Annotated in this window: 49 protein-coding genes and 2 riboswitches (2 of these 51 running past the window's edge); of the genes, 12 read left to right on the top strand and 37 right to left on the bottom strand. The window is 41.4% G+C overall.

Translation table 11 applies throughout. The features are described from left to right. From BN1609_RS03675 to BN1609_RS03665, 3 genes are all read right to left on the bottom strand, one after another. On the bottom strand, positions 1 to 349 hold the 5' end (the start) of the coding sequence (locus tag BN1609_RS03675) for a restriction endonuclease subunit S (protein WP_088840516.1). 869 nt of this gene lie to the left of the window's left edge; only the first 349 of its 1,218 coding nucleotides appear in the window; the start codon lies at positions 347 to 349; its stop codon lies beyond the left edge, outside the window. Next, positions 346 to 2,355, bottom strand: a complete 2,010-nt coding sequence (locus BN1609_RS03670) for a class I SAM-dependent DNA methyltransferase (RefSeq protein WP_088840515.1) — start codon at positions 2,353 to 2,355, stop codon at positions 346 to 348. The genes BN1609_RS03675 and BN1609_RS03670 overlap by 4 nt, the downstream gene beginning before the upstream one ends. A 186-nt stretch (positions 2,356 to 2,541) precedes the next feature. Then, a complete protein-coding gene (locus tag BN1609_RS03665) occupies positions 2,542 to 3,027 on the bottom strand; it encodes a QueT transporter family protein (RefSeq protein ID WP_088809198.1) in 486 nt (161 codons plus the stop codon). Positions 3,028 to 3,033: 6 nt separating this feature from the next. Further along, a riboswitch (PreQ1 riboswitch) is annotated at positions 3,034 to 3,078 on the bottom strand. Between the two features lie 180 nt (positions 3,079 to 3,258). Here BN1609_RS03665 and BN1609_RS03660 point away from each other — a divergent pair. After that, the gene (locus tag BN1609_RS03660; RefSeq protein ID WP_088809199.1) at positions 3,259 to 3,747 is read left to right on the top strand and encodes an Rrf2 family transcriptional regulator; all 489 of its coding nucleotides are present in this window, start codon (positions 3,259 to 3,261) and stop codon (positions 3,745 to 3,747) included. Positions 3,748 to 3,755: 8 nt separating this feature from the next. After that, entirely contained in the window at positions 3,756 to 6,524 is a 2,769-nt protein-coding gene (locus tag BN1609_RS03655; protein WP_369821881.1) for a YhgE/Pip family protein, read from the top strand. Positions 6,525 to 6,742: 218 nt separating this feature from the next. Here the strand turns inward: BN1609_RS03655 and BN1609_RS03650 are convergent, their stop codons facing one another. The 15 genes from BN1609_RS03650 to BN1609_RS03580 all read right to left on the bottom strand — a co-directional run bounded on the left by BN1609_RS03650 (position 6,743) and on the right by BN1609_RS03580 (position 22,207). After that, entirely contained in the window at positions 6,743 to 8,143 is a 1,401-nt protein-coding gene (locus BN1609_RS03650; protein WP_088809201.1) for a glutamate decarboxylase, read from the bottom strand. An 88-nt stretch (positions 8,144 to 8,231) separates the two neighbouring features. Next, a complete protein-coding gene (locus tag BN1609_RS03645) occupies positions 8,232 to 9,746 on the bottom strand; it encodes a DEAD/DEAH box helicase (protein ID WP_088809202.1) in 1,515 nt (504 codons plus the stop codon). A gap of 454 nt (positions 9,747 to 10,200) precedes the next feature. Beyond that, positions 10,201 to 10,863 carry a carboxylesterase gene (locus BN1609_RS03640; protein ID WP_088809203.1) on the bottom strand — a complete coding sequence of 221 codons (663 nt, stop codon included), beginning with the start codon at positions 10,861 to 10,863 and terminating at the stop codon, positions 10,201 to 10,203. Positions 10,864 to 10,896: 33 nt separating this feature from the next. Further along, positions 10,897 to 12,270, bottom strand: coding sequence for a UDP-N-acetylmuramoyl-tripeptide--D-alanyl-D-alanine ligase (murF, locus tag BN1609_RS03635; RefSeq protein WP_088840513.1), 1,374 nt, complete (start codon positions 12,268 to 12,270; stop codon positions 10,897 to 10,899). 60 nt (positions 12,271 to 12,330) lie between these two features. After that, the gene (locus tag BN1609_RS03630; protein ID WP_088815358.1) at positions 12,331 to 13,443 is read right to left on the bottom strand and encodes a D-alanine--D-alanine ligase; all 1,113 of its coding nucleotides are present in this window, start codon (positions 13,441 to 13,443) and stop codon (positions 12,331 to 12,333) included. Between the two features lie 121 nt (positions 13,444 to 13,564). After that, entirely contained in the window at positions 13,565 to 13,885 is a 321-nt protein-coding gene (locus BN1609_RS03625; protein WP_088809206.1) for a multidrug efflux SMR transporter, read from the bottom strand. 1 nt (position 13,886) lies between these two features. Beyond that, entirely contained in the window at positions 13,887 to 14,216 is a 330-nt protein-coding gene (locus BN1609_RS03620; protein ID WP_088809207.1) for a multidrug efflux SMR transporter, read from the bottom strand. A gap of 1 nt (position 14,217) precedes the next feature. Next, the gene (locus BN1609_RS03615) at positions 14,218 to 14,787 is read right to left on the bottom strand and encodes a TetR/AcrR family transcriptional regulator (protein WP_088809208.1); all 570 of its coding nucleotides are present in this window, start codon (positions 14,785 to 14,787) and stop codon (positions 14,218 to 14,220) included. A gap of 70 nt (positions 14,788 to 14,857) precedes the next feature. Beyond that, entirely contained in the window at positions 14,858 to 15,631 is a 774-nt protein-coding gene (locus tag BN1609_RS03610; RefSeq protein WP_088809209.1) for a hypothetical protein, read from the bottom strand. Positions 15,632 to 15,846: 215 nt separating this feature from the next. Further along, positions 15,847 to 15,993: an Lmo0850 family protein gene (locus BN1609_RS03605; protein WP_088809449.1), complete on the bottom strand. Its 147-nt coding sequence runs from the start codon at positions 15,991 to 15,993 to the stop codon at positions 15,847 to 15,849. A gap of 224 nt (positions 15,994 to 16,217) precedes the next feature. After that, complete coding sequence (locus BN1609_RS03600) at positions 16,218 to 16,946, bottom strand: amino acid ABC transporter ATP-binding protein (protein ID WP_088809210.1); 729 nt, start codon at positions 16,944 to 16,946, stop codon at positions 16,218 to 16,220. Continuing rightward, a complete protein-coding gene (locus tag BN1609_RS03595; protein WP_088815361.1) occupies positions 16,943 to 18,361 on the bottom strand; it encodes an amino acid ABC transporter substrate-binding protein/permease in 1,419 nt (472 codons plus the stop codon). Before BN1609_RS03595 ends, BN1609_RS03600 begins: the two co-directional genes overlap by 4 nt. A 252-nt stretch (positions 18,362 to 18,613) precedes the next feature. Continuing rightward, positions 18,614 to 18,988 carry a RidA family protein gene (locus BN1609_RS03590; RefSeq protein WP_088809212.1) on the bottom strand — a complete coding sequence of 125 codons (375 nt, stop codon included), beginning with the start codon at positions 18,986 to 18,988 and terminating at the stop codon, positions 18,614 to 18,616. A gap of 68 nt (positions 18,989 to 19,056) precedes the next feature. Next, positions 19,057 to 19,395: a hypothetical protein gene (locus BN1609_RS03585; protein WP_088809213.1), complete on the bottom strand. Its 339-nt coding sequence runs from the start codon at positions 19,393 to 19,395 to the stop codon at positions 19,057 to 19,059. Positions 19,396 to 19,561: 166 nt separating this feature from the next. Beyond that, positions 19,562 to 22,207: a cation-translocating P-type ATPase gene (locus tag BN1609_RS03580; RefSeq protein WP_088840512.1), complete on the bottom strand. Its 2,646-nt coding sequence runs from the start codon at positions 22,205 to 22,207 to the stop codon at positions 19,562 to 19,564. A 221-nt stretch (positions 22,208 to 22,428) separates the two neighbouring features. Between BN1609_RS03580 and psiE the strand changes: the two genes are divergently transcribed. The 4 genes from psiE to BN1609_RS03560 all read left to right on the top strand — a co-directional run bounded on the left by psiE (position 22,429) and on the right by BN1609_RS03560 (position 27,044). Beyond that, positions 22,429 to 22,839: a phosphate-starvation-inducible protein PsiE gene (gene psiE, locus BN1609_RS03575; protein WP_088809214.1), complete on the top strand. Its 411-nt coding sequence runs from the start codon at positions 22,429 to 22,431 to the stop codon at positions 22,837 to 22,839. A gap of 87 nt (positions 22,840 to 22,926) precedes the next feature. Next, the gene (locus BN1609_RS03570; protein ID WP_088840511.1) at positions 22,927 to 23,838 is read left to right on the top strand and encodes an AEC family transporter; all 912 of its coding nucleotides are present in this window, start codon (positions 22,927 to 22,929) and stop codon (positions 23,836 to 23,838) included. Between the two features lie 82 nt (positions 23,839 to 23,920). After that, positions 23,921 to 24,973 carry a GGDEF domain-containing protein gene (locus tag BN1609_RS03565; RefSeq protein WP_088809216.1) on the top strand — a complete coding sequence of 351 codons (1,053 nt, stop codon included), beginning with the start codon at positions 23,921 to 23,923 and terminating at the stop codon, positions 24,971 to 24,973. A gap of 106 nt (positions 24,974 to 25,079) precedes the next feature. Continuing rightward, positions 25,080 to 27,044, top strand: a complete 1,965-nt coding sequence (locus BN1609_RS03560) for a fructose-1,6-bisphosphatase (protein ID WP_088809450.1) — start codon at positions 25,080 to 25,082, stop codon at positions 27,042 to 27,044. A gap of 232 nt (positions 27,045 to 27,276) precedes the next feature. Here BN1609_RS03560 and BN1609_RS03555 read toward each other — a convergent pair whose 3' ends face one another. Beyond that, positions 27,277 to 29,640: a cation-translocating P-type ATPase gene (locus BN1609_RS03555; RefSeq protein ID WP_088840510.1), complete on the bottom strand. Its 2,364-nt coding sequence runs from the start codon at positions 29,638 to 29,640 to the stop codon at positions 27,277 to 27,279. Positions 29,641 to 29,779: 139 nt separating this feature from the next. Here BN1609_RS03555 and BN1609_RS03550 point away from each other — a divergent pair, with 139 nt between their 5' ends. Beyond that, positions 29,780 to 30,340, top strand: coding sequence for a GNAT family N-acetyltransferase (locus tag BN1609_RS03550; RefSeq protein ID WP_088809218.1), 561 nt, complete (start codon positions 29,780 to 29,782; stop codon positions 30,338 to 30,340). Positions 30,341 to 30,354: 14 nt separating this feature from the next. Here the strand turns inward: BN1609_RS03550 and nifJ are convergent, their stop codons facing one another. The 3 genes from nifJ to BN1609_RS03535 form a co-directional block, all read right to left on the bottom strand. After that, positions 30,355 to 34,059 carry a pyruvate:ferredoxin (flavodoxin) oxidoreductase gene (gene nifJ, locus BN1609_RS03545; RefSeq protein ID WP_088840509.1) on the bottom strand — a complete coding sequence of 1,235 codons (3,705 nt, stop codon included), beginning with the start codon at positions 34,057 to 34,059 and terminating at the stop codon, positions 30,355 to 30,357. A gap of 152 nt (positions 34,060 to 34,211) precedes the next feature. Continuing rightward, the gene (locus tag BN1609_RS03540) at positions 34,212 to 35,057 is read right to left on the bottom strand and encodes a hypothetical protein (protein WP_088809220.1); all 846 of its coding nucleotides are present in this window, start codon (positions 35,055 to 35,057) and stop codon (positions 34,212 to 34,214) included. A gap of 188 nt (positions 35,058 to 35,245) precedes the next feature. Then, positions 35,246 to 36,289: an alpha/beta hydrolase gene (locus tag BN1609_RS03535; protein ID WP_088809221.1), complete on the bottom strand. Its 1,044-nt coding sequence runs from the start codon at positions 36,287 to 36,289 to the stop codon at positions 35,246 to 35,248. A 190-nt stretch (positions 36,290 to 36,479) separates the two neighbouring features. Here BN1609_RS03535 and BN1609_RS03530 point away from each other — a divergent pair, with 190 nt between their 5' ends. From BN1609_RS03530 to BN1609_RS03515, 4 genes are all read left to right on the top strand, one after another. Beyond that, positions 36,480 to 37,694, top strand: coding sequence for an argininosuccinate synthase (locus BN1609_RS03530; RefSeq protein ID WP_088809222.1), 1,215 nt, complete (start codon positions 36,480 to 36,482; stop codon positions 37,692 to 37,694). A 3-nt stretch (positions 37,695 to 37,697) separates the two neighbouring features. Then, positions 37,698 to 39,065 carry an argininosuccinate lyase gene (argH, locus tag BN1609_RS03525; protein ID WP_088809223.1) on the top strand — a complete coding sequence of 456 codons (1,368 nt, stop codon included), beginning with the start codon at positions 37,698 to 37,700 and terminating at the stop codon, positions 39,063 to 39,065. 127 nt (positions 39,066 to 39,192) lie between these two features. Further along, complete coding sequence (locus BN1609_RS03520) at positions 39,193 to 40,044, top strand: aldo/keto reductase (RefSeq protein ID WP_088809224.1); 852 nt, start codon at positions 39,193 to 39,195, stop codon at positions 40,042 to 40,044. A 22-nt stretch (positions 40,045 to 40,066) separates the two neighbouring features. Continuing rightward, a complete protein-coding gene (locus tag BN1609_RS03515; protein WP_088809225.1) occupies positions 40,067 to 40,642 on the top strand; it encodes a histidine phosphatase family protein in 576 nt (191 codons plus the stop codon). 226 nt (positions 40,643 to 40,868) lie between these two features. Here the strand turns inward: BN1609_RS03515 and BN1609_RS03510 are convergent, their stop codons facing one another. From BN1609_RS03510 to BN1609_RS03440, 15 genes are all read right to left on the bottom strand, one after another. Then, positions 40,869 to 41,798, bottom strand: a complete 930-nt coding sequence (locus BN1609_RS03510; RefSeq protein WP_088809226.1) for a nitronate monooxygenase — start codon at positions 41,796 to 41,798, stop codon at positions 40,869 to 40,871. 52 nt (positions 41,799 to 41,850) lie between these two features. Then, complete coding sequence (locus BN1609_RS03505; RefSeq protein ID WP_088840527.1) at positions 41,851 to 42,726, bottom strand: ROK family protein; 876 nt, start codon at positions 42,724 to 42,726, stop codon at positions 41,851 to 41,853. A 132-nt stretch (positions 42,727 to 42,858) separates the two neighbouring features. Then, on the bottom strand, positions 42,859 to 43,401 hold the full coding sequence (locus BN1609_RS03500; protein WP_088809227.1) for an HD domain-containing protein: 543 nt from the start codon (positions 43,399 to 43,401) through the stop codon (positions 42,859 to 42,861). A 59-nt stretch (positions 43,402 to 43,460) separates the two neighbouring features. Further along, positions 43,461 to 44,162, bottom strand: coding sequence for a carbonic anhydrase family protein (locus BN1609_RS03495; protein ID WP_088809228.1), 702 nt, complete (start codon positions 44,160 to 44,162; stop codon positions 43,461 to 43,463). Between the two features lie 299 nt (positions 44,163 to 44,461). After that, positions 44,462 to 45,535 carry an ABC transporter substrate-binding protein gene (locus BN1609_RS03490; RefSeq protein ID WP_088809229.1) on the bottom strand — a complete coding sequence of 358 codons (1,074 nt, stop codon included), beginning with the start codon at positions 45,533 to 45,535 and terminating at the stop codon, positions 44,462 to 44,464. After that, positions 45,532 to 46,338 (bottom strand): ABC transporter permease, encoded by an 807-nt coding sequence (locus tag BN1609_RS03485; RefSeq protein WP_088809230.1) that lies wholly within the window; start codon positions 46,336 to 46,338, stop codon positions 45,532 to 45,534. Before BN1609_RS03485 ends, BN1609_RS03490 begins: the two co-directional genes overlap by 4 nt. Further along, positions 46,335 to 47,144 carry an ABC transporter permease gene (locus BN1609_RS03480; RefSeq protein WP_088809231.1) on the bottom strand — a complete coding sequence of 270 codons (810 nt, stop codon included), beginning with the start codon at positions 47,142 to 47,144 and terminating at the stop codon, positions 46,335 to 46,337. Before BN1609_RS03480 ends, BN1609_RS03485 begins: the two co-directional genes overlap by 4 nt. Continuing rightward, entirely contained in the window at positions 47,144 to 48,238 is a 1,095-nt protein-coding gene (locus BN1609_RS03475; protein ID WP_088809232.1) for an ABC transporter ATP-binding protein, read from the bottom strand. The genes BN1609_RS03480 and BN1609_RS03475 overlap by 1 nt, the downstream gene beginning before the upstream one ends. 14 nt (positions 48,239 to 48,252) lie before the next feature. Further along, entirely contained in the window at positions 48,253 to 48,795 is a 543-nt protein-coding gene (locus BN1609_RS03470; protein WP_088809233.1) for a helix-turn-helix domain-containing protein, read from the bottom strand. A 194-nt stretch (positions 48,796 to 48,989) separates the two neighbouring features. Continuing rightward, on the bottom strand, positions 48,990 to 49,550 hold the full coding sequence (locus BN1609_RS03465; RefSeq protein WP_088809234.1) for a TIGR00730 family Rossman fold protein: 561 nt from the start codon (positions 49,548 to 49,550) through the stop codon (positions 48,990 to 48,992). 12 nt (positions 49,551 to 49,562) lie between these two features. Beyond that, positions 49,563 to 51,602 carry a Na+/H+ antiporter gene (locus BN1609_RS03460; RefSeq protein ID WP_088809235.1) on the bottom strand — a complete coding sequence of 680 codons (2,040 nt, stop codon included), beginning with the start codon at positions 51,600 to 51,602 and terminating at the stop codon, positions 49,563 to 49,565. 85 nt (positions 51,603 to 51,687) lie between these two features. Further along, positions 51,688 to 52,287 carry a GTP pyrophosphokinase family protein gene (locus tag BN1609_RS03455; protein WP_088809452.1) on the bottom strand — a complete coding sequence of 200 codons (600 nt, stop codon included), beginning with the start codon at positions 52,285 to 52,287 and terminating at the stop codon, positions 51,688 to 51,690. 148 nt (positions 52,288 to 52,435) lie between these two features. Further along, entirely contained in the window at positions 52,436 to 53,257 is an 822-nt protein-coding gene (locus BN1609_RS03450) for a LysR family transcriptional regulator (protein ID WP_088809236.1), read from the bottom strand. A 15-nt stretch (positions 53,258 to 53,272) separates the two neighbouring features. Then, entirely contained in the window at positions 53,273 to 54,262 is a 990-nt protein-coding gene (locus BN1609_RS03445) for a YeiH family protein (RefSeq protein ID WP_088809237.1), read from the bottom strand. Between the two features lie 147 nt (positions 54,263 to 54,409). After that, positions 54,410 to 56,299 (bottom strand): endonuclease MutS2, encoded by a 1,890-nt coding sequence (locus BN1609_RS03440; protein ID WP_088840508.1) that lies wholly within the window; start codon positions 56,297 to 56,299, stop codon positions 54,410 to 54,412. A 669-nt stretch (positions 56,300 to 56,968) separates the two neighbouring features. Then, positions 56,969 to 57,156: riboswitch (Lysine riboswitch) on the top strand. A 107-nt stretch (positions 57,157 to 57,263) separates the two neighbouring features. Between BN1609_RS03440 and BN1609_RS03435 the strand changes: the two genes are divergently transcribed. Further along, on the top strand, positions 57,264 to 57,671 hold the 5' end (the start) of the coding sequence (locus BN1609_RS03435; RefSeq protein ID WP_088809239.1) for an amino acid permease. Its footprint extends 1,059 nt past the window's final position; only the first 408 of its 1,467 coding nucleotides appear in the window; the start codon lies at positions 57,264 to 57,266; the stop codon falls past the right edge of the window.

Genomic DNA, 57,671 nt, shown 5'->3' with positions numbered 1-57,671 from the left:
CTTTCATAAGAGTAAGCTGATAATAAACATAGTTTATATTGCCATCCTTTAATAAAGTTAAACTTTTACATCCTTGATTTGTCGTAAAGTCAACATATGAAATACCTAAGTTACCTACTGGTGCCCTTGTTGTCATGACAATAGCTGGTGCTTTAATTATTTTTGCCGAAGAACTATCTGAACCTGAATAAGTTATTTTTCGTTTAGAATCTGTTAATACTTTATTACTCTTTCCAATATCTTCGGGAGTATACCATATTAAATCATTTCCCCAAAAATCTTCTTTAGATGATTTAGGAGTACCTCCTGTGTGTACTTTGCAAATAAACTTAAGTCTACTTTTGTTCATTTAGAAAACACCTTCTTCAACTGTTCAGATATTTCAACTTCTAACTCTTGAATCTCACTAAGTATTTCTTTTGAACTTCTGATTGGTGTATATTCATAAAAATGTCTTGTGAAAGGTATTTCATAACCAATTTTTGTTTTTGTTTCATCTATCCAAGCATCAGGAACATGCGGTAATACTTCTTGCTTAAAATATTCTTGTATATCTTCTTTTAAGGGAATAGATTCATAGTCTCTCAACTCAGCATCCGCTTCAACCGTCGTTTTATTTTTCATACAAATATCTGCAGTTTCATCTCTCTCAGATAATCCATTCAAAATAGATTTCAAAACAGTATTTGGAACGACTATTCCCTCATTTTTGATTAATTCTTTTAATTGTTTTGTAAACGCATCTCTATTTTTGATCAGCTTATCGGAACTATTTGCCGACAAAGTAGAGATGATTGTTTGCTGCAGTACTATGCCTTCTTCAATTTGTTTTTTTCCAGCTTCTCCTTTTTTCTTTGAAGTCGCAAGATTTTGAAAGGCTTTTTCGTATTTGACACGTTCAATACGTTCTTCTGATAAATTAAAGTTTAAACGTAATGGTCTTTCAACAGTAATTTTATGAAAACCAAAATCTTCGTTATCAAAAATTTTCACTCTTTTATTTTCCTTTGTTTCATTATAAAGAGAAACAATCTCAATTATTTGTTCTTCTGAAATCTCATTACGCTTATTTCCCATACTCTTTTTCATCTTTTTAGAAAAATCAACCGCATTAACTAAAGTTACTTTTCCTCTTCTATGTGACTCTTTGTTATTCGTCAAAATCCAAATATATGTTGAAATTCCTGTATTGTAAAATAAGTCATTCGGCAAAGCAACTAAACCTTCAACCAAGTCATTTTCAAATAAATAGCGACGAATTTCACCTTCACCTGATCCAGCATCACCAGTAAATAAAGGAGAGCCATTCATAATAATCGCTATTCTAGAACCATAAGGATTTTCTTTGGTCACGGGTTTCATTTTAGAAACCAAATGTTGTAAAAATAACAATTGCCCGTCACTCGTTCTAGGAAGACCTGCACCAAAACGACCTTGAAAGCCTAAATCACTATGTTCATCCTTGACTTGTTTTTCTACTTTTTTCCAATCTACACCATATGGTGGATTAGAAATCATAAAGTCAAATTTATCGTCCTTAAACTTGTCATTCGTTAGTGTGTTGCCTAAACGAATATTATCTGCATTTTCTTTTTTTAGAAGTAAGTCGGATTTAGCTATAGCATAGGATTCCTCATTTACCTCTTGTGCATGGAAAATTAACTCTCCTAAATTGTTATGACTTTTCATGTACTCATTTGCTACAGAGCCCATTCCTCCAGTCCCCGCCGCACAATCATATAGTGTCTTCGTGATTCCTTCTGTTGCAATATCAATACGGTCATCATTAAATAAAAGATGAACCATCAATCGGATTACTTCTCTTGGTGTATAGTGGTCCCCTGCTTCTGCATTCTCGGAAAATCTACGTATTAACTCTTCAAAAATATAGCCCATTTCAATGTTTGATACCGTATTAGTATGTAAATCAATTTTAGAAAATTTTTTAAGTATCTCATATAACAAATCATTTCGATCTAATTTATCTATTTCAGGATCAAAATCAAAATATTGGATAATTTCATTCGCATTTTTAGAATAGCCATTCAAATAGTCTTTAAAGTTATCCGCAATATTATCTGGATCACTCAACAATTTACTAAAATCATAATTACTAATATTATAAAAGTCTTCTTCAGATACGTTTGCTAGCAGTACCTGCTGTACCTCTTCAGGCTTATGCTTCATTGTTTCATATAGTTTTAACACTTCTGGTTTGGTTTTTTCTAAAACACAATCAAATCTTCGAATCACAACTAAAGGTAAGATAACCTTGCCATAATTTTCCGGCTTATATTCTCCCCTTAGTATTTCAGCTATCGACCATATAAAACTAACTTTGTCTTGAAAATTCACATTCAAACCCCATTCTGTTGTTTTCTGACTAAATATAATTATAACAAATAAGTTGAAATTTAACAGTACTTATGAAAATGGATATTGTTTTCTTTCACAAAAAAATCCCACATAAGAAAAATAACTTACACGGGATAATATGACATATTTTTATTTCACGCATTTCTCTTTCTATAGACAACTTTTTCATTCTATAATCTCTTTAAATTTCACACGTTTATTAATAAAATACATAATCGGAATGCCAATTCCCATCACTGTCAGTTCGCCAATTGCGCACGTTAACCATGTGAAGAAAAATGGTAATCCAAACGCTAGATGTAGTTCAAAGGCGATGATGAACATTGTGAAGGAAAAGACGAGCGTGTTTACAATCATGCGCCAAATCGTTCCCTTTACGTATTTCATGATGCCGAACATCAAGAGCATCGTTATGACAGATTGTCCTACGCCAAAGACTAAATCATACCAGCCAAGTGGCGAATATAAATTTGTGATGAGCACGCCAAGCGCAATGCCCCAAAAATATTTTTTACTGAATACAATTAGATGGTTGAACAATTCTGGCACCCTGAACTGGATGGCGCCAAACGCTATCGGCTGAATTAAAAAGCCCACAATAACGTACAGTGCAGCCACGATGGCGTTAGCCGTGATTAATTTTATTTTCATTGTTTTCGCTCCCTAGTTTTTTTACGTAGGATGGTTTCGAACTACGTGTTTATCAAACTATATCATTATAGCTTAGTTCATTCGTAAAGGAAAGACTTATTTTTTTCAAAAAAAAAGGATTTTTCTCTTGCATTTTCTGAAAATGGGTTTATAATCAATATAGACTTTAAATATCCATGATGGATATCGGATATCCCTAAAGTACTTTTGAACAAAATCGAGGTGAACATGATGAAACTCACAAAGGGTCTGGAGCAGGCCGTTTGCATTATTACACTCTTGTCAACGCAGGATAACCGGGCACCGCTCGCATCGGACGCGATTAGCGAACGTCTACTTGTCTCTCCTTCTTACTTAAAAAAAATCATGCGTAAACTAGTTGTGAAAAACATTATCAGGTCCGTTCCTGGAAATAACGGTGGTTTCTTTTTGGCAAGAAGTCCCGAGCAAATCAGTTTATTCGAGATTGTTGAAGCTGTTGAGGGCGAGACAAATTCGTACCCCAATAGCGGGTTGATTAAAACTGTGTTTGGTGACATCCGAAAAGAAGCAGCAGAAAAAGGCGAGACGATTTTAACACATGCGTTTAGCGCAGCGGATCAAGTGTGGAAAGACGCGCTTAAAAAGCAAACTGTGGCCGACTTACTTTTAGAAACACTTGGACGTGACAAACTTCCATATACGAACTGGAATGAAATTAACCCCGAATTACATTTTTAAGATTGGTGATGATAGTAGTGTTTAAAAACGAATGGAAACGACTGTTTAATAATAAAATTTTACTTATTTCTTCCATCGTTATTTTGTTTATTCCGATTTTATACGGCGCATTTTTCTTAAAATCCGTTTGGGATCCATACGGTAAAACTGGCGATTTGCCTGTTGCCGTTGTGAATCACGACGCGCCTGTAAATTATGAAGGAAAAACGCTTGAGGTCGGCGATGAACTCGTAAGTAACTTAAAGAAAAATAATGACTTAGATTGGAATTTCGTAAGTGCAAGCGAAGCAGAAAAAGGACTAGATAATGGAAAATACTACATGATTGTCACGATTCCTAAAGACTTCTCCAAAAATGCTTCCACTATCCTAGATGATAATCCAAAAAAAATGGATTTAACGTATAAAATTAACCCTTCACAAAACTACATCGGTGAAGTCGTCACGCAACAAGGCGCAAATCAACTCAAAAATGAAGTTGCAACAAGCGTCACTAAAGAATATGCCAAAAGTGTTTTTGCCAAAATTAAAGAAGTTGGCGCAGGCATGACAGAAGCAGCGGACGGCGCGCAAAAACTAAATGACGGCGCTAGTAAGCTTTCTGGCGGCAACAAAACGATTACGGAAAACTTAAACAAACTCGCAAAAAGCACGCTTACGTTTAAAAACGGGGCGGAGAGCGCAAATGACGGGGCAGCAAAACTACAAGACGGCGCTGACCAAATTAATGTCGCTGTTGGGCAAGCAATTGGTGGCGCTGGTAAACTGACAGATGGCGCGAACAAAATCGCAAATGGCGCAAATGATTTAAATAGCGGACAAAGTACCTTCAGTGGCAAATTGAATCAATATACAAATGGCGTAAGCCAGTCGGCTGATGGAACCGCACAACTGTATCCGGCGATGAGCCAACTAAACGGCGGCTTAGGTCAGCTACAAGGACAACTTCCTGCATTATCAGGCGGCGTTAACCAATTAGCTAGCGGCCAAAAAGACTTAAATAGCGGCATCAGCCAATTGGTATCAGGACTTGACCAAGCCGCACAAAATGTAGAAGCAAGCATTAAAGAAGGCAACTCTACAGAAACACAAAATAACATTAAAGCATTAGAAACAGGCGTGGCACAGCTCGAAGCTGGCATCGCACAACTAAATGCAAATGTTAATGCGACCGGAACTGGCGACAACAATGCACTCTCCAAACAATTAACCACACTGAAATCCGGCCTCGAAACATTAAAACTAAGCAACACATCTTCCTACGATTCCGCCATCGATCAAGGTGTCAACCAAGCCATTCAACAAGCCGGAATCGATCCCAACTCAGAAGAAGCGCGCACAATTATCGCAGCGGCTAAGCAAGGCGCGAAAGCAGGCGCTAGTAGCGTGAATACCGCGCAAAATCAAGAAATCGACAAAGCGCTAACACAAATCACGAATTCACTTCCATCTATGAAAGCATTATCCGAAGGCATCGCAGAGCTAAACGGCGGAGCACCAAAAGTAACAGCAGGCGTCAACACGCTTACTACTTCCACACAAAACTCGCTTGCCAAAATGCAAACTCTTGCTGATGGATTAAATCAATTAAAAGCAGGTGCAGTGAAAGCGGAAAGCGGCAGCACACAACTTGTTAGCGGTACAAGTCAGTTACAAGCAAAAGTACCAACCCTTTCAAACGGCGTAAACAAGTTGTCAGATGGGTCACAGCAAATCACAACGGGGCTTGGCAGTCTAAACGGTGGGCTCCAAACTTTATCCCGCAACAACGGAGCATTAAACGGCGCTAGTGCGCAATTAGCAGCTGGTTCTGCCACCCTTTCAAACGGTGCGAACGCACTAAGCGGCGGACTCAATCAACTTTCCGCACAGCTACCAACACTTCACGCTGGAACAAATGCACTCTCAAACGGCCTTACCTCGCTAAGTGGTGGCATCGCACAGCTTTCTAGTGGGGCCGGTCAAATTAGTGACGGGTCACAGCAACTGGCAGACGGCTCAGAAACACTTGGCACCGGTTTAAACCAAGTTGGTGATGGTTCAAAAGAGCTTTCCGAAAAACTCGGTGACGGCGCAGAGCAAGTGAACGACACGAAGGCAACCGACAAAACATTCAACATGTTCGCAACCCCAACAAAACTTTCTGAGGAAAAAATTAGCGAAGTTCCAAACTACGGCCATGGTTTAGCGCCATACGTCTTGTCACTTGGGCTTTATGTGGGCGCATTAGTATTTAACTTCATCTTCCCAATCCGTCGCCCTTCGATGACGCCAACAAGCGGTCTATCGTGGTGGTTCAGCAAATTCTCGATTGGCTTTGTTGCTGCGGTTTTACAAGCTATTATTTTAGATGTCATTATGCTCATGCTCGGTCTTGGGGTCGAAAATCTCGCCCAGTTCATCACGATTTCTATTCTTACTTCACTCACATACATGTTCCTCGTGATGTTCCTTGCAATGAGTTTCGGAAATCCAGGTCGCTTCATTGCGATGGTACTACTCGTCTTGCAACTCGGTGGTGCTGGCGGTACATTCCCAATGCCACTCACCAACTCATTCTTTAACTTTATTCACCCGTTCCTTCCAATGTCCTACTCCGTTTACGGATTTAGACAAGCCATTTCTGCTGGGTTAGGAAATACGGTATTTGTGCATAGCGCCATTATCCTCTTCGTCATCTTCATCGCGTTCAACCTCCTACTAATTGGCACGATGTATTTAAGAAAAAACAAACGATTTAAAACAGACAGCCAAAGTTTAATTGAACAAGAAGCGTAAGTTAAAAACCCACAGGATCTTATAAAAAATCCTGTGGGTTTTGCTATTATTCCTTTTTGAAATAACCTTCAAACCTGAAAGATTCGTTCAAATAATTCAGCATCCGCCGCTTTCATTTCGTTAGCAATGACATTTTGCCTAAAAATAGTAATGGTGCATGGAATAACTGTGATATAACAATACTTCGCAAAAAAACAGAGGCAAACCGGCCTCTGTTTTCAATGCGTAAAACCATACGTCTTCTTGTCGCCCTTATCATGATACAAAATTCGCGCCTCGTTTAGCTCTGCGATTGCATCATTAAAATCCACCACAAGTTCTTCTGCCATGTTGAAACCTAAATCCGCCCGGCAAACATAACGCTGGATTACCGTGTCATTCATCGCGCTTGGTAGCGGATACGCCGGAACTTGCCAACCTTTCATCAGTAACCGGTCCGCCAGATCATATAGCGTCCACGATACGTCTGCATCGTCCTTTAGCTTATAGCAGACAATTGGGATATTTTCACCATCGTTATAAATTTCAAATAAACCCGTTTTGCTTATCTCTTTTGATAAAAAGAGCGCTACCTTTTTGGTTCGTTCATGGATTTCCCGATAGCCGCTAAACCCAAACCGCAAGAAATTGTAATATTGCCCAATGATTTGACTCGCGCTCCGCGAAAAATTAATCGCCATTGTAGGCATTTTGCCGCCTAGATAGCTCACTTCAAACACCAACTCTTTCGGCAAATATTCCTTGCTGCGCCAAGCAATCCATCCCACGCCCGGATAAACAAGACCATATTTATGTCCCGAGGTATTAATCGACACAACATTGGCCAAACGAAAATCCCATTCCAATTCCGGGTCAACAAACGGCGTAAACATCGCCCCACTCGCCCCGTCTACGTGAATTACGAGCTCATGCTCATGCGTTTTATTATACACACTCACAATACGATCCAGCTCCCGAATGTCATCAAACTTCCCTGTATACGTAATCCCCAAAATCCCAACAATACCAATCGTATACTCGTCCACATAGTCCAAAACCTTTTCTGTATTGATGCTTAAATGAGCTGCGTCCATCGGCACTTCCCGCATTTCAATATCCCAGTACACACAAAATTTTTCCCAGCAAACCTGATAACCTGACGAAATCACCAAATTTGGTTTTTGGCGCATCACATCAAGCCCGCGTTTCAAAGCCAAATTGCGCCATCTGAATTTCATCGCCATTCCACCAAGCATGCAGGCCTCACTAGACCCCACCGTCGAAGTTCCCATATACGTTTCACTACGCGGCGCATTCCAAAGGTCCGCCAAAATGTTCACACAGCGGTTTTCAATTTCCGCGGTTTGCGGATATTCCGACTTATCAATCGCATTCTTCTCTAGCGTTTCCGCCATCAAGCGCTCTGCTTCGGGCTCCATATACGTTTGGCAAAACGTCGCCAAATTTTGTCTAGCATTTCCTTCATCAATCAGTTGATCTTTCACGAGCTGATAAGCAATCCGCGGCTCCATGCCATCTTCAGCCATTTTGTATTTCGAAATCGTTTTTCCCTCTTCCTCCGAACCAAAAATCGGCACTTCATAACGCCGTTCCTTCTTATCTTTCTCACCATATAACATAAAGGCGTACCTCCTTTTCTTATCTGTTTACAGGTACCCTGAAATCAAAGAAAAAAACCACCTGCCAAGTGCAGATGGTTTTGAAATGTTATTTCGATTTTTTATAGTTGCCTTTGCTTCCGCCACCAGAGCGTTCGCTGTTTGGACGACGGTCACGGCTGCCGCTGCTGGAACCACGACGACCTTTTCCGCTATTGTTACGATCACGGTAGCCGCCTTTTCCACCTCCACGGTAGTTTCCGCCTTTACCTTTACCGCCGCCACCTTTTCCACCATAACGTGATGGAAGAGGACGCTCTTCAGTAATATGAACCGGCGTTTGATCTGGTTCTTTCGCAAGCATTTTCAGCATAGCTGCTGCGATGTCTGTTGCATCATATTTTTCAAGTAACTCACTAGCTACAGCTTTATAATCTGCAAGGTTTTCTTCTGTCACGATTTCAGTGATTTTCTCAGTCGCCACGCGAAGTTGACCTGCAAATGCTTCATCCCAAGTTGGTGGCTTAAGAGGTTGCATGCGTTTTTTCGTTGTTTGTTCAACCGTACGAAGGTAACCCATTTCACGCGGTTGAACGAAAGTAATTGCCATACCTTCTTTACCAGCACGACCAGTACGTCCAATACGGTGAACATAACTTTCAGGGTCTTGCGGGATATCATAGTTATACACGTGTGTCACACCAGAAATATCGAGTCCACGCGCAGCAACATCTGTCGCTACCAAAACGTCGATTTTTCCTTCTTTAAACTTACGCAAGACACTCATACGTTTCGCTTGTGTTAAATCACCGTGAATACCTTCTGCAACATATCCGCGCATGTCTAGCGCTCTTGAAAGCTCGTCTACGCGGCGTTTCGTACGTCCGAAAACAATCGCAAGTTCAGGGGACTGTACGTCAAGAAGACGACTTAAAACATCAAATTTTTCTTTTTCATGAACTTTAATAAAGAACTGTTCAATTAAAAGAGCTGTCATTTCTTTTGCTTTAATGCGAACCATTTCTGGCTCATGCATAAAGCGTTCACCTATACGACGAATTGGGTCAGGCATTGTGGCAGAGAATAATAGCGTTTGGCGTTCGCTTGGTACTTCTTTCAAAATCGACTCAATATCGTCGATGAAGCCCATGTTAAGCATTTCGTCCGCTTCGTCAAGCACAAGCGTTTGTACGTTATCAAGCTTCAAAGTGCGACGGTTAATATGGTCTAAAATCCGACCAGGTGTACCGACAACAATTTGAGGTTTCTTTTTAAGCGATCGAATTTGACGACTGATGTCCGAGCCACCATAAACGGCAAGAACACGTACATGTTTGTCATAGCTTAATTTGTATAGCTCCTCCGAAACTTGAATCGCTAATTCACGCGTTGGCGCAATGATAAGCGCTTGAACGTCACCATTTTTTTGGTCAATTTTTTGGATCATCGGCAGACCAAATGCCGCTGTTTTCCCTGTACCAGTTTGCGCTTGTCCAATTAAATCTTTTCCTGCTAACCCAATTGGAATGGTTTTTTCTTGAATTGGCGTCGCCTCTTCAAACCCCATACGCTCTACTGATTTCACAATTTTTTCGTCCAGACCGAACTCTGAAAACTTTGTCAATGTCATTTCTCCTTTACCTAATTAAAGTTTGGTAGGAGAGCTTTATTTTCTCATCTACATGTTTCCAAACGAATATTTTAATGAAAATAAACGTTCTAAGTTTCATTTTATGGCATAAAAAAATTGATTTCATCATCAATGCCACTCTGCACCTTCCAAAAATGTTATTAAAACAACAAATTCGATGCACATAAATAAAAAAAGCCCTCATAATTATCACTAGGCCGTAAATTTTAACCTAATAAACTTCCATCTTACATTTTAACACGTATTTTTGTTATTTTCAATGTGAAAGGAATATTTCTACCCCAATTTCGCGAATAAAAATATAGAAAGCGCTTTAAACATACGGAAATGAAACTTTTGCCAAATCTTCAGTTTGATTGTGCGTAATCCGTTTTGTTTTGCTTCCTCCATAAAATGAGGATTTGCCTTTAGACAAACCCTCTTGAAATTATCCTTTTTTTAAAAAACTTAATAACGCTTCAAATAATTGCTCGCTTTCACTATCCTGACAAATGAAGTGGCCAGATTCATTTAGTAGCAGCAACTCTTTTTCCGATTGAATCGTATCCATTAGAAACTGCATGCTTGATTCAGCGGGAATCATTTCGTCTTTTGCACCTTGGGCGATAAATGTCGGCACCTCAATGTGTTCAAAAACAGGTTTGGCGTGTGTCACCATTTTCGCGAGTTGCATTTTAGATTGATTTGGCACATCCGTAAGCCGTTTAAAATAGCGACTTAGCATGGAATCTGGTTTATTCGCCTTTTCGGAAACAAAATCGGGCCAGTCTAAATAGTTGGCGGACGTGCTCAGCAAACCGAGTTTTTTCACTTCGGGATGATGTCTTGTCAGCCAGCCCGCTAGAAGGCCGCCAGAGCCAAAGCCGATGATATACACTTCTTCGTCCTCTTTGAGCAATTGCGTCAAGATACTTTCAATGAAAACATGCCAATCTAGGAACGTCGCATTTTTTAAAAAATGAGCTCGGTTTTGACCTGGGAAAGTGGGCGTTAAAACATCCCAATCGGTGTTTTTCTTCAAAAAATCGCTTAACGGCTTGATTTCATCGGGTGTACCAGTATAGCTATGGATACACAAACTTGCTACCATTCTTGTCAACTCCTGTTTTGTAGTTACCGCATATTACCCTATCATAAGTTTTTCTACGATATCTTTCAAGCCCATTCCGTAAGAACCTTTGACCAGTAGCCACTCACTCCCGTCGAGATTTTCGAGAACGGCTTCCTGAAGCGCTTCTTTTGTTTTAAAATAATGGATTTTTTCTTGACCAATTTGTTTGGCGGCCGCTTCGCAAAAAGCAGACATCGCGTCACCGTAAGCAAAAACCGCATCAATACTTCCTTGTAAAATGGCGCCTGATTCGCGGTGGAAACGTTCCGAGTCATCGCCAAGTTCCAGCATATCCGCCACTAAAATCTTTTTCGGCTTACCTTCAGAATCCATGTGCATAAACGTATTTAAAACCGCATTTAACGCCGTCGGGCTCGAATTGTATGCATCGTTTAAAATTTTCGTTCCATTTGGTGCCGCGAGCCATTCCAGGCGACTTTTTGAACGCTCCATCGTGCTAAGCGCCGCCTGAACTTCCTCACTCGAAATGGCAAGCGTTTTAGCCGCCAAGATAACGGCCATCGTATTAAACACATTATGCTCCCCAATGATGGGTACAAAAATCGGCGTATCAGAAGCAAAATTAGTTGTAAACGAAGTGCCGTCTGGCTTTGTATCAATTGTGAGCGGATAAATTGTCGCCGTTTTTTCGCGCCCAAAGGTTGCCGTCTTAAACGCCTCAGCAGCATTAAGGTATTTATCTATTAACACCTCTTCATTCGGGTAAATGAGCATCCCATTTTCCTTCAAACCAGCAGTAATCTCTAATTTTGCTTTGGCAATTTCATCGCGTGAACCTAAATATTCAATGTGCGCCTCCCCGATGTTCGTAATGATCGCCACATCTGGTTGCGCGATTAAGGAAAGCTTTTCAATTTCATGGCGATGGTTCATGCCCATTTCCAAAATCGCCACTTCGGTTTCTTCCGGCATCGTTAAAATTGTATAAGGCAGTCCTATATGGTTATTGAAATTCCCTTTCGTCGCATGTACGCGGTATTTCGAGCTGAAAATCGCATTCGCAATATCTTTCGTCGTCGTTTTCCCGTTGCTGCCTGTAATCGCAAGAACAGTCGGTTTTACTTCCGTCAAATAAGCTTTCGCTAACTCTTGTAAAGCTAAAAGCGTATCGTCCACAATCATAATCGGGAAATCCGTTGGCGGGTGTGGCACATCTTTCTGCCAAAAGGCCGCAGCAGCACCAAGTTCAATCGCCTGTTTAACAAACGTATGCCCATCACGCGTATCGCCAACAAAAGGAATAAACAAGTCGCCCTTTTTAATCTGTCTTGTATCAAAGCAAATGCCGGTAATAAGCGTGTCGTCAAACGCCGCATCGTTTTCAACAGCAATCAGCTTTGCAATTTGTCCAATCGTTTTTTTCATTTCAAATCGCTTCTCCCATAAAAAAGCAGTTTGCAAGAAAGTCAAACTGCTTTGCCTATTTTAATCCTCTAAACTATGTTTTAATTTATTCTTCACGCCGTAACGCTCCAGCGCCAGTTCCACGAGCTGCTCAATCAACTTATCGTATGGCAAACCGCTCGCCTGCCACAATAACGGGTACATGCTAACCGGCGTAAATCCTGGCATCGTATTCACTTCGTTTAAATAAATTTCCTGATTGTCTGTCACGAAAAAGTCAGCGCGCACAAGACCACTTCCGTCAATCCCTAAGAAGGCTTGAACCGCATAGCTCTTAAGCTTTGCAAGCACATCCTCCGACACTTCAGCCGGAATGACAAGCGTCGTATCATTATCTTGATATTTTGCTTTATAATCGTAAAAACTCGAATCAGCACCTTTTGGTAAAATCTCGCCAGGTACGGAGCATACAGGCATATCGTTCCCGAGCACCGCGATTTCGATTTCGCGTGCCACAACACCTTGTTCCACAACAACACGACGATCGTATAAAAACGCCTCTTCCATTGCGGCAACAAGTTCTTGTCTGTTCGTCGCCTTACTAATTCCCACGCTCGAACCTAAATTTGCTGGTTTAACAAACATTGGGTAGACAAGTGCTTCTTCCATGTCAGTGACCATTTCTTCTTTGTAGTCGCGCCAATCAATTTGTCTAACAGCGACCGCTGGAAGTTGCGGAATGCCACCGTCTGCAAAGACTTTCTTCATAACAATTTTGTCCATCGCAGAAGCCGATGCTAGAACGCCGTTGCCAACGTAAGGAACATTTAAGACTTCAAGCAAGCCTTGAACCGTACCGTCCTCCCCGTTTGGCCCATGCAAAAGTGGGAATACAACGAGATTTTCTGTTTCATCTGAAATCGCCGCCGGACTAACCGCATATCCCGTTGAAACTTCGCCTTCTTTTCCAGCAAGCTCGCATGCATCTGCTGGCGCAAACCGCAATTGTTCACTAAAAGTAAGTTTATCTGTAATTTCTGGACCGTTAATCCATTTGCCGTCATTTGTTATGTATATCGGGATCGCTTCAAATTTATTTAAATCGAGTGCATTAATGACCGAAAAAGCCGTCCGAATCGACACTTCATGCTCAGCTGATTTCCCGCCGTACAACAATATTAATTTTGTTTTCAAAATAACCCCTCCGAAACTTGAATTTCTGTAGTCTATTTTACCATGTTTTAGACAGATTAAAAGGAATTTCTTTTAAAATCCAAACAAAGAAAGAAGCAATGGCTTCTTTCTTTGTTTGGATTTATACGCCAGAGGTTAATTTGAGTCCGATAACTCCGGCGATAATCATCGTAATAAAAAGCAATTTTAGTGTGCTTTTGCGTTCTTTGAAGAGAATCATTCCGGCTAGCACACTTCCAACTGCGCCGATTCCAGTCCAAATGGCGTAGCCTGTTCCAATTGGGATTGTTTTTAACGATAAGGAAAGCAGAAAAAAGCTAGCTGCCATAAATAGGATTGTTAAAATCGAGTATTTTACATTTTTAAAGCCATTAGAGAACTTCATTGTAATAACAAAGGCCATTTCACAAACTCCAGCGATAAACAAAAAAAGCCACTCCATCCTAGCTCTCCTCCTTCCCGTCAACTAATTTTAAGCCAATAATGCCCGAAATGAGCACGAGCAGCGAAATAATTTTCCATAACCCCGCTGTTTCGTTTAAAAAGAGCATCCCGATAAGCGCCGTACCCGCAGCACCGATTCCGGTAAAAACAGCATACGCCGTCCCAATTGGAATCTCTTTCATTGATTTCGCAAACAATTCAAAGCTAATAATAAGAAAAATAATTGTGATTGAACTCCATCCTGACACTGTAAAGCCATGTGATTCTTTAAGACCAAATGCCCAAACAATTTCCGAAAGTCCTGCTAAAATTAGGTAAAACCACGCCAATTTATTGTCCTCCTTCTGCTATCAGTAAACATAACGTATCAAATGCTGATGCACGTCTTTTTTCAAATTCGACTAGGTCATATAATCCATGTTCCACGCTTAAACCATCAATTAGGCAATAAAACATATGAATCCATCTTTCTTTCGCTTTTTCCGTCATGTTCAGTTCGTTTAAAAAGGTGCCGATGACTTCAAAACTGAACGTTTCATAACTTGCGGTTTCTTGATTCAAGTTTACTTTCAAGCTCGCCGGTGGAAAATAAACGGATCTTTGGAAGAATTTTTTCACTTCTGGGTATGTTTCAAAATCCGTTACCTCATAAAATATGGCTTTAAAATATTCTTCAAGTGACTCATAGTCCTCTTTGTTTCGCTCTTTAAAGCTACTCATACCAATTTGAATGACTTCCCGATAAATTGCCATGTAAAGCGCTTCTTTTGATTCAAAATGGGCATAAATAGATGGCGTTTTAATTCCTGCTTCTTTCGCAATTTCAGAAAGTGCTGTTCCGTCATACCCTTTTTCGGCAAATAAATGAAGTGCCGCATGCATTAATTTTTCCTTTGACATTAGGAAACCTCCTTAACTAACGTTCGTTAGTTTTATAATAACAAAAAATAGATTGAAAGTAAAGTTCAATCTATTTTTCAAGACAAGTCCATTCATTTTTCTTTAAATCATATACTAAATGCGCAACCGTTTGCGCATAGGAAAGTTCCTCGCCGCCAGTATGTAACAATTCCATCATGTCCTCATCAAGTCCGAAGCCAATTGGAATGCGTACTTGTGACCTTGTTTTTTCCGCCATAGAAAAGGCAATGCAAGCCCCTTCTTTAAAGTAATCTGCAAAACGTTTCAGCAAATCAATCGGTGGATTAGGAACATATTTGCGTTTATTTAATGTTAAAAACGTTTTTTCATTTAAAATTAAAGCCGTTTTTTTCGAAATAACTGCGCTTAGAACCGTGTAAAAGTGGTTCATATTTCGGTAATACGTCTTATTATAACGGCCATCTTTTTTAGTCAAATAAACGAAATTGTTTTGTAATTTATAATAAAATGGCGAACGCAAATGTCTTCCCGTATGCGCCAAATAAAGCATTTCTGCTACTTCTTGTGGTGAAAGTTGGTTGACTAAATCAATATCTTCAAAATCAATCCAGCAAAGTTCGCCAAATTTTTGCCCCTGACTATTTTGCAACTGTTGTAAGTCGTGCGATTCTAGATAATCAAAAGCAGTATGTGCATTGTAGGAAGAATCTTTTATATGATGTTTAATTAGCAAAATATTGTCAGGCGGAAACGTTACCCCTTGCATGAAATCACAAAAAGTAATGCCACTCGTGACGACGTTGTTAATGACATTGTCCATATGTATATAAATAGATTTTTGATTAAATGTTTCTTTTTTCATCAACTATTCCTCATTCTATACTTTTTTCGGATAACCGCCGTATAAAACTATAATACACCATTTTTAGCCAATTTGTATAACAATACAACCAAATCTACATCACTATATCATTACAAACCCTTTAAAAAGCCATTTCGCTTGTAAAACTTTAAAAAATCTTAAAAAAAAAGCTTTTCAAACCTAAGCGGATTAAAAAGCCATTCTTTCAATTTTCCTTAACGCAGTCCTAATTTTACATTAGGCATTTGTTTCACTTTTAAAGCTTTCCAAATATCGTTACGCGATTTCGTTTTTTCAACGATAATACCTTTTTGTTCTAAATCTCGAATGATTTTATTAAGTTCTGTATGGCTCTCTCTCATATAAGACCACTCCGTTCCCAAAAATAAGTTTTCATTCACATCTTTCTCTCTTTATTCTCACTTTACCATAAATGTAAACATAAAAATAGCCCTATTTTGTATTTTCACGTAAAATAAATCACCATTTTTTAAAGAAAGCGATTAAAAAACGAATTTTATATGGAAATCGATTCTAATCATTAAGCTTTTTTGACAAAAAAAAGATTGGTGCAAGCACCAATCTTTTATAGAACCTTATCAAGAAAACTAATCGTACGTTCATGTTGCGGTGAGTCGAAAATGGCTTCTGGCTTTCCTTCTTCTACAATGTAACCACCGTCCATGAAGATTACCCGGTCGCCGACTTCACGTGCGAAGCCCATTTCGTGTGTGACTACGAGCATGGTCATACCTTCTTTTGCCAAATCTTTCATTACATTTAGCACTTCCCCGACCATTTCTGGGTCAAGGGCTGAAGTGGGCTCATCAAACAGCATGATGTCGGGATTCATGGCAAGTGCTCGCGCAATCGCCACACGTTGTTTTTGTCCACCTGATAGTTGACTTGGATAGCTTGTTTCTTTGTCAGATAGGCCAACACGGTTGAGTAAGTCACGCCCTAACGTTTCCGCTTCACTTTTCGTTTTCTTTTTCAATTCGACGGGGGCGAATGTAATATTTTCTAGCACGGTTTTATGTGGGAATAAATTGAAGTGTTGAAAAACCATGCCGATGTTTTCGCGCACTTTATTAATGTCGGTTTGTTTGTCGGTTAAATCAAAATCATCCACGACAATTTTACCGCTGTTGATTTCTTCTAATTGATTCATGCAACGTAAAAAAGTGCTTTTTCCCGAACCAGAAGGACCAATCACACACACGACTTCGCCTTCTGCTACTTCAAGGTCAATTCCTTTTAGTACTTCGTTATTTCCGAAACTCTTTTTTAAAGCTGTTATTTTTAATTTCGTCATTTTGAAAGTCTCCTTTCAAGCACATTAGAGAGTTTAGTGAGTAGCGTGATGACGATGAGGTACATGATCGCGACAACTAACCAAATTCCTGATGTTTCAAATGTGCGGGCAATAATGATTTTACCTGATTGTGTCAGTTCAACAATTCCGATGACGCTCATGATAGATGTATCTTTCAATGTGATTACGAATTGATTGATGAAGCTTGGAACCATGACGCGCACCGCTTGCGGTAAAATGATTTTCATCATCGATTTTCCGTACGGGATACCTAGCGAGCGTGCTGCTTCCATTTGTCCTTTATCGACAGCTAAAATACCACCGCGAATAATTTCCGTAATATATGCTCCGGCGTTCAAGCTGAGTGTCAACACGGCCGCCAAGTTCGGATCCATTTTAAAGCCAAATGCTTGTGGAATTCCGAAGTAGATGAAGAATGCGAGTACGATAAGCGGAATGCCTCGGAAAATATCTACGTAAACTGTTGCAATACCTCGTAAGAATTTACTGCGACTTACTTTCAAGAAACCGAAGAGAAGTCCTAGTAGTGCAGCAAAAAACAGCGAAATAAAGGTTAATTTAATCGTATTCCAAAGTCCTAGAAGTAACGCTGGCATGCTCGCCATGAGCGTGTCCCAAAACGAATCTTTCTCAACATCAGAGCCGATGTATTTATCTAAAATCTCATCGTATGTTCCGTCTGCACGAATGTTTGTTAAACCTTGGTTAAATTTCGCGAGCAATTCGGGGTTTTGACCTTTTTTTACGGCAAATCCGTACTGAGCGCCGCTTTCCTTTTCAGTTACGATTTTTAGACCGTTACCCACTTTGACACCGTAGGCAAGTACGGGGTAGTCATCAAACGCAGCGGCTGAATTGCCGGTTTTAACGTCCTCGTACATACTTGCGGAATCGTCAAATGGTACTAGCGTGTAGCCATATTTGTCTTTATTTTTTTCTGCAAAAGCATAGCCTTCCGTACCTGTTTTAACGGCTACTTTTTGTCCTTTTAAGTCTTTGTACGATTGGATGTCGTCATTGTCTTTTTTAATTGCCATGACTACACCGGAATCGAAATATGGGTCTGAGAAATCAAACTTCTGTTTGCGTTCGTCTGTGATACTCATACCAGCAATAACGCCGTCTACTTGATTTCCTTCAAGCGCTTGAACGGCTGCATTGAAGCCCATTGGTTTAACTGTATATGTAAAACCTTGGTCTTTCGCGACTGCTTTTAGGATATCCATATCAATCCCAATCAGTTCACCTTTTTTATTTTGGAATTCAAACGGCGCGAAAGTTTCGTCCGTTGCAATCTCATAATCGACATCCGCAGCATGCGCTGGTGTTAAAAAACCACTGAACACGAATGCAAATACGAATAGAATAGGTAACAAAAATTTAATTCGTTTCATTATATCCTCCCTTGTGTAACAAATGACTGTTGGAAGCTTTAGGCTAAGTTGAAAAACTTTTCACTTTTAGAATTTTACCATAAGGGAACGTTATTGACCATAATTATTTGTGATAAGTTTTTGTATATCACAATTCTATGTTAGGTTTTAAAATCTCTTTATTCGGGGGTAAAATGAGATAAATAAACTTATTCTACTAAAGAACATAAAAAAATTGCACCTCACATAATGTGGTGCAATTTTTAAAAATGACTACACTTCAGCGACAACTTCAATTTCGACAAGCGCATCTACTGGAAGTGCTGCTACTTGAAAAGCACTTCTAGCAGGGAAAACTCCTGTAAAATATGTCGCATAAATTTCATTTACTTTTTGAAAATCTTGTAAGTCTTTTAGAAACACGGTAACTTTTACGGCTTTATCTAGGCTTGATCCTGCTTCTTCTAGTACATTTGCAAGGTTTTGAAAAACTTGTTTCGTCTGACTCACAATGTCTTCTCGCAAATTTCCCGTTGATGGATCTATGCCAATTTGGCCCGAGGTAAAAATGAAACCATTTGTTTTTACAGCGTGCGAATAAGGACCAATTGCTTTAGGTGCTTTTTCACTATGCACTTTTTCTTTCATAAGCTCTCCCCCATTTTTTGTATTTCCACCATCTTAATCGAATTAAAATTATTTTTCAATAGATTCACTTAAACAGTTGATAGTAGCAACTGTTTTTCAAGCTGCAATTGATAGAGCTTGCGCCCAATTTGATGTTCTTCCGCAAGAAGCTGTTCGTGGCAAGTTACGATACAATGCTTGATTTGCTCTTCCAAATTTTGCAAGCTTCGATCGCGTAATTCGTTAATTACCTTCTTCAGCTCATTTATTTCGGTAAGTTCTTTCATTTCGGTACTTAATTGCACATCATAATCATTCGGATTTTTTAGAAGTAAAATAATTCTTTCTTGTTCCGCTCTGATGTGCAGTAAAGCTTTTTCAAGTTGCTCTTCTTTGTCTTGCAATTTAGCTATTTTTTCTCTATGCACAAAATCCAACCTCCTATGTTCTTCATTCACTCTTTTAGTCTATCACGAAAGCTAAAGAAAATCTGTGACATTTTCATGAACGTTCACATTGAAGATGTGCGAAATATACGCATTTTAAGTAAAAAAGTAGCAATCTGGTTCTGCGCCCCCGATTGCTACGAAAAGATTATTTGCTTATTTTGTTTGCTATAAGCTTAACAACTTCCATTAAAATAACAGAAAGAAGTGCTAAACCTGCTGCTACAACCCATTCACTCCAGCCGAAGCTCTCCGGAATAGAGAAAATTTCACGCGCACCCGGTAACACCGTAACGATGTAGAGGACAAAGCACGTTAAAACCGCTAATAATACATATTTATTGCTGAAAAATCCCGCCCCGAAAGCCGTCTGTGTATTTGAACGTGCTGCAAACGTTTGAAGCGTCCTTGCTAAAATTAAAGTTGTAAAAGCCATGGCAACACTCATTTCAGGACTATCTCCCAGCCCAATAAATTGCGAAATGATAACAGCCACCCCAATTAACGTCCCTCTTGTAACAACCGCACGCATAGTCCCACCTGCAAAAATGCCTTCATCAATGTTACGCGGCTTCCGTTTCATCACATCTGGCTCAGGTTTTTCCATTCCAAGCGCAATCGCTGGAAGTGAGTCATTGACCAAATTGATAAACAAGAGCTGTAGCGCGGTAAAAGGATTAATCCAGTCTACAATAAGCGCAAATAAAATGGCAATAATCGCGCCTAGATTCCCTGCAAACAAGTAGCCAATAGCTTTTTTAATATTGTCAAAAACAGTTCGCCCAACGCTTACCGCATCTACAATAGAGACAAAATTGTCATCGGTTAAAATCATCGCAGAAGCATCTTTTGCGACATCCGTTCCGCTTCCCATCGCCACACCAATATCCGCTTGTTTAAGTGCCGGCGCATCATTCACCCCGTCGCCAGTCATCGCGGTAATTTTGTTTTTCTTCTGCCAAGCTTTCACAATGCGGATTTTATTTTCCGGCGAAACGCGCGCATAAACCGCAATATGTTCCAGCTTTCCTTCCAATTCTTGCTCACTCATAGCATCGAGTTCTTGCCCGGTAACTGCAAAATCCGTTTCGTCCATTAAACCGATGTCACGCCCAATGGCTTGGGCAGTTGTTTTATGGTCACCAGTTATCATGACCGTGCGGATGCCTGCTTTTTTCGCTTCCTCAATCGAGCCATAAACCGCTTCACGTGGTGGATCAATCATCGCCGTTAAGCCGACTAACACGATGTCATACTCATCTTCAAGCGAAATGTCCACTTGTTCAGGCGCTAAACGCTTGTAGCCGTATGCTAGCACGCGTAAAGCTTGATTGGAAAATTCCTCATTAACATTTTGCAACTCCGTTAAAATTTCGTCCGTGATTTCAACTTCCTCGCCGTCTTTAAACACGTATTTTGCACGGCTAAACATCACATCCGGGCCACCTTTTGTAAGCATCGCTTTATGGTCGCCAAACGTGTGCACCGTTGACATTAATTTTCGGTCCGAATCAAACGGAATTTCTCCTTCGCGAATAAAGGCTTCGCGGATTTCATTGTAATTTTTATTTTTCTTATTGCTGAACGCAATTAAAGCGACTTCTGTCGGATCACCTAATTCCATGCCCTCTTCATTGATATTTGAGTCATTACATAGAACGGCGATGTGAATAAGACGGCGCTCCCCTTCCGTCCAGTTTTCAGGCGAGTCAGGAAAGTTCTCTTTTGTGCCATCAGGTAAATAATAATCGACGACGGTCATTTTATTTTGCGTAAGCGTACCCGTTTTATCCGTACAAATCACACTGGTCGAACCTAGCGTCTCAACAGCAGGCAGCTTCCGAATAATCGCATGTTGCTTTGCCATTTTGTTCGTCCCAACCGCAAGCACAATCGTGACAATCGATGAAAGCGCCTCTGGAATGGCAGCAACTGCCACCGCTACCGCAAACATGAAGGCATTTAAAATCGCTTGCGTTAAATCGACGCCATCGCTTCCGCCAAAAAAGACGCGTGAAGCTTCTACAGCGAAGATCAGAATACAAAGCGCTAAAATCGCAAAACCTAGTTTTTTACTAAAACTTTCTAATTTTTGTTGAAGTGGTGTTTGTTTCGCTTCGGCCGTTTCTAGTAAACCGGCAATTTTTCCGATTTCGGTTTGCCCAGCTGTTCCTGTCACGACAAACAAACCACGTCCATATGTAACGAGTGAGCCGCTGAAAACCATATTAATACGGTCTCCTAAGCCGACTTCTTCCTCGATGACAGCAACTGCTTTTTCAACGGTTTCTGATTCGCCCGTCAGCATGCCTTCATCGACTTTTAGCGTTCCGCTTTCAAGCAATCTGCCATCTGCTGGAACAAAATCCCCTGCATCTAGTAACACGATGTCGCCTGGGACCAATTCATTTGCGTGAATCGTCTGTTTTTCACCATCGCGAATAACTTTTGCTGAGGGGGCAGACATTTCACGCAGCGCATCAAGCGAGCTTTCCGCTTTTCTAGTTTGTACAACACTAATAATAGAATTGACAATTAAAACGACAAAAATAATGACAGATTCCATAATTTCGCCCAAAACAAGTTGGACTAATGCCGCCGCAACTAGCACGATGACCATCGGATCCTTAAACGTTTCTAAAAAAAGTTTCCAAAGTGGATCTTTTTCCTTCTGTTTCAATTCATTTAGCCCATATTTGGCTTGGCGTTCCAAAACGGAAGAATTTGTTAAGCCTTTGTCTGTTGCGTCTAGTGCTTTTAATGTTGTTTCCGTTGTTTCTCGGTAAAATTCCACAGGTAAAAACAGCTCCTTCCAAAATAACAATACCTTTTAAGTATAACAGGACGACACGTAAACTTTATTACGATTTACAAAATCTTAACATTATTTACCCAAAATGTTAGGGTTTAAAGCATACAAGAAATGAAGAGGCGTGACAAAATGCGAAAACAAGCGACTCACTACGAACTAGTCAAGCGGCACCGCATTTGATACACTAAAAGAGGAGGTGCGCTATGAAAATTTTAGAAAAAATAAACCGTTATGTACCTATTTTTCTGCAAGCCATGCTGAATTTATGTCTAATTTTCGTTGGCTTAACGCTCGTCGCGTTTCTGATTAGCGAAGCTTGGCTCATTTTCACCAATCTTTTTTCATCCCATTCAAGTTCTGCTTATTACGAAATAATGGAAGATGTTTTAGTTTTCTTCCTCTATTTTGAATTCATCGCGCTAATTATTAAATATTTTCAAACGGGCTACCATTTTCCACTGCGTTATTTTATTTACATTGGTATTACGGCGATTGTCCGCCTTATTATCGTTGATCACTCAGACGCTTTCGCGACGTTTATTTTAGCAGGTGCCATTTTGCTACTTGTTGGGGCACTTTATCTCGCCAATACAAAATTATTAAAACGCGAATAAAACACTCATGTTTTGAACTAGGCGCCTAACTTGCAAAGCGTATACGTTAGGCGCCATTTAATTTATACATAGAAAGAAGCGTTGTACATGTCATTTATCCTTATTTTGCTGCCCGTATTCGGAATTTTCGCAATCGGTTTTATTGGGCAAAAGCTCCTTCATTTCGACATTCCAAATCTATCCAAATTGACACTTTATTTGATGTCGCCATTTTTAGCATTAGGCACCTTTTATAAAAATCCTATTACTATTGATTATGCCTATTTAGCAGTTTATATTTTTGTGCTTTGCCTCGCTTTAATTCTCATTGTCACAATTCTCTCAAAAATAATGGGCTATTCGGTACGCGACCGCTGTGCGCTTATTTTAGCTAGTGCCTTTATGAACAACGGAAATTACGGCACGCCTGTTGTGCTGCTTGTTTTTGGAGCTACTGGATTACATATTGCTGTTATTTTAATGGTTCTGCAACAGCTCGCCATGAGTACAATTGGGATTTATTATGCGGCGAAAGGAAGTGCTGACGTAAGCAGTTATAAAATCGTGCTAAAGCGCGTTGTGCGCATGCCGATTGCATACGGGGCGCTCATCGGTCTTTTTTTGCAGCTTGCTCATATTACGCTTCCAGACCCCCTTTTAACCTGTATCGATTTAGTAGGTAATGCGGCTATTCCAACGATTATGATTGTTCTTGGCATGCAGCTTGCGGTTATTTCGTTCCGCCGAATTGAGCTTTTAAAAGTTGGCTTTGCGCTTTCTATTCGCTTGCTACTTTCGCCTGTTATCGCTTTTCTTTTGACCTTATTCCTGCCTGTCGACACGATGACGAAGCAAATTATGATTTTGCTTGCGGCGATGCCAACTGCTGCGAATACAACGTTAATGGCTGTACAATTTGATACGAAACCTGATTTAGTTTCAAGCGCCACATTCATTAGTACCGTCCTAAGCATTATCACACTGCCAATTGTGTTAGCCCTTATTCAATTTGTCGGATAATTTTTCGCGCCACCCCGTCTGAGGTCACTTCAATTGACGTGAAAATCTATCTCCCCTAAGATGAAGAAGTGGAGGTGATGGAATGGATATTTGGAACATTTCTAAAGTTGTGAGTTATGCTTTTGCCAATGTATCCGTAGTCGTATTTGCTTATTTTCTACTTGCACGTCTCATGAAATTCCAGTTTGAGGGAGCGCCCACATGGTCGATTCGCATTATTTCAAGCCTCTTCGGGGGCCTTTTTGGCTTTATCCTAATGAATTTCTCCATCATCGTCGAAGGTTCCAGAACACTAAACTTAATTTGGGTGTTCATTTTGCTAAACGCCTATTATTTCGGTGGCGTATCCGCATTTTTAACGTCGATGTTTACTTCTTTTGAACGCCTTCTTTTTGGGGAAAGCGAGATTGCCGTCATCTTCATGTTCGTCTACCTAGGCATAGGTATCGCCCAACTAATTGCGGCCCCTTTGATACGAAAGAAAACTAATTTCGTGCAGCTTTATATTATTTTTTCCATCACCATCGTTCCTTTAGTCGTGAGCGGACTGCTTATTGCGCCGCAAATTAGTTTCCAAGTCATCATTGAAATTATGATTTATATTTTGCTCGGTGTTTTTACGTATTTCTACATCGTCACGGATCTTACAGCGCTCGGGAAGAAAATGAACTTTTTTGAACGCACATCAAAAATCGATTTTTTAACCAAAATTGAGAATCGCTATATGTTTACAACAAAATTGGAAAGCCTTTTTGGGCATAAAAAATTCTATTTATTTTTGCTGGATATTAATCATTTTAAGAAAATTAATGATGTGTATGGTCACGATATTGGTGACTTGGCGCTGAAGCTATTCGCGGAAAAGCTTGATGAACTTTATCCACGTCACGCCTACCGACTTGGCGGCGATGAATTCGCAGTAATCGTTGCGAGCGATGCCCTGTTTAATCCTGAAAACGTAACAAGACAGCTAAAAAAAGAGATGGCCACCATTCAAGTTGAACTGCCGAATGATGAGTTTATTCATTTTTCAACGTCTGTTGGCTACGTTAATTCTTTTGCGGCCGATTCTCTGGAAAAACTTTACCGGATTGCAGATAAAGCCTTGTATAAAGATAAAGCGAATAAATTTTGATATATACCAATCAAAACACACCCGAACCCAATTCATTGATATAAAATTGATTAAAAGATATAATAGCAACATTACGATGTATACCAATTTTGGGAGGTTGATGTTTTTGGAACCGGCTAATTTGAAATATTTAAATTTACTGGCGAAAAGCTATCCAACAATTGCGAAAACGGCTACGGAAATCATTAATTTGGAAGCAATTTTAAATTTGCCAAAAGGGACGGAGCATTTTTTAAGTGATATTCACGGCGAATATAGCGCGTTTTTGCAAGTTTTACGAAATGGTTCTGGGGTCGTCAAACGGAAAATTCGCGATGTGTTTCCGGAACTTTCGGAGGAGGAAACTGGGCGGCTTGCGACACTTGTTTATTACCCGGAGCAGAAATTAGATTTGCTTTTAGCGGAACAGGAGGACCCTAATTTTTTCTACAAAGAAACGCTCTTTAAGTTAATTGAACTGTGTCAGTATGTGTCTTCCAAGTACACGCGGTCGAAGGTGCGGAAGGCGATGCCGGCGGATTTTGCTTACATATTGGAGGAGCTGTTGCATGAAAATTATGACGGGGACGATAAGGAGCTTTATTATGCGGAAATTATTCAAAGCATCATTGCGTTAGACCGGGCGCGGGAATTTATTGTGGCGCTCTCCAAGCTGATTCAGCGGCTTGTTGTGGACCATTTGCATGTGGTCGGTGATGTTTATGACCGCGGGCCTTATCCGGATAAAATTTTGGATGCGCTGATGGACTATCATTCGCTTGATTTCCAGTGGGGCAATCATGATATGCTCTGGATGGGGGCGGCGTCTGGTTCGGAGGTTTGCTTGGCCAATGTGGTGCGGATTTCAGCGCGTTATTTAAATTTGGATATTTTAGAGGATAGTTACGGGATTTCGCTTCGCCCGCTCGCTTTGTTTGCTGATGAAATTTATGGGACTGATTCTTGTACGGCTTTTCAGCCTAAAAACGAAGGCGAAAATGAGTTTAGTCACGCCGAGATTGCGCAAATTGCTAGAATGCACAAGGCCATTTCGATTATTCAGTTTAAACTTGAAGGACCGATTATCGCACGCCACCCTGAATTTGCGATGGAGTCTAGGCGGATTTTGGAGTTGATTGATTTTGACCGCGGGACGGTTCGCTTGAAAGGAAAGGAATATCCCCTTTTAGACAGCCATTTCCCGACAATTGATGCACAAAATCCTTACGCCCTGACGGAAGCGGAGCAAGACATCGTCCGGAAGCTTGTCGCCTCGTTTCGCAACTGTGAGCGTTTGCAAGAGCACGTGCAGTTTTTATACGCGAAAGGTAGCATGTTTCTGACTTACAACGGCAACCTGCTTTATCACGGCTGCATTCCGCTCGAAAAAGACGGTCGCTTCATGGCTCTTACTCTTAAGGGGAAAAAATACGCCGGAAAAGACTTGTTCGTCCAGTTTGAACATTTAGCGCGTGAAGCTTACTTTCTCCCTTTTCATCATAAAGAAAAAAAATATGCGTTAGATGTGGTTTGGTATTTGTGGACTGGGGCGGTTTCTTCTTTGTTTGGCAAAAGTGAAATGACAACGTTTGAGCGTTATTTTGTGGCGGATAAAGAAACGCATTTGGAAGAAAAAAATCCATATTATAAGCAGCGGAATGACGAAGCGATTTGCAAACAAATTTTGCGTGAATTTGGGCTTGACGCGGATGCGGGGCACATTATTAACGGCCATACGCCGGTTAAGGAAGGTCGCGGCGAAAGTCCGATTAAAGCGAACGGCAAAATGATTGTGATCGACGGCGGATTTTCAAAAGCGTATCACAAAACAACTGGGCTTGCTGGTTATACACTTTTATACAATAGCTATGGCTTACAACTTGTGCGCCATCAGCCATTTACGACAACTGAGGAGGCCATTCAAAAGGAAACGGATATTTTATCAACGCGGAAAGTCATTGAAACGGAAACGAAGCGAAAGCGTGTTTCAGATACGGATATTGGGAAAGATTTAAAGCAACAAGCAAATGATTTAAAATGTCTATTAGAAGCGTATCGCAAGGGGCATTTACACGAACGAGGTGCCTTTTAAATTTCGTCATAAAACTTTCACAATTTGAAAAACCTAATATTATCAATACTTAACGGACTTTTAAACTGTAAAACCTAAAAATTTTAGGTGCATCTTTTGAAAAATCTATTATAATGATAAGAGTAGTTAGTCCTTTTTATAAAAAGATTATCTATTCATACATCCCTTTTTATCTAAAATACCCACAGATTTTAGATAAACAAAAACGCGTCTTTTTCCGGACGCGTTTTTTTTATTTGAAAAATCGTAACATAAAGGCTCGAATAAAATGGAAGTATGGGTACACGCTAATGAGGAGTGGTACATAAATCATTGCCATGCTCACATTCCAAATTGGTGCAAGTGAGAAGAATTGTCCTGCGAATAAGAACAGGCAAACGAATGCTGTCATCAAGAGTCTAATCAATACTTTAATTTTAAAATCAAATGGCTTCGCAACTGTAATTAATGTAGTGAAACATACAGCTCCGGTTAAAAGAACATTAATCGTCGAAGTTTGTTCAAATGTAAGGTGAACAAGTTGCCCGAGTAGCATGGTAACGATGATATACGTTACTACAGCAAATGCGGCTGGGAAAGCATTGTGCAAGACTTTCTTTAAAAATTCACCTTGAATACGTTTGTAATTCGGCTTAATCGCTAAGAAAAAGGACGGAATACCGACTGTTAGCGATGAAATCGGGCTAAGCTGAATGGGCTGAAACGGGTATTTGCTGTTGACGAACGTGAAGATGATGGTCAAAATAACCGAATAAATCGTTTTAATTAGATAAAGCGATGCCACTCGTTCAATGTTATTAATCACTCGGCGCCCTTCTTTTAGCACGTGAATCATGGAATCAAAATTATTATCTAATAGCACAAAATCGGCGACACTCGTTGTTGCATCGCTACCTTCTGCCATCGCGATACTACAATTCGATTCTTTAAGGGCAAGCACATCATTTACTCCGTCACCCGTCATGGCTACCGTATGTCCTTCGCTTTGGAAAGCTAAGATGAGCTGTTTCTTCTGATGCGGCGTCACCCGGCCAAAAACCGTAAATTCCCGCACGAGCTCCGCGAAATCAGCCCCTTCGCCTACTCGGCTCATATCAATAAAGCGGTCGCCATTTTCAATTTCAGCTTGCATCGCAACGTTTGAAACGGTGACTGGATTATCACCTGAAATCACACGAATGGATACGCCCTGTTCTTTAAAATAGCGAAACGTATCGCGCGCTTCATTCCGAAGTTCATCGGCAACTAAAACATGTCCAACAAGTTGCAAATCAGTAGGTTCCGCCTGGAAACTGCCTGCCTTTTTAGCCAAACATAAAACGCGGTATCCTTTTTCCGCAAAAGCTGTCACTTTTTCAGCGTGTTTCGGGTGCATCTCCCGAAAGACAAATTCTGGCGCTCCGATGATGTACGTGCCGCGATGGCCGAACGTAGCACCGCTCCATTTTCTATCGGAGGAAAACGGGATTTTCTCTGTGGCTTGCCAGCCCGGATTGTTTGGAAAAGCTTTTTGGAGTGCGAGGCTTGTCGCATTGTTATCGTTTAAAGCATATACAATTGCCGCGATGGCTTCATCCATTTCTGCTACCGTATAATTGTGTTCAGGTAAAACATCGGTAACATTTAGGTTTCCGTTTGTAATGGTCCCCGTTTTGTCGAGGCAAAGGACATCTACCCGCGCAAGCGTTTCAATGGCAGGCATTGTTTTCACTAAAACGCGATGCTTTGCCAAATTGATGACGCCAACTGCAAGCGCAATGGAAGTTAATAGGACGAGACCTTCTGGAATCATGCCAATCATTGCGGCGGCGGTGCCTAAAATAGAGGCATTTATATCGCCACTTTTTGAGAGTTGTGAGAAAAACAAAATTAGTCCAAGCGGAATAATAATGAATGTTAAAATTTTGATGATGGTTTTAATCGAACGAAGCAACTCACTATAAACGGTTTTTTCTTGTTTCGCTTCCAGTGACAATTTGGAGATGAAGCTTTCCGCACCAATTGCCGTCGCCTGAACGTATGCGCGCCCGCTAATGATAAAGCTACCGGACATAATTTCATCGTTTTCGGTCTTTCGAACGGCATCGGCTTCGCCCGTAAGTTGCGATTCATCTACTTCAAGACCAGTTGTTTCAAGTACAATTCCGTCGGCGCAAACTTGGTCGCCCGCTGCTAGTACCATCACGTCGTCTTGCACTAAATCAGGCTGCTCGACGAGATTTTCCACGCCGCTACGCACAACTTTTACTTTGGCTTGCGTCAAAATCGTCAGTTTATCTACTTGCCTTTTAGCCCGAATTTCTTGAAAAATCCCCATCGCCGTATTGCAGAGCGCAACGCCTAGAAATAGGAGATTTTTATAACTGCCTGTGTAAATAATAAAGCACGCAATGGTCACATTGATTAAGTTAAAAAGCGTCAGTGTATTGTCAGCAAAAATGCGTTTAATACTTCTAGTCATCGGTTTTAAGGGATTATTTTTTCGTCCATCTAAAACACGCTCATTTACTTCATCTAGGGTTAACCCGGCGTGAGGATCTATTTTTCTATGGTTTATTTGCTCGTTTGTTTCCAAATCCGTCACATCCTTTCTCATCTTATACCCTTTTCTTCTTTAAAAATATCAGAAAGACGGCAATCTATCCATTTATTTTACTTACAAAATGTGACAATTTCGTAACTAAGACCCTTTTTTTAGGGTATATTTTAACTAATTCGAAACAGGAGATGAAAATATGAACCCAATTTATTTTAATCCATTCCCCGTTTTACTCACAGAGCGCTTTATTTTGCGGGCTTTAACAGATGCCGATATACAGCCACTTTTCGAGCTGAAGAGCAGTGCTATAGTCGCGAAATATACGGGCATTCCGCTCGATAAATCTTTGGAGGATACGAAAACTTTTATAAAAAAAATAAAAACGAATATTGCTCAAAATAAATCGGTTTATTGGGTGATTGAAGATAAAAAAACGCACACCTTTTTAGGGACGATTTGTTTGTGGAATATTAGTTTGGAAGAAGAATCGGCTGACGTCGGTTACGAACTTCTACCAGCATTTTGGAAGCAGAAAATCATGACCGAAGTTTTAACTGTTGTGATGGATTATGCTTTTAATGTCATCCGCTTTAAACAATTATATGCGGTCACAAACCCGCACAACACCGCGAGCATTCGCCTTTTAGAACGCCTCGACTTTGTGCGAAACGACGACCTAAACGATTTCGACCTGAGCGAATCTGGCGAAAAAATCCCACTTGTCTTTTATATCGCAACAAAAAAGGACCGCTCATAGCGGTCTCTTTTTTATTATTCTCCTTGCTCCATTTTCGCCTTTTTACGCGCTTCTCTTGCTAGTCGTCTTGCTTCACGTTCAGGGTCGACTGGTGCCTCAGAACGAGCAGCTTCACGTGCAAGTTTCCTAGCCGCGCGTTCGTCCGCGCTTGATTCTTTCTTTACTTCGCCCTCTTTTTTGCCGAAAATCTTATCCGTATCTAGCCCAGCCATGTTTGCATAGCGCTTAAAGCGGCGCAGTGCATCTTCCTTTGTGGCATTCGAGATGGAAAGCGCTGTGTCTGGATTCGCCTTATAAAGCGCCGAAAATCGCGTTTCACGTTTTAAAAAGTCATAAAACTGATCGAAATCTGGTTTTTTAAAGTCCATCACCATCGGATTTTGTCCTTTTTCAACGAGCTCTGGATTGTAGCGATATAAATTCCAGTAGCCGCATGAAACCGCCATATCCGTTTCCGTTAGCATCGTTTTCATGCCCGCTGAAATCCCGTGAGTGATACAAGGCGTATATGCGATGATGAGCGATGGTCCATCAAATTGCTCTGCTTCAAGGAAAGCTTTGATAAGTTGCTTTTTGTTTGCCCCCATGGCCACTTGAGCCACATACACATTACCGTAACTCATCGCCATAAAACCGAGGTCCTTTTTCCCCATACGCTTTCCAGAACTAGCAAATTTCGCGAGCGCCGACATTGGTGTCGCCTTAGACGACTGCCCGCCCGTATTCGAGTAAACTTCGTTGTCCATCACGAGCATATTCACATTTTCGCCAGACGCAAGCACGTGATCGATACCACCAAAGCCGATATCATAAGCCCAGCCATCTCCGCCGACCATCCACTGCGATCTTTTTATGAATAAATCGCGTTTGGCGTAAAGCGACTCAAGCTCTCTTTGACCATTCATTTCTGCTAGAAGGGCCAGTTGTAGGTTTTCCGCGCGTTCTCGCGTCCCTTCGCTTTCATGCATGCCGTCCCGCCATTCTGTGAGCGCCAAACGGAGATTGTCCGAAAGCGTATCTTGTTTGAGGACTCCGAGAACGTCGTGCAAGAGCGCCTCCCGCATCGTCTTGTTCGCGAGATGCATACCAAATCCGTATTCCGCATTATCTTCAAGCAACGAATTTGCCCATGCGGGGCCGTGCCCGTCAGCGTTCACCGTGTACGGCGTCGCCGGTGCTGATGCCCCCCAAATGGATGAGCAGCCTGTCGCATTGGCAATCATCATACGGTCGCCAAACAATTGCGTCAGGAGCTTCACATAAGGCGTTTCACCACAACCCGCACATGCCCCTGAAAATTCAAGTAGCGGCTGTTCAAATTGGCTGCCTGGAAGCGTTTCTTTTTTGCCAGGGTTTTTCTTCGGTGAAACTGTCATCGCGAAGTCCCAATTGCCTGCTTCTTTTTCCGTCATTTCTTCAAATGGCTTCATAACAAGTGCCTTATCTTTCGCTGGGCAAGCGTGCGCGCACAAATTGCAGCCCGTGCAATCCATTGGCGACACTTGAATGCGGTAATTCAAACCGTCTTTGCCGCGCATTTCGCGTGTTAAAAATCCAGCCGGAGCCGCCTCTTTTTCCGCTTCATTCACAAGAACTGGGCGAATAGCCGCGTGCGGACAAACGAAGGCACATTCATTACACATCGTGCAGTTTTCTGAAACCCATTCGGGTACTTCAAGCGCCACACCGCGTTTCTCGTAAGCCGCCGTACCTTGCGGGTAGCTGCCGTCCACCATGCCGTTTGCAATCAGCGTACCGACCGACAGCGAATCACCTTCTAGACGGTTTACGGGCTCTAAAATGTGCTTCACATAAGCCGGTTTATCAGCATATCTAGGCGCAGGCTGTTCAGTTTCTGCTTTCCAAGAAGCAGGGATTTCTACTTTGGTTAAATGCGTAAGCGTGTCGTCCATGGCACAAATATTTTTTTCTGCAACCGCCATATCTTTTTTCCCGTAGGTGCGAATGGCCGATTCTTTCAGTTCGCTGAAAGCCACATCAAATGGCAAGATGTTCGTCAGTTTAAAGAAGGCCGTTTGCATGACCGTATTCATACGACGTCCAAGCCCGGCATTCGCCGCGATTTTAATGGCATTTATCGTATAGAATTGGATATCATTTTCCGCCATGTAGCGCTTCATTTTGGCAGGTAAATGCCGCTCAAGTTGTTCGCCTTCCCAAACGGTATTTAATAAGAAAGTGCCGCCTGGTTTTAAGCCATCAAGTAAATCGTACTGGCTCACGTAAGACGCCGACGAGCAGGAAACAAAATTCGGCTTGGAAATTAAATATGCCGAACGAATTTTATTTTCGCCGAACCGAAGATGTGAGATGGTCAAGCCACCTGATTTTTTCGAGTCGTAGGAAAAATAGCCTTGCACGTTTAAATCCGTCTTATCACCAATGATTTTAATTGCCGCTTTATTCGCGCCAACCGTCCCATCAGAACCAAATCCGAAAAATTTACATTGGAACGTGTTTTCATTCGTCAAATCCTTCGTTCCAATTGCCGGCAGCGACAAATGCGTCACATCATCGAAAATCCCAATTGTGAACCGTGGTTTTGGTGCCTCACTTTTTAGGTGCGAATAAACGCCCAGTATCTGGTCTGGGGTAACATCTTTTGAACCTAAACCGTAACGCCCACCAATGACGAGCGGCCGAGCTTTCGCATCGTAAAGCGCGCTTTGAACGTCTAGTAACAACGGCTCACCAGAAGCGCCTGGCTCCTTCGTTCTATCAAGCACTGCGACACGTTCGACTGTTTTTGGCATTTTTTCTAAAAAAACATCCGCTGGAAATGGTCGATACAGCCGAATATTTAGCAGTCCGACTTTCTTCCCTTCCCGCATGAGCTGATCGATAACTTGTTCCACAACTGGTGTTACAGAGCCCATCGAAACGATAACGTCCGTCGCTTCTTCGTCTCCGTAATAATTGACCAAATCATAATTCGTTCCACGTAGCGCGTTAATTTCGTTCATATAATCACGTACGATTGTAGGAATTTTCTCGTAATACTGATTGACGGTTTCACGTTGCTGGAAGAAAATATCTGGGTTTTGGTTGGATCCAGACGTTGTAGGACGATTGGGTGACATTGCTCGTTCGCGAAATTCGGCGAGGGAACTTTCGTCCAAAAGTGCTTTTAGTTCTTCGTATTCGAGCACTTCGATTTTTTGTAGTTCGTGGCTCGTTCTGAAGCCGTCGAAAAAGTTCATAAATGGCAGGCGACCTTTTAATGTGGCGAGGTGCGCGACTGCTGATAAGTCCATGACTTCCTGCACGGAGCCTTCTGCGAGCATTGCAAAGCCGGTTTGTCTGGCCGCCATGACATCGCTATGGTCCCCGAAAATGTTCAGCGATGCAGCGGAAATCGTTCGCGCGGAAACATGGAAGACAGTTGGCAGTAATTCACCAGCTATTTTATACATGTTTGGAATCATCAGTAAAAGCCCTTGCGAAGCCGTATACGTACTAGTTAAAGCTCCGGCGCGTAATGAGCCGTGAACGGTTCCGGCCGCTCCTGCTTCTGATTGCATTTCAACTACTTTTACTTTTTCCCCAAATAAGTTTTGCTTACCAGCAGATGACCACTCGTCTACGAGCTCTGCCATTGTTGAGCTTGGCGTGATTGGATAGATTGCGGCAACTTCAGTAAACGCATAGGAAACATAGGCCGCAGCTGTGTTTCCGTCCATTGTTTTTTGTTTTCGCATGATTGCACTTCCAGTCTCTAATTTTTTGTTCAAACTTTATCATATCATTGTACACCAGTTTAGCCCAAGGCTCAATTGGCATTTTTTCCTGTTTTTAAAATGAATAGCTAAAAAAGAGCAAACTTAAATTTCGTAGTTTGCTCTTTTTTATTTTAACGTATCCCCATTGTATATGTTATGACTTGAGCCAAAGATTGGCTAACAATATTTTGGAATAACTCAGATAAAAAGACCGTCTTATTATTTTTCACAACAGCAACAAATTCTTTTTCATTTTGTTGGTTTGCTGCTTTTAAAGCTTCCAGACTAGCCTTTTTAACTTCCGAATCAATTTTAATTGCCTCAATCACTTTTTTTAATTCCGCTTGAATCTCTTTCCAATTATAACTTGTCTCTTTATTTATAGTATTTGAAGTTCTATTGTCATTTCCACTTATCGCACCTTGAATTGTACTTCCATGTGTATCTTTCACATTAACAGATGAATCATTGAAGCTATTTTTATTGTGCGAATTTATATTTGCATGTTTACTCGTTATAGAATATTTATCTCCATTTTCAATGGTCTGCTTCTCAATATTGATATCGTAATAAGCATTATTATTATTAAAAGCAAATTCAACTGCATCTCGCACTTGCTCTAAAAATTCTCGGCTATTAAAGTGGATTTGATAAACCTGTCCTGAATTCAAGTATAAAGTTAGGTACTGCTTGCTACTTGTATAATTATTATATATAGTCCACACATAAAAAGCTGAAATACCCGTTAGAATAACGCCTACGATAGGAACTGTAAAAAGTAAAATTAATGAAATGAGTATAAAGATAATCATAACAATAGGTATTTTAAACTTCTTCTTTCCCGAAAACAAATAAGAAATGTTGCTTAGTTGAATTGATATATCTGTAAACCTAAGCAAATTTTCTTTAATTAACATCTCTTCTGTAACAACCTCATTTACATTCGAATCTAACAAACCAGCTATATTATTTTTCATTTTACCCTCTCCCTTTTCTATTTACTTTTATTATACCAAACAGAAATAAGTATAATTTCGACATTTTTGTGAATAATTCTAGATATTTCAATTAAATAGTGAGTTTTTGTGTATATTTTCGACACTTTATTGAACTCTTGGCAAACAAAAAAACGACCCGCATATAAATAGCAGGTCGTTCGTCATGTTTATTTTTCTTCCAAAAACTCTTGAATTAATTCGTATGTTTCTTCTGCCGCAGCAGTTTCCGTGTTCATGAAATCATGCGGAACTTTTTCAAGACGTTTGGCGAAAACTGGTACGCCAGCGTCTTTTAATTTTTTGGCGTAAGCCTCACCTTGGTCACGAAGCGGGTCGTACTCCGCCGTCACGAGGAATGTTTTCGCCAAGCCGCTTAAATCTTTGCTACGAATTGGCGCTACAAGCGGATCATATTTCCGGTCAGTCGCATTCCGTAAGTATAGTTTAAAATACTTGTCGAGCGATTCTTTCGTAAGTACATACCCCTCACTAAATTCATCCATCGATGGGTATAAAACAGAAGCATCACGACTAAAGATATCCGTAGCCGGATAAAGTAAAATTTGCTTGCTGATTTCTGGCTGTCCTTTCGCTTTAGCAAGCTGGGCTACAACTGCCGCAATGTTTGCGCCTGTGCTATCGCCGGCCACAATGAGTTGCCCTGTTTTGTTTCGCAAGCTCGTCTTATGGCTAGCCGCCCAAAGAAGTGTCGCGTAAGCATCTTCAATAGCTGCTGGGAAAGGATTTTCTGGTGCCAAACGATAATCTACCGATACAACGCGTGCGCCTGTTTTTTGAACAAGTTTACGAGCAATTGTATCGTGCGTTTGCAGACCACCGGTAATAAATCCACCACCGTGGAAATAAATGATAATATCGTATGGACCTTCTTCTTGTGGCGTATAAATTCGCAGTGGAATTTTCCCACCTGGTCCATCAATTTTTTTATCTTCCGTGTCGCCAATTTCAATTTGTTTGGCTGCTGGAATCGCTTTTTCAGCAAGACGAATGTATTTATAACGAGAATCCACATCAGAAAGTGGCGCCTTCTTTTTCACGTAATCTTGCGCAGCTTCTTCTAAATTATCCAAAACTTTTGGATCGTAATCGCGTTTCCCAACTGCTTTTTTATAGATAAATAAAACAGCAAGAAGCGGTAATAAAATAATGCCGAAAGCAAGGATGCCTATCCATTTCAACGTATTTTTCAATTGCGCTCATCTCCTAATCAGTAATTTACTTTCTAAGTATATCAGGTTTATTTCAGTTAACCAATTATAACGCAACGTGGATTTTTAAACACCTGAATGAATAAAAATTAATTTTTTGTTGTAAAAATACATAATCAATGGTAATATATATTAAACAAAATGTATATTTATAAATAAAGGGGCTGTTAAAATGGTGAAGGAAAAAATTATTTTGGCTTATTCTGGTGGTTTGGACACTTCTGTAGCAATCAAGTGGCTCGTTCATTCAAATTATGATGTCATTGCTTGCTGTCTAGACGTTGGGGAAGGGAAAAACCTCGATTTTATTAAAGAAAAAGCTTTAGAAGTTGGGGCTTCTGCCTCTTACACGGTGGACGCAAAAGATGAGTTTGCGAAAGAATTTGCGTTGGTGGCGCTTCAAGCCCATGCCTACTACGAAGGGGAATACCCGCTTGTTTCGGCACTTTCAAGACCTTTAATCGCGAAAAAACTTGTTGAAATCGCCGAAAAAGAAGGGGCTTCTGCCATCGCGCATGGCTGTACGGGGAAAGGCAATGACCAAGTCCGTTTTGAAGTCGCAATCCATGCCCTAGCCCCGCATTTAAAAGTCGTTGCGCCCGTTCGTGACTGGAAATGGTCGCGCGAAGAAGAAATTGCCTATGCAAAAGAAAACGGGATTCCGATTCCAATTGACTTAGACAACCCGTTTTCTGTTGATCAAAATTTATGGGGCAGAAGCAATGAATGCGGTGTCTTAGAAAACCCGTGGACAGCCCCACCTGAAGCAGCATATGACCTAACTGCCTCACTTGAAAACGCGCCCGATGCGCCGGAATTCATTGAGATTGCGTTTAAATCTGGCGTGCCAATCGCGCTAAACGATGAAGAAATGGGGCTCGCGGATTTAATTCTTGCGCTGAACCAAATTGCCGGCAAGCACGGAATCGGACGCATCGATCATATCGAAAATCGCTTAGTCGGCATTAAATCACGCGAAGTGTATGAATGCCCTGGTGCCGTGACGCTAATCACCGCACATAAAGCGCTTGAAGACTTGACTTTCGTTCGCGAAATGGCGCATTTCAAACCGCTTATTGAGCAAAAAATCAGCGAAACCATTTATAACGGGCTTTGGTATTCGCCGCTCACAGAGGCACTGATCAGCTTCCTAAAAACGACACAGCAGTACGTAAACGGCGTTATCCGCCTAAAACTTTACAAAGGGCATGCCATTGTAGAAGGAAGAAAGTCACCTAATTCCCTTTATGATGAAAACTTGGCCACGTATACCTCGGCAGATACTTTTGATCAGGAGGCTGCAGTTGGTTTTATTAAGCTGTTCGGTCTGCCAACTAAAGTGAACGCAGAAGTGAATGCACAAAAAACCGCGATAAGCGAGGTGTGACGAATGGAAAAACTTTGGGGCGGCCGCTTTGAAGGCGTGAGCGAAGACTGGATTGATGCGTTTGGTGCATCGATTTCGTTCGACCAAAAACTCGCGGACGAGGATATTACAGGTAGCTTGGCGCATGTAAAGATGCTTGGTAAGACTGGGATTTTGCCAGCAGACGACGCCAAATTGATTATTTCTGGTTTGGAGTCACTGCGACATAAATTGCAGCAAGGAAAACTTCAGTTTACAACGCAAAATGAAGATATCCATTTAAATTTGGAAAAATTACTGCACGGCGAAATTGGTGCGACAGCAGGCAAGCTGCACACGGCGAGAAGTCGCAACGATCAAGTGGCAACGGATATGCATTTGTACTTAAAACGCGCGGTAAACGACATTTTAAAGGCGCTTAAACATTTAAAACTCGTGTTAATCCAAAAAGCAGAGGCGCATGTGGAGACGATTATGCCCGGCTATACGCATTTGCAGCACGCGCAGCCGATTTCGTTCGCCCATCACTTGCTCGCCTATCATGATATGTTTTCGCGTGACACGGAGCGCTTTCAAGAAAATCTAACGCGCATCGACTATTCACCGCTCGGAGCCGCCGCGCTTGCTGGCACAACTTTTCCAATTGATCGCCAATACAGCGCAGAGCTACTGGAATTTGAGAACGTCTATGAAAACAGTTTGGATGCCGTAAGCGACCGCGATTACATTATCGAGTTTTTAAGCCATTCGGCAATTTTAATGATGCATCTCTCGCGTTTTTGCGAAGAGCTTATTTTATGGACGAGCCACGAGTTTCAATTTGTCACACTAACCGATGCTTTTTCAACCGGCAGTTCTATCATGCCTCAAAAGAAAAACCCAGACATGGCAGAGCTTATTCGGGGGAAAACGGGACGAGTCTACGGGAATTTATTTTCGCTTCTTACAGTCATGAAAAGCCTCCCTCTCGCCTATAATAAAGACCTTCAAGAAGACAAAGAAGGCATGTTTGATACAGTGGAAACGGTGACGAACAGTTTAGCCATCTTCGCCGGAATGATTGATACGATGAGCGTAAACGAAAAAGGCATGCAAACAGCGACCGAAAAAGATTTCTCAAACGCGACCGAACTCGCCGATTATTTAGCTAAAAAAGGCGTGCCTTTCAGAGAAGCGCATGAAATCGTTGGAAAACTCGTTTTAGACTGCACGAAAAAAGGAATTTTCCTGCAAGATATCTCACTCGCAGATTACAAGGCCGTCTCGCCTCTTATTGAAGCGGATATATATGAAAGTCTAGCCTCGAAAACGGCTGTAGAAAAACGCACCTCTTACGGCGGAACTGGTTTCGATTCGGTGCGACAAGCGATAGAACGAGCGAAAGAAAAATAATAACGAATAGCGAGTCTCGGACATACAAAAAAACAAGCATAAATTTTGTTTTAAAAATCATATAACTTGCCTTAGAGTCCACTCCAACATTTATACTAAGAATGTAAAAATGGAGGAGGAATATAACATGAAAAACATCCAACTAAACAACGGGATTGAAATCCCAATTTTAGGATTTGGTGTATATCAAATTCCAAAAGAAGAAACTGCCGAAGCCGTTAAAAACGCAATTAAAGCTGGCTACAGACATATCGACACAGCGCAAAGTTATCTAAACGAACAAGAAGTTGGTCAAGGAATTGCCGCTTCTGGAATCCCTCGTGAAGAATTATTTGTGACAACAAAAATTTGGGTTCATAATGTTAGTTATGACGGTGTTATGAAATCCTACCAAGAATCGTTAGAGCGTCTGAGCCTTAATTACGTTGATTTATTACTCATTCATCAACCTTATAACGATATTTACGGCGCTTGGCGGGCAATGGAAGAATTACAGAAAAACGGTCAAGTAAAAGCGATTGGAGTTTCTAATTTTGCAGTAGAACGCGCCGTCGATTTAGCTGAATTCAATGCGGTCACACCTCAAGTCAATCAAATTGAAATTAACCCTTTCCAGCAGCAAACAAAAAACATTCATGCCCTCCAAGAAGAAGGAATTGCCGCCGAAGCATGGGCACCCTTTGCTGAAGGTAAAAATGATATTTTCAATCATCCCGTTTTAACAAAAATTGGGGGAAAATACGGAAAAAGCACCGCGCAAATTATTGTCCGCTGGCTAGTCGAACAAGATATCATTGTGCTAGCTAAATCAGTAAAATTAGAACGTATGATGGAAAATATCGATGTGTTTGATTTCTCACTAACGGAGGAAGATAAAGAAGCCATTGCAACAATGAACATCGGTGAAAGCCAATTTTTCTCACATGCAGATCCATCTATGATTAAATGGATGGCGACACGAGAAATTGAAGGTATTTAATAGCAGAAATGAGGATTCGTAAATGAAAACTGTATATTTAATGCGTCACGGTCAAACACTTTTTAATGCACAGCATAAAATTCAAGGTTTTTGCGACTCCCCGCTAACACCAATAGGTATTAAACAAGCAAAAATAGCGCGTACCCATATAGAACGTAATAATATTATTTTGGATGAGGCTTATTCTTCAACGTCTGAAAGAGCCTGTGATACCCTTGAACTACTGACAGACATCCCTTATAAGCGTGTAAAAGGTTTACGTGAATGGAATTTTGGAACTTACGAAGGAGAGGGCGAACATTTAAATCCACCTCTTCCCTATCAAGATTTTTTCATCCAGTTTGGCGGTGAATCACAAATAGAAGTAGAAGAAAGAATCACAAAGACCATTACAGACATCACAAAAAACAGCCGCGAAGGCAACATTTTAATCGTCTCACACGGCGCCGCAATAGCCAACTTTTATCGTCACTGGGAACATACCAGCCCCGTTAAAAAGAAAGCCAAAATACAAAACTGCTCTTTGTTCAAATACCAGTATCACCAAAATCAATTTATTTTAGAAGAGATTATTGAACATGATTTCACTTCCATATAAAAGAAGAGAGCCACGGGGCTCTCTTCAGCTTGTAGAAGAGCTTTAAATTCACACCAAACAAAACGTACCACGCAAAATCAGAGTGATGACAAATGGTGAGATTCTAGGCAAAACCGAGTACCGCACCGGAACGTACTCGAGTACGTGAGGAGCGGAACGGAGGTTTTAACGACGAAGATCGCCGTTTGTCATCACTCTGAAGAGAGCCTCCTCTGGCTCTCTTCTTTTATTCAACCACCAAATTCCCCGCAACACGTTTTGCCTCGCGCATCATATCTTGAATGACTTCCGCGCACGGTTTAATATCCGTTATCATACCCGTAATTTGACCGGCCATGATGGAACCGTTTTCCGTGTCGCCTTCTAAAACCGCTTTTCTTAGCGAGCCAAGCGTCAATGCTTCTAGGGCATCGCGGTCAACATTTTCTTCTTCCAAACGCAAGTATTCTTTAATCATTTTGTTTTTAATCGAACGCACAGGCGCGCCCGCTTTTCTACCCGTGACCGTCGTATCGCGATCACTTGCCTTTAACATCGCAGCTTTGAAGTTAGGATGTACAGGGCATTCATCTGTGGCTAAAAAGCGGGTCCCAACCTGAACGCCTTCTGCGCCAAGCGCAAAACAAGCCGCAATTCCCCGCCCGTCTGCAACGCCACCAGCCCCGACAACGGGGATATCGACAGCATCTACAATTTGCGGTAACAAGGCCATCGTCGTCGTTTCGCCGACATGCCCACCAGCTTCCGTGCCTTCCGCAATAATCGCATCCGCTCCAAGCTTCGCCATCCTTTTAGCAATCATGACAGACGGCACAACTGGCATCACAATTATGCCCGCTTCTTTCCAAATCGGCATGAAACTTTTTGGTGTGCCAGCGCCTGTTGTAATTATTTTAACGTCCTCTTCAATTAAGACGTCCGTAAGTTCCTGAATATTTTCCATCATTAGCATTAAATTAACGCCAAATGGCTTATCCGTGAGCGCCTTCGTTTTCTGAATTTCAACCCGCAAATCATCCGCGCTCATTCCGCCAGACGCAATGATGCCAAGCCCGCCGGCGTTTGATACGGCAGAAACTAGGGGTGCCTTCGCAATTTGCGCCATCGCACCTTGAATGATGGGGTATTTAATTCCCAGTAAAGTTGTAATTGACATAGTAATCCTCCAAATGTGTGTTTGCTCACATTATACCAAAAATATGGTCGCTTTAAAACTCTCTTTCGTACGTTTGAACGGCTAAAATCACACAGCCCGTAATGCCCGCATCATCTTCTAAAAGCGGCGGAACGATATACTCATCAAGCGCTGGTAGTTGCACGTATTGATTCATGAGGCCTTTGAGCTTTTGACGTACAAGTGGGAACAATTGGCGCTGTTTCATGACGCCGCCACCTAAAATAATTCGCTCAGGCGAAAGAATTAAACTGTAATTCATAACAGCCTGCGCCAAATAATGCGCTTCTAGGTTCCAGACTTCTTCGTTCTCAGCAAGCAAGACGCTTTTTTGCCCCCAACGTTTTTCAATAGCACCACCTGCCGCGAGTCCTTCCAAACAGTCATCGTGTGAGGGACAAATTCCTGTGAAACGGTCGTGTTTATGGCGTTTTACCATGATATGCCCCATTTCCGGGTGCGAAAATCCTTCTAAAATTTCGCCGCGAACGACTGCTCCCCCGCCGATTCCAGTGCCGATTGTCACATAAATACAACTGCTTAATCCTTTCGCCGCGCCAAGTGTCACTTCACCAAGTGCCGCCGCGTTTACGTCGGTTGTAAAGCCCATCGGTACACTAAACTCCGCTTTAAGCGCCCCAATAATATTGTAGTTTCGCCAAGCAAGTTTTGGCGTATGCGTGATGTAACCGTAAGTTGCGCTGTCTTTCCGAATGTCAATAGGACCAAACGAGCCGACACCAATTGCTTTTAAATCGCTTTCATATTGTTTGAAAAATTGAATCACTTGTTGCATCGTTTCTGCGGGTTCCGTTGTTTTGTAAGTTTCTCGTTTAATAATTCGACCTTTTTCATCGCCAACCGCAACAACAAATTTTGTACCACCTGCTTCAATCGCTCCAAAAACCATCATTCATTTCCTCCTATGTAAAACGTTTTCAAATACATCTTACCTCATTTTTCTAAAAACACAAGATTATTTTTAGAAAATTAGCGTTTTAGATTCTTTGTACCCAAAAAGTCAGATAATTTAATTTAAAAATTACCGCCGAAAAACCGTTTTTACGAGCCGATCATATTGGGCAAAAAAAGCTGGTGCTTCATCTTTTGAAATTCCGTTATACATCACTTCCGCAACACTCATATAATACCATTTCTGCTCGCTGTAACCACGTTTAAAATACGTCCACACTTGATTTCCTTCAGAGCTAAGGGCATATTTAATTGAGGTTAGATTATCTAATTTATCGGCAACAATTAAGGATTTCACCTCTAGGTCGCCTGTTTCGACGACATGAATGGTATGACTTTTCCGATTTTCCCAAGAAAGCGATTTATCCTCCGTATGAGCCGCAACAAGTCTAGCTACCTTTCCCCCGAATTCTCGTTCAATATCCGCTATCGTAAGCGCCGTGTCTTCGGCTGCATCATGAAGAAGCCCAGCAACGACAACGTATTCAGGCAGCTGAGCCTGACGCAAAATGCGCGCAACGTTTAGTGGGTGCGAAAAGTACTTTTCACCAGTAATTTTACGTTTTTGTCCTTCATGAGCTTCTCTAGCCATTTTTACAGCTTTTTCATACATCTGTCATCATCCTCATTCTGTACTAAATAAGACGCGAGCGATTGCTGCGTCTTACCCTTTTATTTATGAAACGTAATTTTGCGTCCGTTTAATTCTTGAATCGGGCGGTTTGTGCCACCGATTACTTTTTCCAGTGCCTTATGCGCCACGTGCCCAAATACACGTCTGTTTTTAAGCACAATCCACGTAATCCCTTCCACAGTTGGCGGCGTAGTTAGCGACCCTTCATAAGAGAAAAAGGCTTTTTCTTCTGGTAAAAAGTCGTCAACATTTAGTGTCAGCTCACGCTCGACGCCAAATTCCTTGAAAACTTCTGGAAAAGCACGTCTGACGTTCGTTAAATCGATGGAAATGTTCGTGCCAACTTCCATAAAAGCCCCAATAACCAATTTCTCACCGCGCGCATTTTCATGAACGAAGTGCCACTCAATTGGGTAGCTTTCTCCGTCTAAATGGTGCTCACTTGGCATGTGCGCATGGAAAGCTTGGAGCGTATATTTATCATCACGGAATGTCACATATTGATTATCTTCGTGCGGAAAAAGATGCACGGAATTTTCAACACGTTTCATTGTGAAATTTGTATTTGTGTAGTGAAAATCAATTGGATTTCCTTCTACGCTTTGAACTTCTTCTGTCTGAATATTAATTGGCGATTGCTTTTCCCCAGTTTGCGCTATTTCAAAATCGGAACAAATATGTCCCCAATTTGCAGGTCCTTTTTCGCCTTTGTACGACCAATTTATCTCATAAGCAGGCATAAATATCCCCCATTTCTAAAGAACTTACAAGTATTGTAGCAAAAAAGTTTACTAATTTACAATTCGCATGCTCTAACTTTTCACAAAAAAGACATACACTTGAGTAAAAAGCAGTCATTTTAAAGGTATTTTACCGCATATCTTTCATGCAACTTAAAATACAAAAAAACGCAGGGCCAAATAATTTGACCGCTGCGTTTCTTATTTTTCTATTTCAATAATGGCGTCTTTAACCGCTTTTTTTATAACAAAATAGCCAGATCTGTAATTTCTCTCTTCTCTGTGTAGTTTACAGGTTTTTACTTCCGGTACATCTTAAACTCCAAAAATAGTTCATTATAATGCGAAAGCATGCGCTTGCCGAGGTTGTCGTAAACTTCTAAATTATCAAGTTCATTCATATCTGGGTAAAAGCGCTTATCTTGTGAGATTTCTTTCGGTAAAAGTTTAATGGCTGCCTCGTTTGGCGTCGCATAGCCGACATATTCCGCGTTAATTGCGGCGTTTTCCGGTTTTAACATGAAGTTGATGAATTTATGTGCGCCGTCTACATTTTTAGCAGTCTTTGGAATAACCATGTTATCAAACCACAAATTGGATCCTTCTTTCGGAATGACGTAATCTAAATCTTCATTCTCACTCAGCATTTCGGAAGCTTCGCCTGAAAATGTAACAGCCACGCCAGCCTCATTATCGGCCATCAAAAGCTTGATTTCATCTCCAACAATCGCCTTCACATTTGGCGTCATTTTTTTCAACTTCTGAAGGGCTTCTTGTAGATGTTCCTCGTTTGTGTCGTTTAGCGAGTAGCCGAGGCTATTTAAGCCGAGCCCCATGACTTCACGCGCACCGTCAATGAGTAGAATCTGGTTTTTTAGTTCTGGATCCCAGAGCGAATCCCAATTATCAAAGTTTTTATCCGGAAACATTTTTTTGTTGTAAATTATGCCGAGTGTGCCCCAAAAATATGGCATGGAATACTCGTTATTTTCATCAAATGAAAGGTTCATAAACCGCTGATCTAAATATTTTTCGTTTGGCAGTTTAGTGTGGTCAAGCGGAATAAGCAAGTTCTCCTGCTTCATTTTATTGATGGCATAATCACTTGGCACCGCGATATCAAACGTTGTGCCGCCTTGTTCGATTTTTGTCATCATCGCTTCATTCGAATCGAAAGTTTGATAAATGACCTTCAAGCCAGTTTCTTTTTCAAATTTTTTGATTAAAGTAGGGTCAATATAGTCGCCCCAGTTATAAATCGTAAGCGTATTCCCGCCTGCATACCCTTCGGAGCGATTCATCATTGTTGCTAAAATCATCATACCAAAAGCTAGAATGAGAACTGGAATGAAAATTTTTAGTAAAGCCTTCATTCTTTTGTCGCCCCCGATCGAATTCCTTTATTGCCATTTCTACGGTTAATGAAGTAATAACCGATGACGAGCAAAATGGTGAAGAGGAAGATTAGAGTGGAAAGCGCGTTAATTGATAAGGAAATCCCTTGGCGCGCGCGCGAATAAATTTCAACGGACAGCGTTGAGAAGCCGTTTCCTGTGACAAAAAAGGTGACGGCGAAATCATCGAGTGAATACGTGAGGGCCATAAAAAAGCCGGCAAGTACGCCTGGTGCAATGTATGGCAAAATCACTTTCGACAAGACGTTCCACTGACTGGCGCCTAAATCGCGAGCGGCATCGATGAGCGTTGGACTCATTTCTTGTAGTTTCGGCAAGACCATCAAAACGACGATAGGAATACTGAAAGCGATGTGTGAAACTAAAACGGAAATGAAGCCTAGTCGAATACCTAAAATCGTGAAGAAAATTAGAAAACTTGCGCCAATTATAACGTCAGGGCTTACGATAAGGACATTATTTAAACTTAAAAGTGAGTTCTTACCAAATGGCCGAGGCATAAATTTAATCGCCAGTGCGCCGCAAACGCCGATAGCCGTTGCAATGACCGATGAAAGTAACGCGATAACGAATGTGTTTAAGACGATAATTAGGAGTCTTGTATCGCTGAAAACTTCTTTGTAGTAGCCGAGCGTGAAGCCTTTAAAACCATGCATTGTGCCACCAGAATTAAACGAGTAAAACATTAAATAGAAAATCGGTGCATAAAGCAAAATAAAGACGATGATGAGATAAATGTTACCATAATTTCGCTTCTTCATTTACGGGCACCTCGCTTCCGTTTTGAGCCTGTTAAGAACATAATTAAAATCATTGCGATGATTAAAAAGACGCCGATTGTTGAGCCCATACCCCAGTCTTGTGTGACGAGAAAATGTTCTTCAATCGCGGTTCCGAGTGTGATGACGCGGTTCCCTGCGATGAGTCGGGTAATCATGAAAAGGGATAGTGCTGGTATGAATACGGCTTGGCAACCTGATTTTACCCCGTCAGCTGTCAGTGGCAAAATGACGCGCCGAAATGTTGTAAAGCTAGACGCTCCTAAATCCTTAGATGCTTGAATGAGCGATGGGTTGAGTTCTTCTAGCGCATTAAAAATCGGCAAAATCATGAATGGGATAAAAATATAGGTTGATACGAATAGGAAACTAAAATCGGTAAACAAAATTTGTTTTTGCCCGATGCCAATGAGTTCCAAAAATTGGTTGGCTGCGCCGTATGTGCCGAAAATCCCAATAAACGCGTAAGCTTTCAAGAGTAAATTAATCCATGTTGGCAAAATAATTAAAAGTAGCCACAGCTGTTTATGTTTGAGTTTTGTGAGTAAATAGGCTGTCGGATACGAAATCAAAAGTGTAAAAACTGTAATCAAAAACGCGTACCAGAAAGAACTTAGCGTCATTTTCATATAAACGGGTGTAAAAAAATGGACGTAATTGCCGAACGTAAAGTTGCCGTCCACATCGAAAAATGAGTAGTAAACGATGAGGAGAATTGGCGCGATGACGAACAGCACAATCCAGAGGACGTAAGGGACGAGATACATGTTTCTTGCGCGTCTGGTCATTACTCTACCTCGTCGTAGCTCTCTAGGCGTTTGTCGAATTCTGCTTCGGTTTCACCTAGTCGCATGACGTGAATGGCTTCGGCATCAAAGGTTAAACCGATTTCATCGCCAATTTTTGCTTTTTTAGTTGTATGCACGAGCCATTCGTTGCCGTCTACATCGATACAACCCATTTCATAGTGCACACCTCTAAATAAAAGCCAGTCTACCTTGACGCGAAGCTGTCCTTTATCGGCGGCGGTAATTTCCAAGTCTTCTGGACGAATGACGATTTCCACGGTTTCGTTTGGGTTAAAACCTTGGTCGACACATTCAAAATGACGGCCGACAAATTCGACTTCGAAGTCTTGAATCATTTTTCCAGGGACGATGTTCGATTCGCCAATAAAATCCGCCACAAAGCGATTAATTGGCTCGTCATAAATATCAATCGGCGTCCCGCTTTGCTGGATCTCCCCTTTATTCAAAACAAAGATTTCGTCACTCATGGCAAGCGCCTCTTCCTGATCATGCGTAACGAAAATGAACGTAATGCCTAGACGGCGTTGCAGGTCGCGAAGCTCGTATTGCATTTCCGTCCGCAGCTTTAAGTCGAGCGCGGAAAGTGGCTCGTCGAGAAGAATAACTTCTGGCTCGTTGACAATAGCTCGGGCGATGGCAACACGTTGACGCTGGCCGCCACTCATTTCACTGATTTCGCGTTTTTCGTAGCCGGAGAGATTGACGAAACGAAGCGCTTCTTTTACTTTCTCGTCGATTACCTTTTTCGCTAATTTTTTAATTCTTAGCCCGAAAGCGACATTTTCATATACGTTTAAATGCGGGAAAAGCGCATAATCTTGAAAAACGGTATTAACTGGGCGCTTATTTGCTGGAATCGCATTAATTTTCTTTTCGTTTAAATAAATATCGCCGTCTGTTGCCTCTAAAAAGCCAGCAATGAGACGTAAAATCGTTGTTTTTCCGCAACCTGATGGTCCGAGCAGCGTGTAAAATTTACCTTTTTCTATTTCAAAGCTGACATTGTCCAAAACTGGCGCATCGTCATCAAATTGTTTCGTTACATTTTCAAAACGAATAATTGTATCTTGCACACGTCTTTCCTCCCTTACAAATACGAATCTGTTGCAACTAGAATGAGCGTTGCAGCTTCTTCTCCGTCATTCATTATTTGGTGTTCATCTGCTGCATGAAAATAAATCGTTTCATTTTGTTTTGCTTCATACGTTTTATCGCCTAGGAGAACTGTCACAGTCCCTTTCAACACATAAGCAAACGTTTCTGAAAGCGACGGTTCAAATTGCTTAAAGCAGCTTCTGGCGCTAATTTCGAGCAAAACAGGTTCCATCTCCTTTTCATTCGATTCCGGCACAAGCCACTCAATTCGGTAGCCTTTCTCCGTATCCTCATAAAAAGTCCGTTCCTCTTCACCATAAATCACCTTTTGCTGCCGCTCTTCTTCGTCAAAAAAATCTTTTGGTGATTGTCCTAAAACTTCCAAAATAGCGAAAAGCGTTTCGATGGAAGGTGAACTAAGATCACGTTCTAATTGCGAAATATACCCTTTCGTAAGATCCGTTCGCTCGCCTAGTTCTTCTTGCGTTAAATTTTTACTCAGTCGTAAATTTTTAATTCGATTTCCAATTTCCATCCGCGCATCTCCCTTTCGTGAAGTTTAGTTATTCTAAACTCTAAAGCACACTTGTTTAGTAAAATTAAACTTTAGGTTTAGTAACAGCAAGACTCATTATACAACAAAGCATTTTGAACTTCAATAGCTTTTTCAAATAAAAAAATCCCCGCCGAAAGTTAATCAAAAACTAACTCCCGAAAGGGATTTCACCATTAATATTGTCTAACACTCGCCGCCTTATAATTAGCCATAAACGCTTCAATTTCGGCAAAATCGTCGCTAAATAAAATGTTGGCGAGGTCTTCCGCCGTCAAAAAGCCATCTTCTACCATTTTGTTATAAAACATTTGCACGAAATCATAGTAGCCTCCGGCGTTAAAAAAGATACACGGATTTTGATGCTCACCAACTCGACCCCAAGAGACGACTTCTGAAATTTCTTCAAGCGTGCCCGGTCCGCCTGGAAGTGCTATATAAGCGTTCGCAAGTTGCATCATCTTCCTTTTCCGCTCATGCATATCCTTTGTAATGACAAGTTCCGTCAATTTGTCGTGGGCAATTTCACGGTCCACTAAAAATTGGGGCATCACACCATACACTTTTCCTCCAGCATTTAAAACTGTATTTGAGACAATGCCCATCAAGCCAACTTTGCCACCGCCATATACAAGACTATGCCCCGAACTGGCTAGCCACTCACCTAATTGTACGGCGCTTTCGGCATAAACCGCGTTTTCACCAACGCTAGCCCCGCAATAAACTGCAATATTCAACGTTATCTCTCCTTACGCCATTTCTTCTTCCACTGTATAGATTTCAAGCATATTTAGATTTTGCCTCAAATCACGCGCCAAATCACGTGAAATACTACCGTTTTCAAACATACTTTGAATGTTGTCGCGCTCCATTTGAATACCAAGCAATTCGATTTCGCGAACCTTTTGATTTGATTTCGGTCGTTCACTTGGACGCACACGATTCTCGCTAAGACGATCAAGGAACATTTTGTGTTCCGTAATAAGCGGACCAATTAAATCCGTATTGTCGTCCGTAATTTGTGATTTCAAAAGACGAATCGTTAACTTTTCGTTCTCCTCACGTAAAAGTTGCATTTCAGCAAAAGCCTCTTTTTGTTTTTCCTTCGTATTTCCAAGTTTTTGCTGCATCTTCTTAAATTTCTTCGGATGTAACACGAGCCGTAGCGCGCGTTTCGCAAACATCAAAAAAGTTTTAGTCCGCGCAAGGAATTTTTGTTTTAAAGCCGATTCCATCATACCAAGATAGCTTTCGTAGCGGTAAACTGTGCTCGCACTAACTTGTCCCTCATCGCGCATTTTTTTCATGTTCTCGCGTTCCCAGCCAATAATTTCAAGCCGCTTCGCTCTCTCTTCATCCGACATTTTATGATGGGCCTCACCTTGCTGAAGATCATGAATTCGACCGCGATATTCCTGCATAACAAGTTCAGTCACAGCCTTATTTTCCGGCGTAATCTGGGCGTGCAACCCGCGAATCACATTTCGCAAAATCTTAATTTGCACCGCACGGCTAAGCCGCAAATCCCCAACGTCCGCTTCGCCCCCACGCGCCAAAATCGGCAAAATAAACGTCGCAATCAGAAGCGAACAAAGAATTACACCCGAAGCGATAAAAATAAGTAAATCTCTTTGCGGGAAACGCTCGCCATTGTCTAAGAAAAAGGGAATCGATAAGGCGGTAGCAAGCGTCACAGCTCCCCGAACCCCAGAAAGGCTTGTCAATAAAGCCGTCCGTAACGCAGGTCGCTGCTTCGTTTTCCTCGCTTTCCGCGAGTGGTCAAATTGCCAAAAACCAAATACCCAAACAAAGCGTAATAAAATGAGCGCCGCCGTAATGAGTAAGATGTAAACCGTCACTTGCACATTACTAATACCCGAATCGCGCCAAACCACTTCCGCGATAGAAGGCAATTGCGTCCCTAAAATTAAAAAGACAAGCCCATTCAAAACAAATACAATTACAGACCACGTACTTTTTGAAACAACATTTAATTTCACTTGTTGCGGATCCATTTTCTTTCCTTCAACAGCGTGAACAACACCCGCAGCCACAACTGCTAAAATGCCCGAAACATGTAATTCTTCTGCGGCTAAATAAATTAAAAACGGGGTTAAAATTTGGATTAGCATATGAAACGTTACATCTTCCATGCCTAGTCCGCGCACCCATTTTAAAAATTGGAATTTCAGAAAACTAAGGATTAGCCCAACTAAAACACCGCCAATCGAAATGACAAGAAAACTCCATGAAGCACTCAACAAACTAAATGTCCCCGTCACCATAGCTGCAATCGCAAATTGGAACGAAACAAGACCCGAAGCATCATTAATTAATGATTCTCCCTCTAATAAATTCATAATTCGTTTCGGCAAATGAATACGCCCTGAAAGTGATCCAACTGCAACTGCGTCAGTCGGCGCAAGAGATGCCGCCAGTGCAAAAGCCGCAGCTAGTGGAATAGTTGGAATCATCCAGTTCACAAAGTAGCCGATAATAAGTACAGTAGCAAAAACTAAACCTAGAGCCAGTACCAAAATTGGTGTCCGAAGTCGCCAAAGCGCTTTCTTATCCGTTCTTTTTCCATCATTAAAAAGAAGTGGTGCAATAAACATGACTAAAAACAATTCTGGATTAAGTTTTAGTTCTGCGCCAATCGGTAAGAGAGCGATTAATATACCGAGTCCAATTTGAATAAGTGGAACCGAAACAAATGGTATAAACCGGTTTAGTAAATTGGATATAAAAATAGCGACTAATAGTAGTAATACAAATAGAAATATCTCCAAATTACTTCTCCTCCTCTAGACACATTATGCATGAAAATACAAAAACGCGCAAACAATTAACCGAGTTAATCATTCACGCGTCAAACTAATTATTTTCTTCTTGTTCCAGTTTATATTTTTCAATTTCATCATTCAAATTCTTCATTTTATCATCAAGTTCCGTCACAATTTTCGCCGCCGCACGAAGCTCGTTTACTAAACGCTCCGGCGCCTCTTGTTTGTACTTATAATAAATCTTATGTTCTAAACTCGCCCAAAAATCCATCGCAACGGTGCGAATTTGAATCTCAACGACAATTTTTTCTACACGGTTTGTTAAGAAAATCGGTACCTCACATAATAAATGCAAACTTCTATAGCCATTCGGCTTCGGATGCGTAACGTAATCTTTTTCGCGTAAAATCTTCAAATCATTTTGGTTTTCAAGCATCTCTTTAATTTTAAAAATATCTGATACAAAAGAGCAACTCACACGTATCCCCGAAATATCATGTACATGTTTCCGAGCGTTTTCTGGCGTAATGTCCACTTGTTTCTTTTCGAGTTTTGCCCCAATACTTTCAAACGATTTCACACGCGATTTAATATGCTCCATCGGATTATAATCATGCAAAAACTGAAACTCTTCATTTAAAATTTTAAGCTTTGTATTGACTTCCTCAAGCGCAAAACGGTGCATTAACATGAGGTCCCGCCACTCTTTTAGTTCGTTTACTGAAGGTTGTTGTTCCACCACTTAATCTCCTCTCAAACTTCTCACCCTCTATGTTACTACATTTTCTCGGGAAGTAGTGCCAAAATGTAAAAAAACTTATATATTTCTCATGAGATTTTTACTTTAAATCCCCTAAAAGCTTAAAAACACATTCTTTTATCTCTAAGTCTAAATTTCGATTTTGTTCGCTTGTAATCAAATAAAACGGTCGATTCAAATCCGTTTTTTCTTGCGTCACCTGTTCAGAGTGCGTGACGAATTTTGATTGCAGCGTGCGACCAAGTCCAAGCTCAATCGCCTGGTGAATCATCGCGTTATGGTTAATTACCATTTTTTCTTCAGGTTGGATATTTTCCTCTAGTAAATACTGGTCTGTATACGCCCGAATACCAGACCCTTTTTCTCTGAAAATCCACGTCTTATTTTCCGGGCTGCCAAAAACGACCATTTCATCCCACATGAAAATTTCCCGCTCCACGCCTGGCACAATTTCCGGCGACTCCACGAGCCCAATATCGGCGTCTAGCATGTGCACCGAATGAAACACGTGACTCGAATTTTCGATAAAAAAGTTGAAATCGACGTGCGGAAATTGATCTGTGAGCGGCTTTAAAATTTGCGGTAAGAGAAAATCGCCAATCGTTTGCGATGCGGCAATTTTGAACTTTTTGCGCTCGCCGCCATCAAGACGCGCAAGTTCGCTTAGTATCCCGCTCCAGTTGTTTTTCATTTGCGTGGCTTTTTCATATAAGAAATCAGCCGCTTTTGTCGGCGTAATGCGATTATTACCACTTCGCAAAAACAGCTTTATTCCCAAATCCTGTTCTAATTTTTCAATATGCACGGAAATCGTTGGCTGCGAAATATAAAGTTTTTTCGCTGCTTTCGTGAAATTTTGCTCCTCATAAACAGTCGTAAACGTTTCTAAAAGTTGAAACATCACTTCTCCTCCTGATTAAAAAAAGAATTTGCTTGCCAAAAATGAAAAGCCGAACAGCACAGCTGAACTAATGCTTGCCGCTAGAAAAACATTGCCCCCACGTGCCCGAATGACCTTGAAATTCACACTCATGCCTAGTGCGGCCATCGCCATGCCAAGAAAAATATAAGCAGCGCTCACAAGCCCGTTTAATAGTGCATCGCCAAGTGGTAAAAACGTTCCCGCTACGCTCGCGAGCAAAAAGCCAACCATAAACCACGGGATTGGGAGTTTGCGCTTCCCTTCTGCCCGGCTTTCCTTACGCCCGAACCACATGCCAACAAAAATCGCGACTGGTGCTAGCAAAATGACGCGTGACAACTTCGTAATTAAAGCCGCATCAAGTGCCGCAGACCCGCTTGAACTCCCCGCTGCCACCGCATGAGCAATCTCATGTAAAGACGCCCCGTTCATCACACCAAATTGCGTCGGCGACAAACCAAGCCACGGCTTCAAACCAATTTCAATGAGCGTAAACACTGTGCCTAAAATACAAACGACCGCGACCGCAAGCACCGAATCATCTTTATTCGCCTTCACTTCCGGCGACACGCCCATCACAGCCGCCGCTCCGCAAATCCCGCAGCCACTTGCCGTTAAAATGGCGAGCTTCTCATCCACTTTAAACAACCGACACAAATAGTAGGTTAAAAAAATCATTCCAGTAACCACAACGAGTGCCAGTAAAATCGTCTTCACGCCTGATTCAGCAAGCACTTTTAAGTTGAGCCGAAACCCCAACAAAATAATTCCCAGCCGCAAAAATTTATTGGAGATAAACGCCATCCCAATTTCGCTCTTCTGAATGACCGGCCGACTCACTTGAAAAAGCATTCCAAACAAAAGCGCAATCACAAGCGCCCCCACCAAACTAAATCCTGGCAAAAGCGCCAAATATTTCCCCGCAAGCGAACAGATAAGCGTCACTGCCGCCGCAATCCAAAAACTTTGTTTCGCAAAAATCATTTTTATCCTCCTCGTTCAATATCTTACTTTAAGTATAAAAGATTTTTACGATTAAATAAAATAGTAATAATAAATGATTTTAATTAAGTATTTTAATAACAAAAAAAGAGCAATCTAAAATGATTGCTCTCAACTTTACACGCACAATCAATCGTCATCAATTGTCCTCTTTATTTCCTTCTGCACTTTCCGCAGCGCTTTTTTGGAGCCACGTTCGAAATCGCGTGCTTCTTTGCGTTCAGCGAAAGATGTAAAAAGGGAGTCCAGATCGTAGTCGGCCGGGTACAGGTCGCTTGCTTTAGCGAGTCTAGCCAGTCGTTTGGCGCGTACAACAACTTGCTTGCCGCCCGCAAAAACGGTCACGTTATCTTTGTCCTGCGCGTAAACGAGGCCAACTTCTTTTGTTTCTAAAAGCTCAACTCGGTCGCCTTTCGCAAATTCAATTTGTGGTTCGCGCACGTCTTGTTCGACTTTTCGGACCGTGATTTTTTCATACACGTAATCTTTTGATGTCATGTAGCGCGAAGCTTGGCGAATGATTTTGTCATCCAAATTCATTTTTTTGGCAATGAAAAGCGCATTGCTTTCCCCAGATTCGCCAATGATGAGCTGATATTTCGGTTCGAGCGTTTCCTGATTGAACGCCATACGCGCATTCATGAAGTCGGGATGTTCGCTGCCATATTTTTTGATTTCCGCATAATGGGTCGTCGCAATAGTCGTCGCACCTTTTTTGTAGCACGCTTCTAAAATCGCGACCGCGAGTGCCGCTCCTTCATTCGGTTCAGTCCCACTTCCAATTTCATCCAAAAGAAGCAGTGTTTGTTTATTCGTGCGTGACACGATATCCGCGATGTTGCGCATATGCGAAGAGAACGTGCTGAGCGCATTTTCGATACTTTGGTTGTCGCCAATGTCCACGAAAACGCCATCGAAAATCGCCATTTCCGCCCCCTCATCTGCCGGAATGTGCAAACCTGCCATCATCATTAGCGTAAGCAGCCCAATGGTTTTCAGCACAACCGTTTTCCCGCCAGCATTTGGCCCTGTAATGACAAGACTTCGGTAATTCTCCCCAATTTCAAATTGCAGCGGCACATGATCTGTCCCTAAAAGAAACGGATGCCGTGCATTTTTCAGCCGAATAATGCCATTTTCATTGATGCTCGGTGAAATGCCTTCCATTTGTCTAGAGAGCTTCCCTTTAGCAAAAATAAAGTCGAATTCGGCGATAACATCTTTGTTATGCTTAATACCGTCTAGTTTTTCAATGATACTTCCAGTTAACGTCATCAAAATCTGATAAACTTCCGCGCTTTCCCATGCGTAAAGGCCAACAAGTTCGTCATTTAGCTTCCGCACCGCTTCTGGCTCAATAAAAACCGTCGTTCCCTTCCCAGACGATTCGACAATCGCACCCGGAACAAATTTTTGGAAACTCGCTTTAATTGGCACCGTATAGCGATCATTTTTTTTGCTCACAAAAAATTCTTGGATATATTTGCGGTTTTGGCTGTTCTTCATGAATTTTTCAAGCCGTTCAGAAATCTTCTCTTGTGTGTCTAAAATCGCTTTCCGAACTTTCCGTAACGCACGGCTCGCCTCATTCACCACTTCGCCATTTCGAATCGCCGCATAAATTTCATCTTCTACGTCCATGAAACTTTCAATGCTCCCCGAATAACCCATTAAAATCGGCGCAACATGTTCATTTTTCTCCATAAATTGCTTCACACGTCTTGTACTCCGCAAAAAATCAGCTATCAGAGTAAGCTCTTGCGGCATCAGTTCCTGCCCCCGGTCGATTTTCCCGATGAGCTGGTCAATATGGCTAACGCCCGCAAGCGGCAAATTTTGTCCACTATTTAAAATTGTCCGCGCTTCGGAAGTCTCCGCTAATTTATGCGCGATGGATTTTTTCGTTCTATATATATGCCCTGCCTGCGTTTTTTCTTTTGCAACGTTGCTCACGCAGTTTTCACTTAGGCGTGTCATTAATTCGTTAAAGCCTAGTTTTTGATAAGTTTCTGTATTCATTTCTTCCAATCTCCTTTGTTTAAAAGTGGAAGATACCTTGGTGCGTCCTGAATTTTGGTTTTAGGTGTTTAAAACGTTTCGCTTTGCTTGCGTCTTTAAGCGCTGAAGGTGCTAAGAGAATCCTTGGATCAACGCCTCACCTTGTTCGGCCTTGTACTGCACCTCTAAGCGCTAAAAGTGCTAAGAGGACTTTGGAGCAACGTTTCGCTTTGCTCAACCTTGTACTGCACCTCTAAGCGCTGAAGTGCTAAGAGGACTTTGGAGCAACGTTTCGCTTTGCTCAACCTTGTACTGCACCTCTAAGCGCTGAAGCGCTAAGAGGTGCAGCAAAAAACTGCAAACACCTTTGCAGTTTCATAAACATATCAAATTATGATAGTCATAATCGTAAATGTTTTGAAAGAGTTAGGTATCTTCATAGGCAAACCAAATAAACTTTCGTTTTTGAAAAATTTAATTGGTTGATTCATTTCCTAATTTAAGATATAACTACACTCACAAAAAGCACCTCGATTATTTGTTTGGACGCTAAACTTTCTTTCTCTAACAGAATACAAGGTAGGGGGTTTTTTGTCAACCTTCGCTCTTTCATTTACTTTCAATAAAGGGTTGATTTATTAGGCTTTTTCCTTTAAGATAGTACAAGTAATTAAATAAAATCCTCATCACTGGTGAGGTAGAGGTTGCAAAGATCACAAGTAGATTTCTTGAAGCGCGCGAAACGCTATTGATAGAAATGGAAAAGGAGATTTGCCGAAGTAAAATGAATTTTTGCGGTTTATTTTGCTGGGACGGTTTGCGAAAGCGGCTGGACTGCTACTAAAATAGTCTTTTTTAGTAGGTGCGCTATCTGACAAGGATGCTTTGTATGTTATCCCCGCCTTATAGCCATAAGACGGGGTTTTTTATATGATTAGAAAGTCCTGATACAGCGCGAAATTTAGACAAAAAAGGAGTTTTATAATTGAAGAAAAAATCAAGTGGGGAGATTAAGCGTTCTCTTCAAACACGACATTTATCGATGATTGCGATTGGGGGATCCATTGGAACTGGGTTGTTTCTTGCAAGTGGAAATGCGATAGCGACAGCGGGACCAGGCGGGGCGCTTGTGGCGTATGCAGCCATTGGATTGATGGTATTTTTCCTGATGACAAGTCTTGGCGAAATGGCTACGTATATGCCCGTATCGGGGTCTTTTAGCACGTACGCCACGCGATTTGTTGATCCCGCTTTTGGCTTTGCGCTCGGCTGGAATTACTGGTTTAACTGGGCAATTACACTCGCCGTCGATATTTCAACGGCCGCACTCATCGTGCAGTTTTGGTTACCAGATACGCCAGCTTGGCTTTGGAGTGCCATTTTCTTAGTGCTT

This window comes from Listeria sp. ILCC797, assembly GCF_900186185.1.
GTDB classification, from domain to species: Bacteria; Bacillota; Bacilli; order Lactobacillales; family Listeriaceae; genus Listeria; species Listeria goaensis.
Note: the sequence above shows the minus strand (reverse complement) of the source record. Positions and strands in the feature narration are given on the sequence as shown.

Excerpts from the sequence above, each read along its gene's own strand:
- BN1609_RS03665 (WP_088809198.1), bottom strand. The coding sequence starts at position 3,027 with ATGAAAATAAAATTAATCACGGCTAACGCCATCGTGGCTGCACTGTAC.
- BN1609_RS03660 (WP_088809199.1), top strand. The coding sequence starts at position 3,259 with ATGAAACTCACAAAGGGTCTGGAGCAGGCCGTTTGCATTATTACACTC.
- BN1609_RS03655 (WP_369821881.1), top strand. The coding sequence starts at position 3,756 with ATGATAGTAGTGTTTAAAAACGAATGGAAACGACTGTTTAATAATAAA.
- BN1609_RS03650 (WP_088809201.1), bottom strand. The coding sequence starts at position 8,143 with ATGTTATATGGTGAGAAAGATAAGAAGGAACGGCGTTATGAAGTGCCG.
- BN1609_RS03640 (WP_088809203.1), bottom strand. The coding sequence starts at position 10,863 with ATGGTAGCAAGTTTGTGTATCCATAGCTATACTGGTACACCCGATGAA.
- murF (WP_088840513.1), bottom strand. The coding sequence starts at position 12,270 with ATGAAAAAAACGATTGGACAAATTGCAAAGCTGATTGCTGTTGAAAAC.
- BN1609_RS03625 (WP_088809206.1), bottom strand. The coding sequence starts at position 13,885 with ATGGAGTGGCTTTTTTTGTTTATCGCTGGAGTTTGTGAAATGGCCTTT.
- BN1609_RS03615 (WP_088809208.1), bottom strand. The coding sequence starts at position 14,787 with ATGTCAAAGGAAAAATTAATGCATGCGGCACTTCATTTATTTGCCGAA.
- BN1609_RS03610 (WP_088809209.1), bottom strand. The coding sequence starts at position 15,631 with ATGAAAAAAGAAACATTTAATCAAAAATCTATTTATATACATATGGAC.
- BN1609_RS03605 (WP_088809449.1), bottom strand. The coding sequence starts at position 15,993 with ATGAGAGAGAGCCATACAGAACTTAATAAAATCATTCGAGATTTAGAA.
- BN1609_RS03600 (WP_088809210.1), bottom strand. The coding sequence starts at position 16,946 with ATGACGAAATTAAAAATAACAGCTTTAAAAAAGAGTTTCGGAAATAAC.
- BN1609_RS03595 (WP_088815361.1), bottom strand. The coding sequence starts at position 18,361 with ATGAAACGAATTAAATTTTTGTTACCTATTCTATTCGTATTTGCATTC.
- BN1609_RS03590 (WP_088809212.1), bottom strand. The coding sequence starts at position 18,988 with ATGAAAGAAAAAGTGCATAGTGAAAAAGCACCTAAAGCAATTGGTCCT.
- psiE (WP_088809214.1), top strand. The coding sequence starts at position 22,429 with ATGAAAATTTTAGAAAAAATAAACCGTTATGTACCTATTTTTCTGCAA.
- BN1609_RS03570 (WP_088840511.1), top strand. The coding sequence starts at position 22,927 with ATGTCATTTATCCTTATTTTGCTGCCCGTATTCGGAATTTTCGCAATC.
- BN1609_RS03565 (WP_088809216.1), top strand. The coding sequence starts at position 23,921 with ATGGATATTTGGAACATTTCTAAAGTTGTGAGTTATGCTTTTGCCAAT.
- BN1609_RS03555 (WP_088840510.1), bottom strand. The coding sequence starts at position 29,640 with ATGAGAAAGGATGTGACGGATTTGGAAACAAACGAGCAAATAAACCAT.
- BN1609_RS03550 (WP_088809218.1), top strand. The coding sequence starts at position 29,780 with ATGAACCCAATTTATTTTAATCCATTCCCCGTTTTACTCACAGAGCGC.
- nifJ (WP_088840509.1), bottom strand. The coding sequence starts at position 34,059 with ATGCGAAAACAAAAAACAATGGACGGAAACACAGCTGCGGCCTATGTT.
- BN1609_RS03540 (WP_088809220.1), bottom strand. The coding sequence starts at position 35,057 with ATGAAAAATAATATAGCTGGTTTGTTAGATTCGAATGTAAATGAGGTT.
- BN1609_RS03530 (WP_088809222.1), top strand. The coding sequence starts at position 36,480 with ATGGTGAAGGAAAAAATTATTTTGGCTTATTCTGGTGGTTTGGACACT.
- argH (WP_088809223.1), top strand. The coding sequence starts at position 37,698 with ATGGAAAAACTTTGGGGCGGCCGCTTTGAAGGCGTGAGCGAAGACTGG.
- BN1609_RS03520 (WP_088809224.1), top strand. The coding sequence starts at position 39,193 with ATGAAAAACATCCAACTAAACAACGGGATTGAAATCCCAATTTTAGGA.
- BN1609_RS03515 (WP_088809225.1), top strand. The coding sequence starts at position 40,067 with ATGAAAACTGTATATTTAATGCGTCACGGTCAAACACTTTTTAATGCA.
- BN1609_RS03510 (WP_088809226.1), bottom strand. The coding sequence starts at position 41,798 with ATGTCAATTACAACTTTACTGGGAATTAAATACCCCATCATTCAAGGT.
- BN1609_RS03505 (WP_088840527.1), bottom strand. The coding sequence starts at position 42,726 with ATGGTTTTTGGAGCGATTGAAGCAGGTGGTACAAAATTTGTTGTTGCG.
- BN1609_RS03500 (WP_088809227.1), bottom strand. The coding sequence starts at position 43,401 with ATGTATGAAAAAGCTGTAAAAATGGCTAGAGAAGCTCATGAAGGACAA.
- BN1609_RS03495 (WP_088809228.1), bottom strand. The coding sequence starts at position 44,162 with ATGCCTGCTTATGAGATAAATTGGTCGTACAAAGGCGAAAAAGGACCT.
- BN1609_RS03490 (WP_088809229.1), bottom strand. The coding sequence starts at position 45,535 with ATGAAGGCTTTACTAAAAATTTTCATTCCAGTTCTCATTCTAGCTTTT.
- BN1609_RS03485 (WP_088809230.1), bottom strand. The coding sequence starts at position 46,338 with ATGAAGAAGCGAAATTATGGTAACATTTATCTCATCATCGTCTTTATT.
- BN1609_RS03480 (WP_088809231.1), bottom strand. The coding sequence starts at position 47,144 with ATGACCAGACGCGCAAGAAACATGTATCTCGTCCCTTACGTCCTCTGG.
- BN1609_RS03470 (WP_088809233.1), bottom strand. The coding sequence starts at position 48,795 with ATGGAAATTGGAAATCGAATTAAAAATTTACGACTGAGTAAAAATTTA.
- BN1609_RS03455 (WP_088809452.1), bottom strand. The coding sequence starts at position 52,287 with ATGTTAATGCACCGTTTTGCGCTTGAGGAAGTCAATACAAAGCTTAAA.
- BN1609_RS03450 (WP_088809236.1), bottom strand. The coding sequence starts at position 53,257 with ATGTTTCAACTTTTAGAAACGTTTACGACTGTTTATGAGGAGCAAAAT.
- BN1609_RS03445 (WP_088809237.1), bottom strand. The coding sequence starts at position 54,262 with ATGATTTTTGCGAAACAAAGTTTTTGGATTGCGGCGGCAGTGACGCTT.
- BN1609_RS03440 (WP_088840508.1), bottom strand. The coding sequence starts at position 56,299 with ATGAATACAGAAACTTATCAAAAACTAGGCTTTAACGAATTAATGACA.